Annotated in this window: 56 protein-coding genes and 4 tRNA genes (2 of these 60 cut by a window edge); 35 read left to right on the plus strand and 25 right to left on the minus strand. The window is 40.6% G+C overall.

Features of this window, described 5'->3' with window-relative positions:
• From FKV42_RS09350 to FKV42_RS09405, 12 genes are all read left to right on the plus strand, one after another.
• Nucleotides 1-426 carry the 3' portion of an adenylate kinase gene (locus FKV42_RS09350; RefSeq protein WP_154809951.1) on the plus strand. The gene continues 222 nt to the left of window position 1, outside the view, so 426 of the gene's 648 nt are visible here — the last part of the coding sequence; the start codon falls outside the window, past its left edge; its stop codon occupies nucleotides 424-426.
• Nucleotides 427-448: 22 nt separating this feature from the next.
• Nucleotides 449-1,069, plus strand: coding sequence for a DUF106 domain-containing protein (locus FKV42_RS09355; protein WP_154809952.1), 621 nt, complete (start codon nucleotides 449-451; stop codon nucleotides 1,067-1,069).
• A 1-nt stretch (nucleotide 1,070) separates the two neighbouring features.
• The gene (cmk, locus tag FKV42_RS09360) at nucleotides 1,071-1,598 is read left to right on the plus strand and encodes a (d)CMP kinase (RefSeq protein ID WP_154809953.1); all 528 of its coding nucleotides are present in this window, start codon (nucleotides 1,071-1,073) and stop codon (nucleotides 1,596-1,598) included.
• A 20-nt stretch (nucleotides 1,599-1,618) separates the two neighbouring features.
• On the plus strand, nucleotides 1,619-2,629 hold the full coding sequence (locus FKV42_RS09365; RefSeq protein ID WP_154809954.1) for an RNA-guided pseudouridylation complex pseudouridine synthase subunit Cbf5: 1,011 nt from the start codon (nucleotides 1,619-1,621) through the stop codon (nucleotides 2,627-2,629).
• Between the two features lie 9 nt (nucleotides 2,630-2,638).
• Nucleotides 2,639-2,722: transfer RNA gene (locus FKV42_RS09370), tRNA-Ser, on the plus strand.
• 116 nt (nucleotides 2,723-2,838) lie between these two features.
• Complete coding sequence (locus tag FKV42_RS09375) at nucleotides 2,839-3,126, plus strand: hypothetical protein (RefSeq protein ID WP_154809955.1); 288 nt, start codon at nucleotides 2,839-2,841, stop codon at nucleotides 3,124-3,126.
• A gap of 292 nt (nucleotides 3,127-3,418) precedes the next feature.
• Complete coding sequence (locus FKV42_RS09380) at nucleotides 3,419-3,865, plus strand: 30S ribosomal protein S13 (protein WP_154809956.1); 447 nt, start codon at nucleotides 3,419-3,421, stop codon at nucleotides 3,863-3,865.
• Nucleotides 3,866-3,878: 13 nt separating this feature from the next.
• Nucleotides 3,879-4,439 (plus strand): 30S ribosomal protein S4, encoded by a 561-nt coding sequence (locus FKV42_RS09385; RefSeq protein ID WP_154809957.1) that lies wholly within the window; start codon nucleotides 3,879-3,881, stop codon nucleotides 4,437-4,439.
• Between the two features lie 4 nt (nucleotides 4,440-4,443).
• Nucleotides 4,444-4,827, plus strand: coding sequence for a 30S ribosomal protein S11 (locus FKV42_RS09390; RefSeq protein ID WP_154809958.1), 384 nt, complete (start codon nucleotides 4,444-4,446; stop codon nucleotides 4,825-4,827).
• Nucleotides 4,828-4,852: 25 nt separating this feature from the next.
• The gene (locus FKV42_RS09395) at nucleotides 4,853-5,650 is read left to right on the plus strand and encodes a DNA-directed RNA polymerase subunit D (protein ID WP_154809959.1); all 798 of its coding nucleotides are present in this window, start codon (nucleotides 4,853-4,855) and stop codon (nucleotides 5,648-5,650) included.
• A gap of 63 nt (nucleotides 5,651-5,713) precedes the next feature.
• Nucleotides 5,714-5,801 (plus strand) — tRNA-Leu (locus FKV42_RS09400).
• Between the two features lie 70 nt (nucleotides 5,802-5,871).
• Nucleotides 5,872-5,959, plus strand: a tRNA-Leu gene (locus FKV42_RS09405).
• Nucleotides 5,960-6,092: 133 nt separating this feature from the next.
• Here the strand turns inward: FKV42_RS09405 and uppS are convergent.
• From uppS to FKV42_RS09420, 3 genes are all read right to left on the minus strand, one after another.
• On the minus strand, nucleotides 6,093-6,965 hold the full coding sequence (gene uppS / locus FKV42_RS09410) for a polyprenyl diphosphate synthase (protein ID WP_154810180.1): 873 nt from the start codon (nucleotides 6,963-6,965) through the stop codon (nucleotides 6,093-6,095).
• An 86-nt stretch (nucleotides 6,966-7,051) separates the two neighbouring features.
• Nucleotides 7,052-7,372, minus strand: a complete 321-nt coding sequence (locus tag FKV42_RS09415; RefSeq protein ID WP_154809960.1) for a DUF2551 domain-containing protein — start codon at nucleotides 7,370-7,372, stop codon at nucleotides 7,052-7,054.
• Nucleotides 7,373-7,482: 110 nt separating this feature from the next.
• Nucleotides 7,483-8,535, minus strand: coding sequence for a radical SAM protein (locus FKV42_RS09420; protein WP_154809961.1), 1,053 nt, complete (start codon nucleotides 8,533-8,535; stop codon nucleotides 7,483-7,485).
• Between the two features lie 85 nt (nucleotides 8,536-8,620).
• Between FKV42_RS09420 and FKV42_RS09425 the strand changes: the two genes are divergently transcribed.
• Complete coding sequence (locus FKV42_RS09425) at nucleotides 8,621-8,806, plus strand: DUF362 domain-containing protein (RefSeq protein ID WP_154809962.1); 186 nt, start codon at nucleotides 8,621-8,623, stop codon at nucleotides 8,804-8,806.
• 34 nt (nucleotides 8,807-8,840) lie between these two features.
• Here FKV42_RS09425 and FKV42_RS09430 read toward each other — a convergent pair whose 3' ends face one another.
• The 3 genes from FKV42_RS09430 to FKV42_RS09440 form a co-directional block, all read right to left on the minus strand.
• Nucleotides 8,841-9,413, minus strand: coding sequence for a flavin reductase family protein (locus tag FKV42_RS09430; RefSeq protein ID WP_154809963.1), 573 nt, complete (start codon nucleotides 9,411-9,413; stop codon nucleotides 8,841-8,843).
• 120 nt (nucleotides 9,414-9,533) lie between these two features.
• Complete coding sequence (locus FKV42_RS09435; protein WP_196214102.1) at nucleotides 9,534-11,501, minus strand: hypothetical protein; 1,968 nt, start codon at nucleotides 11,499-11,501, stop codon at nucleotides 9,534-9,536.
• The gene (locus tag FKV42_RS09440) at nucleotides 11,461-14,145 is read right to left on the minus strand and encodes a type II/IV secretion system ATPase subunit (protein ID WP_154809964.1); all 2,685 of its coding nucleotides are present in this window, start codon (nucleotides 14,143-14,145) and stop codon (nucleotides 11,461-11,463) included. Before FKV42_RS09440 ends, FKV42_RS09435 begins: the two co-directional genes overlap by 41 nt.
• A gap of 213 nt (nucleotides 14,146-14,358) precedes the next feature.
• Here FKV42_RS09440 and xseA point away from each other — a divergent pair, with 213 nt between their 5' ends.
• Both xseA and FKV42_RS09450 read left to right on the plus strand, forming a co-directional pair.
• A complete protein-coding gene (gene xseA, locus FKV42_RS09445) occupies nucleotides 14,359-15,588 on the plus strand; it encodes an exodeoxyribonuclease VII large subunit (protein ID WP_154809965.1) in 1,230 nt (409 codons plus the stop codon).
• Between the two features lie 5 nt (nucleotides 15,589-15,593).
• Nucleotides 15,594-15,899: an exodeoxyribonuclease VII small subunit gene (locus tag FKV42_RS09450; RefSeq protein WP_268865977.1), complete on the plus strand. Its 306-nt coding sequence runs from the start codon at nucleotides 15,594-15,596 to the stop codon at nucleotides 15,897-15,899.
• Nucleotides 15,900-15,992: 93 nt separating this feature from the next.
• Here the strand turns inward: FKV42_RS09450 and ccsA are convergent, their stop codons facing one another.
• Both ccsA and FKV42_RS09460 read right to left on the minus strand, forming a co-directional pair.
• Complete coding sequence (gene ccsA / locus FKV42_RS09455; protein ID WP_154809966.1) at nucleotides 15,993-17,054, minus strand: cytochrome c biogenesis protein CcsA; 1,062 nt, start codon at nucleotides 17,052-17,054, stop codon at nucleotides 15,993-15,995.
• Between the two features lie 4 nt (nucleotides 17,055-17,058).
• A complete protein-coding gene (locus FKV42_RS09460) occupies nucleotides 17,059-18,117 on the minus strand; it encodes a cytochrome c-type biogenesis CcmF C-terminal domain-containing protein (RefSeq protein ID WP_154809967.1) in 1,059 nt (352 codons plus the stop codon).
• A gap of 137 nt (nucleotides 18,118-18,254) precedes the next feature.
• Between FKV42_RS09460 and FKV42_RS09465 the strand changes: the two genes are divergently transcribed.
• The 5 genes from FKV42_RS09465 (at nucleotide 18,255) to FKV42_RS09485 (ending at nucleotide 22,030) form a co-directional block, all read left to right on the plus strand.
• Complete coding sequence (locus tag FKV42_RS09465) at nucleotides 18,255-18,803, plus strand: CDP-2,3-bis-(O-geranylgeranyl)-sn-glycerol synthase (RefSeq protein WP_268865982.1); 549 nt, start codon at nucleotides 18,255-18,257, stop codon at nucleotides 18,801-18,803.
• Between the two features lie 92 nt (nucleotides 18,804-18,895).
• Nucleotides 18,896-19,429 carry an orotate phosphoribosyltransferase gene (pyrE, locus tag FKV42_RS09470; protein WP_154809969.1) on the plus strand — a complete coding sequence of 178 codons (534 nt, stop codon included), beginning with the start codon at nucleotides 18,896-18,898 and terminating at the stop codon, nucleotides 19,427-19,429.
• A gap of 190 nt (nucleotides 19,430-19,619) precedes the next feature.
• Nucleotides 19,620-20,924, plus strand: a complete 1,305-nt coding sequence (purD, locus tag FKV42_RS09475) for a phosphoribosylamine--glycine ligase (protein WP_154809970.1) — start codon at nucleotides 19,620-19,622, stop codon at nucleotides 20,922-20,924.
• A 29-nt stretch (nucleotides 20,925-20,953) separates the two neighbouring features.
• Entirely contained in the window at nucleotides 20,954-21,859 is a 906-nt protein-coding gene (gene argF / locus FKV42_RS09480) for an ornithine carbamoyltransferase (RefSeq protein WP_154809971.1), read from the plus strand.
• 83 nt (nucleotides 21,860-21,942) lie between these two features.
• Nucleotides 21,943-22,030: transfer RNA gene (locus FKV42_RS09485), tRNA-Leu, on the plus strand.
• 79 nt (nucleotides 22,031-22,109) lie between these two features.
• Here FKV42_RS09485 and FKV42_RS09490 read toward each other — a convergent pair.
• Complete coding sequence (locus FKV42_RS09490) at nucleotides 22,110-23,030, minus strand: restriction endonuclease (RefSeq protein WP_154809972.1); 921 nt, start codon at nucleotides 23,028-23,030, stop codon at nucleotides 22,110-22,112.
• A 318-nt stretch (nucleotides 23,031-23,348) separates the two neighbouring features.
• Nucleotides 23,349-24,164, minus strand: a complete 816-nt coding sequence (locus tag FKV42_RS09495; protein ID WP_154809973.1) for a UDP-2,3-diacylglucosamine diphosphatase — start codon at nucleotides 24,162-24,164, stop codon at nucleotides 23,349-23,351.
• Nucleotides 24,165-24,610: 446 nt separating this feature from the next.
• On the opposite strand from FKV42_RS09495, the gene thrC reads away from it, so the two are divergent.
• The 3 genes from thrC (at nucleotide 24,611) to FKV42_RS09510 (ending at nucleotide 27,822) form a co-directional block, all read left to right on the plus strand.
• On the plus strand, nucleotides 24,611-25,954 hold the full coding sequence (gene thrC, locus FKV42_RS09500; RefSeq protein WP_154809974.1) for a threonine synthase: 1,344 nt from the start codon (nucleotides 24,611-24,613) through the stop codon (nucleotides 25,952-25,954).
• Nucleotides 25,955-26,039: 85 nt separating this feature from the next.
• Nucleotides 26,040-26,279: a DUF2769 domain-containing protein gene (locus FKV42_RS09505; RefSeq protein ID WP_154809975.1), complete on the plus strand. Its 240-nt coding sequence runs from the start codon at nucleotides 26,040-26,042 to the stop codon at nucleotides 26,277-26,279.
• A gap of 568 nt (nucleotides 26,280-26,847) precedes the next feature.
• Entirely contained in the window at nucleotides 26,848-27,822 is a 975-nt protein-coding gene (locus FKV42_RS09510) for a DMT family transporter (protein WP_154809976.1), read from the plus strand.
• 13 nt (nucleotides 27,823-27,835) lie between these two features.
• Here FKV42_RS09510 and FKV42_RS09515 read toward each other — a convergent pair whose 3' ends face one another.
• Nucleotides 27,836-28,213, minus strand: a complete 378-nt coding sequence (locus tag FKV42_RS09515; protein ID WP_154809977.1) for a hypothetical protein — start codon at nucleotides 28,211-28,213, stop codon at nucleotides 27,836-27,838.
• 167 nt (nucleotides 28,214-28,380) lie between these two features.
• On the opposite strand from FKV42_RS09515, the gene FKV42_RS09520 reads away from it, so the two are divergent.
• Entirely contained in the window at nucleotides 28,381-28,848 is a 468-nt protein-coding gene (locus FKV42_RS09520; protein WP_154809978.1) for a phosphate-starvation-inducible PsiE family protein, read from the plus strand.
• Between the two features lie 50 nt (nucleotides 28,849-28,898).
• Here the strand turns inward: FKV42_RS09520 and FKV42_RS09525 are convergent, their stop codons facing one another.
• Nucleotides 28,899-30,959 carry a methyl-accepting chemotaxis protein gene (locus FKV42_RS09525; RefSeq protein ID WP_196214103.1) on the minus strand — a complete coding sequence of 687 codons (2,061 nt, stop codon included), beginning with the start codon at nucleotides 30,957-30,959 and terminating at the stop codon, nucleotides 28,899-28,901.
• Nucleotides 30,960-31,177: 218 nt separating this feature from the next.
• Between FKV42_RS09525 and FKV42_RS09530 the strand changes: the two genes are divergently transcribed.
• Both FKV42_RS09530 and FKV42_RS09535 read left to right on the plus strand, forming a co-directional pair.
• Nucleotides 31,178-31,885: a type 1 glutamine amidotransferase gene (locus tag FKV42_RS09530; RefSeq protein WP_154809980.1), complete on the plus strand. Its 708-nt coding sequence runs from the start codon at nucleotides 31,178-31,180 to the stop codon at nucleotides 31,883-31,885.
• A 26-nt stretch (nucleotides 31,886-31,911) separates the two neighbouring features.
• Nucleotides 31,912-32,364 carry a hypothetical protein gene (locus FKV42_RS09535; protein ID WP_154809981.1) on the plus strand — a complete coding sequence of 151 codons (453 nt, stop codon included), beginning with the start codon at nucleotides 31,912-31,914 and terminating at the stop codon, nucleotides 32,362-32,364.
• 24 nt (nucleotides 32,365-32,388) lie between these two features.
• Here the strand turns inward: FKV42_RS09535 and FKV42_RS09540 are convergent, their stop codons facing one another.
• The 5 genes from FKV42_RS09540 to FKV42_RS14140 all read right to left on the minus strand — a co-directional run bounded on the left by FKV42_RS09540 (nucleotide 32,389) and on the right by FKV42_RS14140 (nucleotide 36,582).
• Nucleotides 32,389-33,252, minus strand: coding sequence for a PHP domain-containing protein (locus FKV42_RS09540; RefSeq protein ID WP_196214104.1), 864 nt, complete (start codon nucleotides 33,250-33,252; stop codon nucleotides 32,389-32,391).
• A gap of 183 nt (nucleotides 33,253-33,435) precedes the next feature.
• Entirely contained in the window at nucleotides 33,436-33,771 is a 336-nt protein-coding gene (locus FKV42_RS09545; protein ID WP_154809983.1) for a P-II family nitrogen regulator, read from the minus strand.
• A 10-nt stretch (nucleotides 33,772-33,781) separates the two neighbouring features.
• On the minus strand, nucleotides 33,782-34,978 hold the full coding sequence (locus FKV42_RS09550) for an ammonium transporter (protein ID WP_154809984.1): 1,197 nt from the start codon (nucleotides 34,976-34,978) through the stop codon (nucleotides 33,782-33,784).
• A gap of 461 nt (nucleotides 34,979-35,439) precedes the next feature.
• Complete coding sequence (locus FKV42_RS09555) at nucleotides 35,440-35,847, minus strand: hypothetical protein (protein WP_154809985.1); 408 nt, start codon at nucleotides 35,845-35,847, stop codon at nucleotides 35,440-35,442.
• 186 nt (nucleotides 35,848-36,033) lie between these two features.
• The gene (locus FKV42_RS14140) at nucleotides 36,034-36,582 is read right to left on the minus strand and encodes a PEF-CTERM sorting domain-containing protein (RefSeq protein ID WP_230375580.1); all 549 of its coding nucleotides are present in this window, start codon (nucleotides 36,580-36,582) and stop codon (nucleotides 36,034-36,036) included.
• 525 nt (nucleotides 36,583-37,107) lie between these two features.
• On the opposite strand from FKV42_RS14140, the gene purB reads away from it, so the two are divergent.
• Entirely contained in the window at nucleotides 37,108-38,445 is a 1,338-nt protein-coding gene (purB, locus tag FKV42_RS09565; RefSeq protein WP_154809986.1) for an adenylosuccinate lyase, read from the plus strand.
• 44 nt (nucleotides 38,446-38,489) lie between these two features.
• On the opposite strand, the gene FKV42_RS09570 is transcribed toward purB, so the two are convergent.
• Nucleotides 38,490-40,316, minus strand: coding sequence for a sensor histidine kinase (locus FKV42_RS09570; protein WP_154809987.1), 1,827 nt, complete (start codon nucleotides 40,314-40,316; stop codon nucleotides 38,490-38,492).
• A gap of 214 nt (nucleotides 40,317-40,530) precedes the next feature.
• Nucleotides 40,531-43,359: an excinuclease ABC subunit UvrA gene (uvrA, locus tag FKV42_RS09575; protein ID WP_154809988.1), complete on the minus strand. Its 2,829-nt coding sequence runs from the start codon at nucleotides 43,357-43,359 to the stop codon at nucleotides 40,531-40,533.
• A gap of 522 nt (nucleotides 43,360-43,881) precedes the next feature.
• Here uvrA and FKV42_RS09580 point away from each other — a divergent pair.
• The gene (locus FKV42_RS09580; RefSeq protein WP_154809989.1) at nucleotides 43,882-46,167 is read left to right on the plus strand and encodes a PAS domain S-box protein; all 2,286 of its coding nucleotides are present in this window, start codon (nucleotides 43,882-43,884) and stop codon (nucleotides 46,165-46,167) included.
• A 5-nt stretch (nucleotides 46,168-46,172) separates the two neighbouring features.
• Here the strand turns inward: FKV42_RS09580 and FKV42_RS09585 are convergent, their stop codons facing one another.
• Nucleotides 46,173-47,033, minus strand: a complete 861-nt coding sequence (locus tag FKV42_RS09585) for a PKD domain-containing protein (protein ID WP_154809990.1) — start codon at nucleotides 47,031-47,033, stop codon at nucleotides 46,173-46,175.
• Between the two features lie 283 nt (nucleotides 47,034-47,316).
• Between FKV42_RS09585 and FKV42_RS09590 the strand changes: the two genes are divergently transcribed.
• On the plus strand, nucleotides 47,317-47,811 hold the full coding sequence (locus FKV42_RS09590) for a flavodoxin family protein (protein WP_154809991.1): 495 nt from the start codon (nucleotides 47,317-47,319) through the stop codon (nucleotides 47,809-47,811).
• Nucleotides 47,812-47,879: 68 nt separating this feature from the next.
• Nucleotides 47,880-48,074 carry a hypothetical protein gene (locus tag FKV42_RS09595; RefSeq protein ID WP_154809992.1) on the plus strand — a complete coding sequence of 65 codons (195 nt, stop codon included), beginning with the start codon at nucleotides 47,880-47,882 and terminating at the stop codon, nucleotides 48,072-48,074.
• A gap of 547 nt (nucleotides 48,075-48,621) precedes the next feature.
• Here FKV42_RS09595 and FKV42_RS09600 read toward each other — a convergent pair.
• Nucleotides 48,622-51,669, minus strand: a complete 3,048-nt coding sequence (locus tag FKV42_RS09600) for an FAD-binding and (Fe-S)-binding domain-containing protein (protein WP_154809993.1) — start codon at nucleotides 51,667-51,669, stop codon at nucleotides 48,622-48,624.
• Nucleotides 51,670-51,850: 181 nt separating this feature from the next.
• On the opposite strand from FKV42_RS09600, the gene pyk reads away from it, so the two are divergent.
• Nucleotides 51,851-53,290: a pyruvate kinase gene (gene pyk / locus FKV42_RS09605; RefSeq protein WP_154809994.1), complete on the plus strand. Its 1,440-nt coding sequence runs from the start codon at nucleotides 51,851-51,853 to the stop codon at nucleotides 53,288-53,290.
• Nucleotides 53,291-53,329: 39 nt separating this feature from the next.
• Here pyk and FKV42_RS09610 read toward each other — a convergent pair whose 3' ends face one another.
• From FKV42_RS09610 to FKV42_RS09625, 4 genes are all read right to left on the minus strand, one after another.
• Entirely contained in the window at nucleotides 53,330-54,313 is a 984-nt protein-coding gene (locus FKV42_RS09610; RefSeq protein WP_154809995.1) for a GltB/FmdC/FwdC-like GXGXG domain-containing protein, read from the minus strand.
• Nucleotides 54,314-54,317: 4 nt separating this feature from the next.
• Nucleotides 54,318-54,686: an ATP-binding protein gene (locus tag FKV42_RS09615; protein ID WP_154810184.1), complete on the minus strand. Its 369-nt coding sequence runs from the start codon at nucleotides 54,684-54,686 to the stop codon at nucleotides 54,318-54,320.
• Nucleotides 54,687-54,715: 29 nt separating this feature from the next.
• Complete coding sequence (locus tag FKV42_RS09620; RefSeq protein WP_394348064.1) at nucleotides 54,716-55,048, minus strand: CGGC domain-containing protein; 333 nt, start codon at nucleotides 55,046-55,048, stop codon at nucleotides 54,716-54,718.
• 99 nt (nucleotides 55,049-55,147) lie between these two features.
• On the minus strand, nucleotides 55,148-55,807 hold the full coding sequence (locus tag FKV42_RS09625; RefSeq protein WP_154809997.1) for a nitrite/sulfite reductase domain-containing protein: 660 nt from the start codon (nucleotides 55,805-55,807) through the stop codon (nucleotides 55,148-55,150).
• Nucleotides 55,808-55,898: 91 nt separating this feature from the next.
• On the opposite strand from FKV42_RS09625, the gene FKV42_RS09630 reads away from it, so the two are divergent.
• The 4 genes from FKV42_RS09630 to FKV42_RS09645 form a co-directional block, all read left to right on the plus strand.
• Nucleotides 55,899-56,255: a winged helix-turn-helix transcriptional regulator gene (locus tag FKV42_RS09630; RefSeq protein ID WP_154809998.1), complete on the plus strand. Its 357-nt coding sequence runs from the start codon at nucleotides 55,899-55,901 to the stop codon at nucleotides 56,253-56,255.
• Nucleotides 56,256-56,361: 106 nt separating this feature from the next.
• Nucleotides 56,362-56,544 carry a PspC domain-containing protein gene (locus FKV42_RS09635; protein ID WP_154809999.1) on the plus strand — a complete coding sequence of 61 codons (183 nt, stop codon included), beginning with the start codon at nucleotides 56,362-56,364 and terminating at the stop codon, nucleotides 56,542-56,544.
• Nucleotides 56,545-56,678: 134 nt separating this feature from the next.
• Nucleotides 56,679-57,326, plus strand: a complete 648-nt coding sequence (locus FKV42_RS09640) for a YbhB/YbcL family Raf kinase inhibitor-like protein (protein ID WP_230375583.1) — start codon at nucleotides 56,679-56,681, stop codon at nucleotides 57,324-57,326.
• A 31-nt stretch (nucleotides 57,327-57,357) separates the two neighbouring features.
• Nucleotides 57,358-57,671, plus strand: the beginning of a protein-coding gene (locus FKV42_RS09645; RefSeq protein ID WP_154810000.1) for a glycerate kinase type-2 family protein. It continues 1,012 nt past the right edge of the window; only the first 314 of its 1,326 coding nucleotides appear in the window; it begins with the start codon at nucleotides 57,358-57,360; the stop codon falls past the right edge of the window.

The following is a 57,671-nucleotide window of genomic DNA, read 5'->3' on the forward strand; positions in this document are numbered from 1 at the left end:
TCTGATTGCGACACGGGTTATCTTCTTGATGGATATCCACGTACAATTCCACAGGCTGACGCACTGACTGATATTCTCAAAGAGATCAGCAAACCTCTTGATGCGGTAATTAATATTGAAGTAAGCGATGATGCGCTTGTAAAAAGATTAAGTGGTCGTCGCAGCTGCACATGTGGTGAAAGCTATCATGTAATGTTCAATCCTCCTGAAAAAGAAGGAATTTGTAATGCATGCGGTGCTGAGCTCTATCAGAGGGATGATGACAAAGAAGACGTCATACGCCAGAGACTTGCTGTCTATAATGAAAAGACAAAGCCTCTTATCGACTATTATGATAAAGCTGGCATCCTTGTCAACATAGATGGTACTGGTGCAGTAGATGCTGTATTTGCAGATATTTGCAAAATAATGGATCAATTCAAATAAACAAGTAAAGAGAGGTTATCCCTTGGTTACAGAACAATTCAAGAAAAAGCTGGATCAGTTTCTCCTGGCTTTTGGAATTTCCCTTATGCTGGGAATCATGATTCTGGGTCAGGATTTCAGGGACTCCCTTGGAACAGCAATGAGTGTTATTATGGACCCTGTAGTGGGAATTATCGGGGCTGATAACCTCCACATTGTTCTGTTCATAATGGCATCCATAACTGCTCTTTATGCATCTCTCATCCAGAAATACACAATTAACTGGGATCTCATGCGTAACACCCAGGAAAAAATGAAGGTATTTCAGAAAGAGTTCAGGGAAGCACAGCTTTCCAATAACACTGCTCTTATGAAGAAGATGGAAGAAGAGCGAAAGGTGATGATGGAAGATCAGATGGAGATGTCCAAGCAGCAGTTTAAGCCAATGGCATACATCAGTGTAATTTCTCTTCCACTGTTCATGTGGGCTTACCATTACATAAAAGGTCTTGAGGTTGCCACACTTGTTTTCCCTTTCTGGGGAGAGCAGGCACTTACCACTCCTGCAGTTGGTCCTTTCCAGCATTGGATCTTCTGGTATTTCATTGTCTCTATGGGCGTGAGTCAGTTGATAAGAAAGGCTCTGGATGTCGGTGGAGTCTGAAGTGTTATTGACTATCAGCGGCCTTCCGGGAAGCGGTACTACTACCGTATCCCGTTTAATTTCTGAAAAATATGGTCTTGAAATGATTTCAGCGGGTGAGGTTTTTCGATCTCTTGCAAAAGAGTATGGAATGACTCTTGCTGAGTTCGGTGCTCTTGCTGAATCTGATGACAGCATCGATCTGGAAATTGATGAGAGGCAGAAGGAGATTGCCAACACTCGTGACAATATTATTCTTGAAGGACGCCTTGCAGGACATATGGCTGAAAAAGCATTAAAAGTCTGGATCAAAGCTCCAGTGGATATACGTGTGGAAAGGATTGTCAGCAGAGAAGGCAGTTCTTTCGATGATAAACTAGCTGAAACAATTGAACGTGAAGCATCAGAGGCTATAAGGTATAATTCTATCTATAATATAAATATCAACGACCTTTCAGTTTATGATCTTGTGATCGATTCTCAGAAATGGGACCAGTTCCAGATAGCAAGTATTATTTCAGTTGCAATTGATAATTATTCAGATATTTGATCGGCTAACGGCGATTTGCTATGAATAAATATATTCTTCCTTCTGAACAAAAGCGTGAATTACTTCACAAAGCAGAGGCTACAACCAGTCCTCTTTTCGGTTGTTCCCCACATGATCGCCCGATAAGAAAATACATTGAGATGGGTGTTGTAAACCTTGACAAACCCGTAGGTCCCACAAGTCATGAGGTTACTGCCTGGGTAAAAGACATCCTGGAGTTAAACAAGGCGGGACACTCCGGTTCACTCGACCCAATTGTAACGGGTGTGCTTCCTATCATGCTTGGCAAAGCAACTAAAACAGTTGCAGCTTTGCGTCTTTCAGGGAAGGAGTATATCTGTCTGATGACATTACACGAGTCAGTCCCTGAAAAAAAGGTGCGCAAGGCATGTGGTCAGTTCACAGGACAAATTTTCCAGATGCCTCCTATAATTTCCGCAGTAAAACGTGCTGTGCGTGTAAGAAATATCTATTATCTGGAAGTGCTTGATGTAAAAGAGAAATCAGTTCTCATGCGTGTTGGCTGTGAGGCAGGAACATATATGCGTAAACTCTGCCATGATATTGGTGTGGCATTGGGTTGCGGTGCTCACATGCAGGAGCTTCGCAGAACAAAGACCGGTCCTTTCAGAGAGGATACTCTTGTAACATTTCAGGATTTGAAAGATGCATATGTTTTCTGGCAGGAGGACGGTGACGAATCATTCCTGCGTAAAGTGGTCAGGCCTATGGAAGAAGGGCTGTCGCATCTGCCACGTATCATCATTCGCGACAGTGCCATTGAGGCTATCTGCTGTGGTGCGGCAATTGCAGTTCCTGGAATTTTAAGCTTTGACAGTGATATTAAAAAAGGTGATGATATTTGCCTCTTTAGTTTAAAAGGAGAGGCTGTGGCTTTGTGCAAATCTCTTATGGATTCTGATGAAATGCTTCAAAACGAGCACGGAATCGCAGCAACGACCGAAAGAGTAATAATGGATGCTGGCACTTATGCGCAAGGCTGGCACAGCAAGTCAGCAAAAACACAATGAAACTCGTGTGCCGAGATAGTCTAGCGGTAGGGCGCAAGCCTGGAAAGCTTGTGGGGCATCCGCCCCTCGGGAGTTCGAATCCCCCTCTCGGCGCTTCTTATTCTTTTCTAAATTGACATCTTGATTGTAGTTCACTTTACTATCGGTGCTAGTGCTAATGTATATAATATTGAATTATACTGTTAGAAAAACAAATAAAAGGTATAATTATGTCTGATGTTAATGTATTCCACATAAAAGAAAATATGGATGTCGATGATGATGGCAATATTATTGTTACATGTCCGGAATGTGAGAATGAAATAAGTATGCCATTCTCTAATATATTGGATGATAGCATGGCACTTGTAGAATATACAGATTGTCCTGTCTGTCATAAAACTCTGGATCAGGTACATCCTTCGGAAAGCTTGAATAAAAAGATTGCAGACCATGTGGCAAAAGAATTGTTAAATGGGCTTGAACTCGATTTAGGGAAGTTATTGTCTAAAAGATGATCTATGTAGAAATCACAAGTTATGCAGTGATCATGAGTTTATGCTTCTTTTCTGATTATGTATTCTAAAGCAGTAAGTTCATCCTACAGGAAAGTATTTATATAATCAACTTGTAGATCGTGCTCACCTGTTTCACTATTTCTGTAACATGAATAATGTTAAATATGAACAATGGTATAAACAGGCAAGTTATTCTATTAATCTTTAGAATTGCCTGCTCCGTAATGTCGGAGTGTGTCGAAACTTATGTTTCGGGGCTACAGGACCATGTGTCCCTAAGGAGGAACAACTAATGGCAGATGAAGAAATAAGACACTTAGTCCGTATCATGAATACTGACCTTCAGGGTAGTCAGCCTGTAATGTACGCGCTGACAGGTATTCGCGGTATTGGACTCAGAACATCACGAATTATCGTTGACAGCACGGGTATTAACCCAAAAGAAACAATCGGTTACCTTTCCGATGAAGATATTGCAAAGCTCGATGATGCTATTGCTAGCTTTGAGAGCAATATCCCAACCTGGATGCTTAACAGATGTGAAGACCCATTAACTGGAGATGACAAGCATCTCCTTGGCCAGGATATCATCATGACCCTCAGGGAAGACCTGAACAACCTCAAGAAGGTAAGGGCATATCGTGGTATGAGGCATGAGAGAGGTCTTAAGGTCAGAGGTCAGAGAACAAAGTCCACAGGAAGGCGTGGCTCAACCATTGGCGTAAGCAAGAAGAAGTAATTCAGGTGATTTTATGGGATTCCCAGGTAAAAAGAGAAAGAGTTATGATACTCCAAAGCATCCTTGGCAGGCTGCCAGGATGGCAACTGAAGTCGAACTCCTTAAAAAGTACGGTCTCCGTAATAAGAAGGAACTCTGGAAAGCAGTCAGTATTCTCAGAAGATACAGAGCAGATGCTCGTAGAATTCTTGCAGAATCTGCAGAGACTGAACTTTCCGGTCACCTCAAAACAGAATCAGACCAAATTCTTGCAAGACTTATAAGGTTCTCAGTGCTTCCATCTGATGCAAATATTGATGATATCCTTGCACTTCAGACAGAATCAATCCTTGAACGCAGACTACAGACACAGGTGTACAGACTTGGACTTGCAAGAACTGCAAAGCAGGCAAGGCAGTTTATCACACACGGTCACATCGCTATCAATGGGCAGAAGGCAACTATTCCAGGTATTCTCATCTCCAAAGAAGAAGAGATGCAGATCGATTACTATGGTAACTCACCTCTGACAAACGAGGCACACGCAGAAAGGCCTGCACAGATAGCTTCAGCAGTAGCAGGAAAGGAGGAGTAATACTATGGCAGCAAATGGAATCTGGGGTGTAGCACACATTAAATGCTCATTCAACAACACAATTATTACCGTAACTGACATTACAGGCGCTGAGACCATCGCCAAATCATCTGGTGGAATGGTTGTTAAAGCAGCACGTGATGAAAGTTCACCTTACACTGCTATGCAGATGGCAAGCCAGCTTGCTGACACTCTTAAGGACAAGGGAATTGAAGGCATCCACATCAAGGTGCGTGCACCAGGTGGAAACAAGCAGAGAAGCCCAGGTCCTGGAGCACAGGCAGCTATCAGGGCATTTGCCAGGGCAGGTATCAAGATCGGAAGGATACAGGATGTAACACCTGTACCACACGACGGTACACGTCCAAAAGGCGGTAGAAGAACATAATACTAAATAATATGGATATGAACTCATGACAATGGAAGTAGACATACTTGAACTGTCTGAGAGGTCTGCAAAGTTCATATTATCCAATGCAAGTGCGGCATTTGCCAATGGTGTCAGAAGAGCATCGCTCTCTGACGTACCAACTCTTGCTATTGATGATGTGAACATCTATAACAATACATCAGTCCTCTTTGACGAGCAGTTAGCGTTAAGGCTTGGCCTTATCCCTTTGACAACAGACATTGAGGAGTTCGTACCAGTAGAAGAGTGCACCTGTGGCGGCGCAGAATGTCCTGCATGTAAGGTTTCTCTTACACTCAGTGCTGAGGGTCCGAGAATGGTATATTCAGGTGACCTTGTATCATCTGACGAAAGAGTGCAGGCAGCCGATCAGAACGTTCCTATCATTGACTTGAAGGAAGGCCAGAAGGTTGTGCTTGAGGCCATTGCTCATATGAATTATGGTCATAAGCATGCAAAATGGCAGGCTGGTGTGGCATGCGGCTACAAGAATATGCCAATAGTCACTTTTGAGAACTGTGACGAATGTGGTGCATGTGTGAATGAATGTCCAAAAAACATTATTCACATTGGTCCGAACGGTGCAGAAATATCCGGTGACGATATTCTTAAATGTATTCTCTGCAAGCTTTGTGCATCTGTCTGTGAGATAGATGCAGTAACTGTATCTGAAGATGAAAAATCTTTCATTTTCACTATGGAATCTGATGGTTCATACACGGTTCAACAGTTAATTATAAATGCAGGAACAACTATTAAGGAGAAAGCCAGCCGGTTAGGAGAGATTTTAGAGTCCCTCTGACACGGTTTTAGGAGATTTACTCTCCTAATAATTTATATTTAAATATAGGAAATCTTACTTGATGCGGGGGTTGCCCAGCCAGGCCAAAGGCGCTAGGTTGAGGGCCTAGTCTCGTAGGAGTTCGTGAGTTCGAATCTCACCTCCCGCACCAAATTCTTCTTAAAAAAGAATAAGGTCAATAGCAAATTTCCTGTAAATTACCTTTCAACTGCATATCTTGTGCGGGGGTTGCCCAGCCAGGCCAAAGGCGCTAGGTTGAGGGCCTAGTCTCGTAGGAGTTCGTGAGTTCGAATCTCACCTCCCGCACCAAACATCTTTTTCTAAAACATGATTTTGTTTTATACCTTTGTCTTTTTGAGTATCTTATGCAAATAGATCATATTCAAAGAAATATGGTTTAAATTAAAAAAGACTCAAGAGTTGAGATTCTCACTCAGTAGATCTAATTGTAATCTTTAGAATGGTGGCGTACTTCTGCAATCTCTGCTTTTCCAAGTGCCTTTAGGAAATGTGCTGCACGTATGGTTGTATGCTGGTTCTTTTCTCTCATACGGGCCTGATATATGCGGATAGAACGAAGAAAATCGATCTTACGGAACTCTGGCCAGAATGGAGCGCAGAAGTAAGCAGCACATTCATTCCCATTGGCTTGCCATGGGAGAAAATTGGATATTCTTTCATCTCCTCCTGTACGGATAATCAGGTCTACATCAGGCAGAGCGGAATCGCCTGAAGGATAAAGATGACTGGAAATCGTATTTTCATTAATGTCATCTGGCTGTATCTCGCCTGCTTCAACCTTGCTGGCTATTTCTTTAACTGCCTGGACTATTTCCTGTCTGCCTCCATATGCAATGGCGACATTGAGGACAAAATTATCATATTCCGATGTTACAAGTTCCACGTTTTTAATTGATTTTTTCAGTGGCTCCGGTAATTTATCAATATCGCCAATGGCGTGAACACGCATCTTTCTTTCGTGTGTTCTTTTGTCCACTACAATATCATCAAATTTTACCCTTATAAGATCAAAGAGTTTATCTTTCTCATCATGGGTTCTGTTAAAATTCTCGGTAGAAAATGCATAAATTGTAAGGTATTCAATGCCCAGGTTACAGGCCCATTCCATTACATTTTCAGTTACATCTGCTCCCCTGGCATGTCCATAGGAAGTAATCTGCCCGAGTTTACGTGCATATCTCCGGTTCCCATCCATTATAATGGCTACGTGCCGGGGAACTTTCTCACTCTTAACCTCCTGTGTGAGAAGACGTTCATATCCTTTGTAAACTATTCCGGGTATGCTTTTTAGTATATTTGACACTCCCGTACATTAGGTAAAAGTAACTTTCATTGGTTGGATTTCTATTTGAAACTAATCAAACAAAAAAGAAGATGGAATTAGTAGTTGTCAAGTACATTCCTGACAATATCTCTGTAATCTTCCTTAAGCAGGTAAATATTGTGGTCACCGGTAACATCAATGCTTAGAATTCCAAGTCTTGTATTCATGAGACCCACCATTGCGGAAACGCCTCTGTAACTCACATCAAAATCCGTATCATGAAGATGCTCGTACACGTCTCCTGTAGTGAATTTACCACCATTAAGGAACAGTTTCAGTACTACTTTACGTATACCTGTATCATCGCGACTAAGATATTTTATAAGTCTCTCTCTTACTCGCTCTTCAATTGTTTCCAGTACAAACACCTCTTTCATCAATATGTTATTTTATCTTATAAAACTATTTATGTGCAATAGCTTTAAAACCTGCATTGGATATGAAAATTGTACCATCTATATCATTCTAACATATATATTTTGGCCTTTCATAGGGGTATTTTCTCAACAATTAACCCATCTTCAAAAGGATATCTTTCTATAATGTACAATTTTCTTCCAGACTTCTTTATAAATTCTTCAATATCTTCAAGTATCCACCAAGCAAGATCAATTCCCGTGGATTTTGTTTCCATCATTTCTGCCGGAACTTCCATATGTATCAGCTCTTCATAAACAGAATCCCGGTCATTCTCAGCGCATTCAATATGCCCATAATAAATCGTTCCTTCCTCACCGATATCATCAAAAGGTCTTGCCGTATTTTCTGCAATTCGTATGAGCCTTTTACGAAGCTGTACTGCATCCTTATAGCTTGATGAGCAGAAATGCATTTTTTTACAATCATTTGCTACTTCACAGGCATATCTTTCAGAACCCGCCACTGCATTTGATACATCATCAATAAGAGAGTATCCCAGCTTTTTCAGAGCTTCGGAGTTAGTATCTGAAAATTCCAGTTCATTGAGGTTCAGGAAACACTCCACGCTGTTTACAAAATGTCCTACGTATTCCACACCAGCAATGGATGGAATTTCTATGCCAGTTTCTATTCCCAATTCCTTGGCAAATTTTATAGAATCCGCATAGCCAGTTTCCTCAAGTTCATTCCATGCTTTTTCAGGTGGATGAAACCTTATCTCATCCAGACCTGCTTCTGCCAGTTCTTTCAAAGTATTGAAGTCAGGTGCTGTGGATGTGTACATGTGTATGTGATGCTGCTGTCCGAAATTATCTTTCAGGAGTCTGATATAATGAATAACCCTCTCTTTTTTCAGGAGCGGCTCACCACCGGTAATTCCTGTCCCAAGAGCATCCATCTGTAATGCCTCATCGATAACATCCTGGTCAGAAAGAACTTTTCTTTCGTTAGCATAAGTCATATCTGTGCGTCTTTCTTCAGATACAGGACAGTAGAAACAATCCTTTTTACAGATGCCTGTAACAAATAGAACCATTTTTGCTCCCTGCTGGCAGAGTTTACAACCATCTGAAAGAAAAGAATAGAATGAACCAGCTTCTCCCTGTATGACCTTACTCATCAGGCTATTCTATAGCCTGCAGGTATTTAAGACTATTTTAATGCGGGGTTAAGACTTATCTAAGATTCAAGCGTAATCTGCTTAGATGGAAGAGCGAGATGGTTTTATTGTCTCAATAGGTTGCCGCAAATGCGGTAGATGTGAGAATGTTTGTCCTAACGGGGCTCTTTACAGGATCAACGGCTTTGTTAATGTTGATCATCAAAAATGCAACCTCTGTATGAAATGCGTGAAAATATGTCCTAATAAGGCTCTGGTTTACATGGAATAATATCCATGATCCAGAACCTCGGCATTGATCAATTCTATTTCTCAATACCTTCCAATCCAATGGAAAATGCTTTACCCAGAAAATCACCAAGTCCGTGATAACTTCTCTCGGGTGAATAAATAATAGGTCTTATCTTCTCTATCTCTGGATTTCCTTTTTCATCCAGTACAGATTCATCTGCTTTAACATCCATTATCTCGCCGATAAATTGAGTATGAAGTCCAAGCTCAAAGCTCTGTACCAGCTTGCATTCAAGGATTACAGGGAATTCTTCAACATATGGTGCATACACCACGTCACTCTTAACAGGCGTAAGTCCCATTTTTTCAAACTTGTCCTCATCCCTGCCACTTGCGATCCCAAAATAATCAACCTCTTTAACATAATCTTCTGATGGGATGCTAATGGTGAAAGCTTCCTTTTCCATGATATTGGCGTAACTATATGTCGCTTTTCTCAGGGATACGCTAATGCACGGAGGATCCGAGCAGCATATTCCTGCCCAGGCAGCAGTCATTGCATTTGCTTTTCCAAACATATCATAGGTTCCCACCAGCCATGCGGGAGCAGGGTATGCCAGCGTCTTTGCACCGATTGATTTTTTCATAAGAGCACCTCTATAATAACAGTCTTAAAATAGCTTTAATCTTACGGCAGTTGAGATATGAGTTAAGATATGATATTTATCTATCTCATCTTAATTCTTATTTTTACTAATTCTGCGTACTCATATCATTCCCCTGAAAATGACCCTTGAGAAAATGGTCGATACTGTAAAGACAATAATCGTCACAGGAAGTATCTGTCCTATCTCGTATCTCAATTGTGCCCTGTCACCTCCGTACTCAATGGTTCCTGAGAATCGTATCAGTATCACGGTTATCAGTATGATGTATATACCAATAGCAAACATGAAAAGGTCAGAGGGGATTGACTGGTTTAAATTCTCAGGCGATATCTGTGCTGGCCCCGGAAGCGAATTCTCAGGCAGTCTCCTGATACTGTCGGATATATTCTCAAGGATCTTTGCTATGACTTCCGAGAGTGCAATGGTAACACCAGCTATAAGTGGCGCGAATACTGCCGCAGTAGAACGCATGGTGGATGTCATATCATACAATGACTGTTTGATATTAAGCTCTACATCCTGAAGCTCTTTCAGGTGGTCTGCAAGTTTCACGATTGCAACTCCTGCTATCGCATGGCTCTTGTGAGTACTTTCCACAAGCAGTTTCATTGTAGTCTTAATCCTTTCAGAATAAATGTCTTTGAAAGCCCCGAAATCCTCATCAAAAATTGCGGAGTAAACATCCGTTCTCATATTCATGAGGTTAAGCGATATCCTTTCAAACGCAGGTGCAATGTCTGATCCGTTCATGGTGGTTGCTGTGTGTATGAAAGCTTCTTCTGCGGACCTTCCTTCGGATATTCTTCTGCCGAGAATGAAAAGAGCATCTGAGAACTCACTTTCCATCTTATGAATTTTGTCCCTTATTTTCTTGTAAGGGGCATAACTGATGTTCAGGTAGATTGCCACGGCAAAGACTATACCCCATATGACAAAGAGAGTAGGAGGGATTATTCCTTCAAGTGTATTGGTGGAAACTATATTCCACGGATTTCCTTTGAGAACTAATATGTATCCAAGAGAGGAGATTACAAGACCTATGACAATGGACAGTATCAAAGATTCCTGTTTTCTTTTCCTTATACCTTTAAGTTCAGGATGGCTGTCAGGAATATCCTGTGGAATGAATGCCGCCGGACGCTTCATGAGTATGTATTCTGCGTAGGCAAATGTGAAGAGCGGCAGGATAACGTCATACACTATTACAAGTGTGCCTATTCCAAACCTGATACCTACAACTGTGATAGCAGGCATGAGTGCCACAAGTGCCAGAGGTATCAGGATGAATACTGAGTAAAGAACATAAGTGGGTGTTTTCAGTTTAGACGCGAAGCTGTCCATGAGATTTTTTGTACTTTCGAGTACCAGGTCAAGGGACCTGTTCAATGTGATCACTCTCTGTGCTTCGTCAGGTTCGCTGGTTGAGCTTTTAATAAGGTGAAGTGCTCTTTTGAAATACTCGCTGTCTTTGCCCCATATATTTGAAAATTCAAGTATCGCGTCATCAATTCCACGATATTCCCTTACATGCAGGTTCCATATCATCTTCTTCAGGTCTTTTGCAAGTGGCCTGCCAGAATTCCCTGCAGCAAAACGGATGGCTACCTCCATATTCGGCACAAGTTTCATAGACATTACCAGATAGCTCACTATCTCCGGCATATCTCCAAGTGAGCTTACCTTCATCCATTTCGCATGTAGTTTGATATATTCACTTGTGTAAAGCAGCACAGCCAGCGGGAATAACAGGCTTAACACGATAACTGCATGCAGGGTCGAGTTTTCAAAGCTTGTTATCCTGAACAGAAAATAATCAAATATCAATATACTTACAAGCGCACAGGCGGCTGCAACATAGGAAAAAAGCACAGTCTCATAAGGTTCAAGTCCCATGCCAGTGTAGACCATTGCATTACGGTATTCTTCGCTGATTGCATTGTCAGCTTTTAGCCTGAATGTCTCAAGGTCTTTTAACAGCCAGTTGAAGTTTTCAGATGTGAATTTACATCCATAATAATACCAGTTTTCACTGTACAGTCTGACCACCTTCTGTGAGGTAATCTTCATTTGTGATCATGTCACATGGCTCGTCAGGGATGAGCTCATCAAAAGCGAGTTCAGTTAATTTATCCAGAGGTTCATTATCTTCACATCCATTATCATCTACATTTGTTTTGTCTGAGTTCTCTTCGTTCTCATTTTCTCTTCCTGCAAAGGAACAGAACCATTCAAACCATCTGTCATAGACTCTCTGATAATTGATCCCATCTGGTTCAGTAACTTCTTTGTCCATGAGCATCCAGAACATATTGTTAGCCCTTGCCACATTCTTCGCCTCAAGCAGTTGAGGCTGCTCCAGTCCAAATTCTGCAATCTTTCCTTTGATCCTGGCTCTCATGCGGATATTCAAAGAGGCTTCATCCATGGATATACCCCATTTGTCTGCTATTTTCCCGATGAGCACAGACTGTCCTCTGTCCATGAGGTCTGATGGTAGTAGTCTGTCTGTTGAAGCATCGTAACTGAGTATATCGGAAAAAACCTTTCCTGAATTTTCATCCCATTTATCGTTGACCTCTGCAATCTGCATAACGCGACGTTTCATTGTCATGCTACCTGAAAGTCGCGTATTTGCACAGACTATCACAGCATCAGTAGCTTTGAATGAGGCAGGAGGGACTTCCAGGGTGTTAACTATCCTCTCATACACTGCATCTGTAGAAGATCCGTGGATTGTACCGATAACTGAGTTTCCAGCCGCACCGACCTGCATAGCTTCATACAGCACTGCTACTTCAGGCCCCCTGACCTCTCCCATTATGAGTGAGGAACTTCCAAGTCTCAGGGAAGCTCGTAGTGCAATGGATGGTTCAATTTCAACTCCATATTTCATAATAGCGGACTGAGAATTAAGGCCCTGTACTTTCCATCCCATTTCCTGAAGTTCTTCAATGGGAATCTCAGGTGTGTCCTCTATTGTTATCATGCGGTACTTCTGTGGCATTTCCAGTAACAATGCACACATAAGTGAGGTTTTCCCGGCTCCGACTCCGCCGGCAACCAGGACAGATGCCTGTCCATCCATAATGAAGCTCATAAGGCCTGCCGTAAGTGGTGAGATAGAACCTTTATTGATGAGTTTTGGCAGGGTCCATGGATCTTTTGCATGCTTCCTGAAAGCATAGGCTATACCTTTTGCACTGAAAGGGTCACCGATTACCGAAACTCTCACTCCATACTCTCTGAGAAACATTTCTAGAACCGGAGTCGCTTCGCCAAAAGGTCTTCCACTTATCGAACGCATTCTCGATACCATGGATTCCATATCTTCCTGGGATAGATAGATATTTGAAATGCATTCTTCGCCGTCAAGCACTACATGAACGGGGTTCTGATCCGCAGGTGCGTTCACATAGACGTCAGTGATTCTTTCATCTGAAAGCAGATCTTCAAGAATGCCAAGCCCGGTCGTATATTTTGTGAGCAGGTCACAGCAGAGTTTCACCTTTGCAGGATTGGAGATAATATCTTCCGCTTCTTTTTCTTCCTGGAGGAAATGTTTGCTGAGTCTGTGGAAATATTCTCTTGAACTTCCCGGGTCTGCAAACTGCAGGTCTGCAGGCCGATGAGCTATCATTTTCTTCCTAATTCTTTCTATTAGCTTCAGTTCCTTTTCCTCAAGGGAATACTCTACAGGATTGATGATGTACATCTTCTCCGGGCGGTCCGTCAACTGGTATATATTAACCGGAAGGCGTCTCTCATCCTGATAGCCGATGTCGTAGCATTCAAGGAACAGTGTATTGTCCGGTGGTTCTGTGTATATCCTGGATGTTGAAAAGGGAGGCCTGACGTAGGAACGAAGCTGGCTTTCGTAATCTATGGCATAGTTTTTCCCAGAAGTGCTGTCCGCCTCTGTATAACAGATAGTGGAATTTCCAGTTCCTGTTCTGACATTACAGGCAATTCGTTCGGATATTGCTTTCATTTCCAGCAAAGTGCTGAGAAATCTCTGCCTGCAGAGTGAACATTCATTGCGTATATTATCGAAGCTATCTTTTGTTTCATTATACTTTACCAGTTTTTCAATTGTATTACAAGCCTTCAATGGATCAATTCCGGAAGTTGATACAATTGAATCCATAATCCTTGTGTATTCTTTTTTGCAAAAGGTTGAGTTGTTACAGTTATCAGTTGTGAATCTGGAACTTTTGTAAGGAATAAGTTTGTCCTGCAAGCCTGCCATGAGATAAATTGAAGCCAGTGACCTTCCTTCATAATCCCTTTCGTAGAGGTTTGCAAGTGTAAGTCTGTCAACAGCAGGCTCTTTTCTTAGTATCTCAAAGATGTTTTTCCTGCAATGCTCACTTTCCAGGCTGGATTCGTGTTCACATTCACTGCAATCTATTGTAATGTTCCTGCTATTTCTGGAAACTTTCAGTCTGTAAGGGCAGAGTTCATTCTGTTCTGCTTTTTTACCAGTCAGAATGCTGAACCTGGAAGCTATTTTGTCAACCACGCTTTTGGTTTTAACTCTCCCAAAGTCGTTTGCGGGAACAATGCCTGCAAGTATCATCTCTTCTTCAGGCAGGATCATTTGCATTTGCGAATGATCGATGATGTCTGTTATCACTTCTGAATTATCATTTATGTCACTATCAGCTATGCTGGTCGTTTTTCTATTTTTGAATAACACGTTTTTACCATCCATGAAGTTTTTTCAAATGAAAAACGAACATATTAAAAGTTTTCTAAATTAAATTCTAAGTATTTACTTATTTACAAACTTATTTTTTACATGAGGATGCTATCTGGTGGGTAGGGGGTAAATATCAGCAACAAGCGTTAATACAATACTTTCACATTACTTCCCACTGGGTTTTATACTCAAGTTGCATTCTATTATTAAAGGCCGGAGATCTGCATGGGTATATACACCGTATCACAGCTAAACGAGCACATAAAAAAGGTTCTTACAAACGACCCGCAACTATCACAGGTGTGGGTGCGTGGTGAAATATCGAACCTGACCAAACATAGCTCCGGTCATTATTATTTCACGCTGAAGGATGGGAACGCGCAGATAAGCTGCGTGAGTTTCAGGATGACCAACAGAACCCTGAAATTTGAACCGGAATCTTCAATGAAGGTTCTGGTGTTTGGAACTGTTGATGTGTACACAGTTCGTGGCCAGTATCAGCTCAGGGTTCTTGACATGCGTCCTGATGGTATCGGTGAGCTTTACAAAGCATATGAACAGCTCAGGAACAGGTTACAGGAGGAAGGTCTGTTCGATGTTGTTCACAAGAAGAAGATTCCTCTTTATCCAACTAGGATAGGTGTTATTACGTCACCTACAGGAGCCGCAATTCATGACATTCTACACGTACTCAGGCGCAGGTTTCCTGTGGATGTCCTTCTCAGTCCTGCAATAGTCCAGGGTGAGAACTCTGCAGAGAGCATTGTAAAAGCCCTTGAATATCTAAACCGGACAGATGTAGATGTGATAATTCTGGGAAGAGGTGGCGGTTCTCTGGAAGACCTGTGGTCATTTAATGAAGAGGTTGTTGCAAGGGCCATATTTGATTCAAAGATTCCTGTTATATCGGCTGTGGGTCATGAAACCGATTATACGATTTCAGATTTTGTGGCGGACGTGAGGGCTCCAACGCCATCTGCAGCAGCCGAAATTGCTGTTCCTGAAAAAACCGGCCTGATAAAGCATCTTGAATCAATGTTATCGCGTATGCAGCAGGCTGCAATACATATCATTGCAGACCGGCGGCATCATATTGAATATCTTTATTCCCGTATCGAGCCGGAAAGATTCGCAGAGATCGTGCGGCGTGATATGCAGAGGGTTGATGAGCTGAGTTCCCGAATGGAAATGGCTTTTGGAAGAACAATGGAATCCAGACAGGCGTCACTTAGCGGACTTGCAGGCAGGCTTAATGCAGTAAGTCCTTTAAACACTCTTGAGCGAGGTTACAGTATTGCCCTTAAAAGTGAGGATCATGCTGTAATCAGAAGTGTTGATAATGTAAAAACCGATGATTCTGTTGATATAAGGTTAATAGATGGTACTCTTGAGTGCAAAGTAATGGGTACAAGATTAGATATTATAAATAAAGCTGAAAAGAGGAGTAGGAGCTGAAGTTTATGGCAAGAGCAAGAAAAGGTTCTGATGAAAGCACAGATGTTGGTAAGCGTCAGATGAGTGATCTTATGAGTGCATCGGATGATTCTGAAGCTATAAGTTTTGAAGAGTCTCTTGAAGAACTTGAATCTCTGGTTGAGAAGCTTGAAAGAGGACAACTGACCTTGGATGAGAGTCTGGGACTGTTCGAGCGTGGCATGAAACTTGCCAGGATCTGCAACCAGAAACTTTCAAAGGCTGAAAGGAAAATCGAAATCCTGATCGAAGAGAATGGCAATCTGAAAACTGAAACCTTTATTGAAGAATAATTAAAGGCGCTTTAATGCATGCAATAAAAAAGTAGAATGACAAATGCTGTGGTAGCAATTGTCCGGATTATTATTTAGTTTTCAATTTTTAATTTAGTTATCTTCCAGGTATCTCTTACCAAGAAGGAATATGCTGCTTCCTGTAAGAATTACAAGGAAAATAGCAATGATCATTCCTTCTGTTGTGAAATCCTGCCATGAGTGCACAGAAGCCCAGATACCACTTCTTGTAACAAAGGTTGCGAATATCACAAGTATGAAAGATGCAATTGCAAGCAGTGGACCCAGGAAATCATATTCCCCATATCTTGAACGCGATTGTGCGTGAAGATATGCTGTTGCAGTTATCCATGGTATCAGTGAAGATGTTTCCACAGGGTCCCATGTCCAGTACCATGCTCCCCATCCAAGCACTTCATATGCCCAGAATCCTCCAAGGCCTATTCCAAGCGTGAGGAACAGCCATGCGATTCTCATCCAGTCCCTTGATATTTGTGTCCAACGGCTGTCCTTTGTGATGAGATTAGCAACAGCAGCAGCAAAAGGAATGGTGAACGCTGCATACCCAAGGAATAACATTGGCGGGTGGACTGCCATCCATGGGTTTCTCAGGAGAGGGTTCATTCCCTGACCATAGGGCACATCATAGAGTGTGGCAAACGGGTTCCAGTTAGTTGGTTCTATGGAGCCTGAGGGCAGAACCCTGAAAGCTGAAAACGGGTTGTCTATTACAAGCAGTATCAGGAATACGGATACAATTGCCATGGTTAACATTGTGGTAATGTCCATCAACTTTGATTCTGTCATTTCTTTTGTATGACCTGTGTAACGCACGAACATAAGCATCACAAGGATTGCCCATACCCAGAGCAGTAGGGAACCTTCCTGTCCTGCCCAGAATGCAGATATGCGGTAGAACCATGAGAGGTCGGTGCTGGAATGATTATAAACGTATTCGTAGGATGCGTTCACACCCAGCAGGTGTATAATGAGAATCATGGACGAGAGCGTGACTGCAAGCGTACAGACAATTTCCAGTTTCTTTGTAAGTATTCCTGATCTCTGGTCAGAATTTGTATAATATGTAACGGAAGCAAATGTGGCTCCAAGTCCGCAGATGAAGGATATCCATATAAGTATCATTCCAAAATTCAAATCATCACCTCTTTCCTTTCATCCTCTTTGCTTTACGCTTCTCAATTTCCTGCTGAAGCATGCGGTCGTATTTGTCTTCAGTGTCTGAGGTAATTGAACTGGTTTTTGCTGATGTGTCATTGGTGGGATCAATTGCTTTCTCTTTGTTTCCGCGGTCAGTTAGAAGAAGGGCAATGATACCTATTACCATGAGGTAGATGCCTCCCCAGAGGCAGTTGATGACCGGGACAGTTCTCATGTAAAGGTCGATCTCACCGGCAGATTCGTCAATGGCTCTTGGAGCTATGAAAAGTTCCTCGGTGAGTCCGCGGTTTATGTAGGTGGTTGTGTATGTCTGTCCCCACTTGAAATCGGTGATGTAGTTCACTTTTCCGCTCTTAAAATAGCTGCCATCTTTGTAGATGTCAAAAATTACTTCTGTGGTGTATGATGATGCAGGATAGTTCCTGAAAGCTTCTCCGCTGTAGTATGAGTTCATACTGCTCATTTTAAGCTGGTAATGCTGGCCATTGAAACTTACAATTTCACTGGAACCTGAACTAAGGACTGCGGAACTTTCCATTTTCATATTGGAACTGAGTACTATTCCAAGCAGGATCATCAGTATTCCCGCGTGAATGATGTGTGCACTTATTTTCCTGATCTTATCTTTCGTTGCAGCATTCTGTTTACTTGATGTCATTCTGTATATGCGGTAGAATGTTGCCAGAAGAGCTACTATCAGTATCGGCAGGGAAATATCGATTGGAGTGTTTCCAAAAGGGGAGATCACTGCAAAAATTCCCGAAATCAATGCTGAACCTGCTACTACGGGAATGATGTATTTTTTATCCGCATATCCGATGAGCATGCATGTGCTTAAAAGCAATACCAATGCAGCAACAGGGATTGCGGATCTGGTGTTATAATATGCAGGGTCAAGACTCAGGTCCACGCCGTTTGCAAGTTTTGCTATAAGTGGAGTTAGCATTCCCATTGTGATGATAGTTGCCAGTATAAGAAAAGTGACAACAGTCGCAAGCATTGTATTGCTTGTTGTCAGGTTCGGTATTTTGTTTTTCATCTCGCGGGAAATTTTATGTGTACAATGTATTTATAGTTAGAGCTATTTTATCCGTTGTACTCTGGTATATTAAACAAAGGAATTGCAAACGTAAATTGCAAAAATGAGTTTTCAAAGAGGTTTGTTATTTGATAGAGATAATCATCACTGCTGTCTGGCTGATGCTTCCTGCTTACCTTCCAAACTCCATGGCTGCTGTTTTTGGCGGTGGTCGTCCAATAGATGGCGGCAGAACGATGTCTGACGGGCGTCGCATGCTTGGAGATGGAAAGACCTGGCGCGGTCTTATTGCAGGTACTATATGCGGAATGTTACTGGGCTTGTTGCAGATGTATTATCTTAGCAAAAGCAGCAGCATATTTGGTGTTGACCTGCCCTCCTTCGGTGAAGGTATGGGTGCTCTGCTTGTGATATTCACTCTTGCATTCGGTTCGCTTCTTGGTGATATGTCCATGAGTTATTTCAAACGCAGGATGGGATACAAGAGAGGTGCTGCCTTACCGGGTGTTGACCAGCTCGATTTTGTTATGGGTGCATGGTTGTTGACGTTGATAACATCACCTGCATGGTTTTTGGACAATTTTACTTCCGGTATTATCCTTACTTTGCTCATCATAACCCCTCTGCTGCATTTTGTGACCAATGTTATTGGTTACCACATCGGGGTAAAGAACGAACCCTGGTAATTAACAGAGTTTAACAATTATCAAACAAATAATCTATTTAGCAATTAATTATTAGCAATTATTAGTAATTATTAACAATAATCGGTGATCTTATGTCTGAAGGGAATGGCAAACGTACATTAATTGATGCATTAAAGGCATGCGGGGCAGTCAAATTTGGAGACTTCACACTTGCTTCAGGAAAGAAGAGTAGTTATTATATAGATATCAAAAAAGCAAGTACAGATCCTAAGACCTTAAAGGTTATAGCAAAGGAAGCAGGAAAGGTCATAAAATGTCTGGACATCGATGCTGTCGGCGGTGTTGTGCTTGGTGGTGTTCCACTTGCAACTGCAGTTTCAATGGAGACTGAGCTTCCTCTTATCCTGATTCGTAAATCCGAGAAAGAGTACGGTACCGGTGGACGCTTTGTAGGTGATTTCCAGGAAGGTTCAAAGATACTGCTTCTTGAGGATGTGACCACCAGCGGTGGTTCAGTGATGGATGCTATTGTGGCAATTCGTGAAGCAGGTGCTGTTGTTGACAGGGTCATCACTGTTGTTGACCGTGAGTCCGGGGCGGAAAAGAGCCTGAGTGATATTGGTGTGAAACTTGTTCCTCTTGTAAGGGCAAGTGATCTTATCTGATATTCTATTTTTTCTCATTTGAACATCCGAATAAAAGACAAGTTATTTATTTCAGGAATTAGAACTCTTTGGTATTCTAATTTCTACTTTATATTACAATTACAAACAAAAATATCTCGAATCAATCGAAATCCAATATACTATATTTGATAAGATTTTTCTGATAAATTCTGATAATGAGGTTTCATAAATGAATATACTAGTAGTTGGTGGCGGCGGAAGAGAGCATGCTATCGTGGCAGCAATTGAACGTAGCAGACAAGACCCGTCCATCTATGCGGTGATGTCAAAGAAGAACCCGGGCATTGCTGCTCTTTGTGAAGATTATCTCCTTGAGAAGGAGACAAACGTTGAGAAAGTTGTCGAGTATGCTGTTTCTAAGAACATCGAGCTTGTTGTGATTGGTCCGGAAGCTCCTCTTTCAGTAGGCATTGCAGATGCCCTTGAAGCAGAAGGTATCAGCGTTGCAAGTCCTAAGAAGAAGGTTGCACAGCTTGAGTTCGATAAGGCATGGGCACGCAATTTTATGAGGAACAATAATATTGCAGGCTGCCCTGTTTTCGATGTTTTCACAGATAAAGCTGCAATGGATGCTTTCATTGATGAACTTGGAAATGTTGCTATCAAACCTTCAGGTCTTACAGGCGGAAAAGGTGTCAAGGTAATGGGTGACCAGTTACCTGATGTTGAAGCTGCAAAAGAGTATGCTGCAAGTCTTCTTGACATGGGAAGCGTTGTTGTCGAGGAGAACCTCGTTGGTGAGGAGTTCACGCTTCAGGCTTTTGTTGACGGTAAGAACCTTGCTTTCATGCCAACAGTTCAGGATCATAAGAGGGCATTTGAGAACGACCTCGGACCAAACACCGGTGGTATGGGTTCATACAACGCAGCAGGTGAGATTCTTCCGTTCCTGACCGCTGAGGATGTTGAAAGTTCAAAGCAGATTATGAAGGACACCATCAAGGCACTCTACAAGGAGACCGGACAGGAGTACAAGGGAACACTCTACGGTCAGTTCATGATCACAAAGGACGGTCCAAAGGTCATTGAGTTCAATGCACGTTTCGGTGACCCGGAAGCAATGAACGTATTGCCTCTGCTTGAGTCCGATTATGTTGATGTGCTGGCTGCAATGGCAAGCGGTACACTAGATAAAGTTGATGTGAAGTTCAGCAGCAAGGCAACAGTGTGTAAGTATGCAGTTCCTGCAGGTTACCCTGATGATCCTACAAAGGACAGGGAAGTCACTGTTGGTGACATTGGCGATGCAATTCTTTTCTATTCAAGTGTTTATGAGAAGGATGGAAAGGTTTACACCACAGGCTCAAGAGCTGTTGCTGTTGTGGGCGTTGCTGATTCAATTGAGAAGGCAGAAGAAATTGCCCAGAATGCTCTGGAGAATCTTTCCGGTGACCTTCATTACAGAAGTGATATCGGTAAGGAATTCCTTATCCAGAGGCGTATTGATCATATGAATGAAATACGTGGGAAGTAGTTTTATTAGTTATATATGAGGGTTTAAGTATGATGCACCTGATTTCAATGGCAGACCTGACTCATGATGAGATTAATGAGATACTCGATATGGCGGAGGACCTTAAGGAGAAACGCCTGAGGGGTAAGGTCACAGACCTGCTAAAGAATAAGAGTCTCGGCATGATCTTTGAAAAGTCATCTACACGTACCCGTGTTTCTTTTGAGGTTGCTATGTGTGACCTTGGGGGGCATGGTCTCTATCTTAACGCCAGGGATATGCAGCTTGGCAGAGGTGAGACTGTAGGGGACACTTCTGAGGTTCTTTCCAGATACCTCTATGGTATTATTGCAAGGGTCTATAGCCATGAAACAGTGAAGCAGCTGGCAGAGCATTCTTCTATTCCGGTTATCAATGCGCTTTCGGATAAGGAACACCCATGCCAGATTCTTGCCGATCTTCTCACTATCCGTGAGTATAAAAGCGGGCTTGCCGGCCTGAAGTATGCCTGGGTTGGCGACGGAAACAATGTGTGTAATTCAGCTATTATTGGCTGTGCTCTGATGGAAATGGAGATGGCAGTTGCATGTCCTCCGGGATATGAGCCTGATGAGGACATTGTTGAGCTTGCCAGAGAACTTGGCGGAAACATTACTATCACCAATGACCCGAATGAAGCTGTAAAGGATGCAGATATCCTTTATGCAGATGTATGGGTTTCTATGGGCGACGAGGATGAACGTGAACAGCGTTTGAAGGACCTTGCACCATACCAGATCAATACTGAACTGGTGGAGCAGGCTAAACCTGATGTCATTGTTATGCACTGTCTCCCTGCACACCGTGGTGAAGAGATCAGCGCAGAGGTTATGGACGGCCCGCATTCAGTTGTCTTCGACCAGGCAGAGAACCGCCTGCACGCACAGAAAGCTCTCCTGCTGAAACTGATGGCATAATGCCATCGTTTTCACCAAACCCTTTTTAACTCACCAAACACAAAGTTTAACTAGAAAAAGCGCTACTAACCAACGTTCACATTGCGGGAGTTGCCCAGCCTGGCCAAAGGCGCTAGGTTCAGAGCCTAGTCTCGTAGGAGTTCATGCGTTCGAATCGCATCTCCCGCACCAAGATTCTCTGTTTTTGATTTATATTAATTTAGACTATATGAATCATTACGTTTGAGATATTATTTTTCATAAAATTTATTCATTCATCAAACTCTATGAAAAAGTCTAAATCTATTTTTTTGAGATTATATGTTTTGTAAGTGTTTACTCCAATATCGTTGTCTATCATCAATTGAACTAGTTCTGTTCCTTCTATTAATCTGATGGTTTTAGTTGATTTTATTGCAGTTTCTCTGGCATTCGGTGTGAATTTAGAGGTAGTTATGAAAACTCCTTTTGTAACTCCTTTCAAATCTAAAGCACCAATGAAATCTCTTATAGTAGAGGAGCTAACCGTATTACCATCAGAATATCTTTTTGCTTGAAAAATGATGGTTTCCAATCCAAGTTTATCTTGGTGAATAATTCCGTCTATTCCATTATCTCCAGATTTTCCGGTTACTTTTCCTTCACCATAACCCATTGATTCCAACAATATCAAAATGGCATTTTCAAAAAAATGTGGTGAATTATCTATTAAACGAGATAACAAGTCTTGTGCAAGGTTTTTTCTGATGCGAGAAAAACCTTCTTCCAATAATTCATCAGGTGTTTTTTCATCAACTATTTCTTCTTCAGATGATGGAATTTCAATAACAGTTTCTTCTGTTTCCTTATTAGGATATTTAAAATCCATAAATTCCGAATATCTTTTGAGGAAATCTACGTCAATTCGATTGATATTTGATCTTAGAGCTTCTAGTCCTCGGTTTGTAATTACTAAATATCCTCTTTCAGGATCATCAACCAAGCAGGCTTTTTTTAGATAGGTTCTTGCCCATCTCACTCGGTTTCTAAATATATTGTCATTTCCACTTTCAAATTTCATCTGCTTTTCTTCATCAGTGAGATTGAATTCATCAGACAATATCTCAATCAATTCACTTATTTTGTAGGTCTTTTTATCTTCTAAAACTCTTAACAATGGAAGCATTATTGTTTGATAATCTGGAATCGACATGTATGATAAATTGAAAATATGATATAATTAATTTACTAAATTATTCTTGTATATACCTAAAATATTTGTTTGCAACATCTCCTTCCTTTTAATCCCGTTTCACTTGTTACCAATAATTCACATTACATACTTTTTTCTCGATTTGACCTACACCACCAACTCACAAAAATAGGACCCACCATGAAAGTAGTCGGAATAAACGGGAGTCCACGCAAAGAAGAAAACACAGTAATCATGCTGAAGAACATGAGTTCCGAGTAACTACGGAATAAATGAAAATAGATACCGAAGTTGCAATTCTAAAATAAGGGATTAAGCCTATGGCTTAAATTCCTTCAACTTAACTTCATCATCGATAATTTCGATGTATTCAAGGTCTTTTTTATCTCCGAATCCCCAGCTTCCGGTATTTGCTACTTTGTTCTTATTATCAACATAGGCCAGGTGGGTGTGACCGTATACAAGGTACTGGTCAGGACGAACATTTAACAGGAAATGTCTTGTCTTTGCAGCAGCAAGTTTCATTATTGGCTCAACGACATTGTGTCTGTTGTATTTACCAATTCTTTTCTCCGGTGGTTCCATCATTGACCTGAGAGCGGATTTCGGTTCACTGGGGAACCTCTTCAGCGTATCCCAGAACGAGCGTTTGGACTGGATTTCTTCCCACACCATCTCAGCGGCATTGCCTGCATCATCACCTGCAAGACACATGTGCTCACTGAAAGCCTCGTAAGTTGTCATGGATTTGTAATACGGGTTGCACAGCACCTCTAGCTGGTATCCGTGGAAGAAGAAAAACTCCTGATTCTTGCTTTTAATAACCTCATGCTTCTTCACTTTGAACGGGAAGTTCTCCTCAAGAACCTGACTCATGCGAAGAAGATAGAAATCGTGGTTACCAACAATATAATGAACTTCAGTTTCATCCAGTATGTCGTTCAGCATGGTCAGGGATTCGGAACATTCCATCACAGCTTTTGTAAAATCCCTTCTCCATATGTCGATTATATCTCCAAGGAGAACAAGGTGCTCCACATCCCTGTCCCTTAAATCCTTAATAAATTTAACAAACTCTTTCTCCTTTGCCCCATTCATTCCCAGGTGTACATCCGAAACGGCTACTATTGACATTGACTACCTACCTCTTCTATATTTCACAATATTTTTCACCATATTTTGCCGCAAGATTATCCCAACTCTCCGGATTCTCAAAAAACTCTTGCTGAAAAATGCATCATTATAATATATTGCTGATATACTATTTTTACATGATGAATTAATAAATAAGAACATTGTTCCGAAACTAAGCTACAAAACAATGTTACTAATCTATATTTCAAAATAATGTTACAAAACAAAAATAAGAAACTATAATTCAGAACTATATTCCAGAATAAAAATACGAAACAATGTTTCAGAACAATGTTTTCATTAACATCCCATAAACCAGATCGTTAAGAAATCTGCAGTTCATAACCGGCAGGCTAATGGCAAGGTATTCATAGTTATTTATCCTTTAAAGGCATTACATTGTTTATAGTTCTACTAATCAACATCAACTTGAATTCCTGATTACAATGAAACTCTACAGCACAAATCTTAACGCACCGGAAGTAAGCTTTCAGGAAGCTCTCATAACCGGACTTGCACCGGACCGTGGGCTTTACATGCCAAGGAGCATGCCTACCTTTTCAAAGGAAGAGATTGACTCCTTCAAAGATGCTCCGTATCCTGAGATTGCATACAGGGTACTGAGCAAGGTACTTGAAGGCGAGGTCGACGATGAGTCGCTCAAAGCAATCACCTATGACGCTTACAATTACGATGTACCTCTTGAACAGGTGGACGAGCAGACCTACATCATGAGACTTGACAGGGGACCAACTGCATCCTTCAAGGACTTTGCAGCCCGCATGATGGCAAGACTCATGCAGTATTATCTCAACAAAGAGAACAGAAGCCTGACAATTCTCACTGCAACATCAGGTGACACAGGCAGCGCAGTTGCCGATGCATTCTATGGTCTTGACAACATAAAGGTCATTGTACTCTTCCCAACAGACGAGGTATCCGACCGCCAGCGCAAACAGATGACCACACTTGGCAAGAACATCACCGCCATTTCAGTTGACGGTAAATTCGATGACTGTCAGGCAATGGTAAAACAGGCATTTGCAGACGATGATCTCAAACACCTGAATCTCTCATCAGCAAACTCAATTAACATCGGTCGTCTTGTTCCTCAGTCCATCTACTACATCTACGCTTACGCAAAACTCAGAAACTATCCCGAGGATATAATTTACTCCATTCCATCCGGTAACTTCGGTAACATGATGGGCTGTGTCCTGGCAAGGACCATGGGAGTTCCTATAAAGAAGATAATTACCTCAGTTAATGAAAACGATGAGGTTCCAACTTTCCTGAGTACAGGCAAGTATGAAAAGATTGTACCTTCAAAGAACTGTCTCTCTAATGCAATGAACGTTGGTCATCCAAGCAACCTTGCAAGGCTCATCGCTATTTATGGCGGAGTAATGGATGAGCAGGGTAACATCAGCAAAGAGCCTGACATGGATAAGCTCAGAAATGATATCTATTCCAGTTCTGTAACAGATTCTGAAACAAAGGAAACCATCAAGGAGATTTTCGAGAAATATAACATCCTTATCGAGCCACATGGTGCAGTCGGAATAAAAGGACTTCTTGACTTCAGGACAGAGTCAGGCGATAGCACACTTGCAGTAACCCTTGAAACCGCAGATCCTGCCAAGTTCCCAGAACATGTCAAAGCCCAGACGGGTGTTGAACCTGAACTTCCGCAGAGCCTGAAAAAAGTAGAATCTAAGGATGAGTTCATGGATTATCTTGGAACAGAGTACTCTGCTTTCAAGAAATATCTTCAGGAAAAGCTTGAATAAGCTTTTCTTTACTTTCATTTTTTAATTGGTTATAATATCAACATTGATATTTCAGTTTGTCAACTCTTCAATAGTAGGTGATTCATTGACAGATGATGATTCATGCATTACGGGAAAACGTGGCAAGTATTTTGGAATCTGCACTTCCTATCACCATTCAAAAGGTTGTAATTGCCCAAAATGTCCTTCTTATCCAGAGAAAGGAAAGTTCATGTTTTGCTCCAAAGGTGCCTATCCCGGAGTAGAGAAGAAAGGATGTTTGTGTCAGGAATGTATAATCCACAATAAATTCGATCTTGAAGGCGAGTATTTTTGTTTGGAGTAATTTCTTATTTGTTTTTTAGGCACGACTACAAATCACCTCATCATTATCATGCTCATTATATATTATAATATACATATATTTATATATCAGTAAAATATACTATGAATTGTGGCAAGAACTGCCTGTCAGGAATTGCCAGACGAAATGTATCATATAGATGTACGATATGGACTTCATCCCAACAAACTCCGTAAAAAACGGAATTGGATTGCATGGAAATGCGGGCACGATCCTCCCCTCTGTATTTAAAAACGAAATAATGCCTGCATTTCATCCTATTGGGAATGAAGTGGAGTATGAGCGGTCATAAGGGGAACAGGTGGGGGCACCTGAGTGGGGAATTGGAGTATGGGCGAAAGGGGCGCCATTTCGGTTTGATCGAAGTGGCGCGGTTATTGTCTATTTTGATATTCCTCCTCTAATCACATTTTAATATCATTTTAGCTGGTGTTTAATCTATTGCTTATTATTCAGCTTGATATCAATGCTTTTAGACGTTTTGTATTCTCTAATTATTTATCATTTCAGATTAATTTAAATATAATAATATGCTTTCAGCAAAGACTTTATGAAAAGCATTAAAATTACTAATTACTCCTATTTAGAGCTTATAATCTCATGTACTATCTTTGGAGCTAGTGGAATCTTTCTAAAACATATATATTTCATGCAAACAGTATCTGTTATATTTTATAGGCTTATTTTCGGATTTATTCTTTTATTGGCATATTGTATACTATCTAAAAAGTCACATGTCCTCTTTATTAAGAAAAAAAGACGTTATATCTTGTTAATTGCAATATTCAACGTTTTAACTCTCTATACATACTTTAGTTCCATCAAATACTCAGGAATTTCAATTGCAGTCCTTTTACTGTATACTGCTCCGGTATACGTTACACTCCTATCTCCATTATTGCTTAAAGAAAAAATTACAAAACGTGGAATGTTCTCATTAGTTATCTCTGTATGTGGAATACTTCTCGTAGTCCTGCCGGAAAGTAACACTTCTGCCAATACAAAGCTTTTCACAGGAATAATATTGGGTATACTTTCCGGTCTGTCTTATAGTGGAACTATAATGACAGTAAGTTACCTGAAAGATGAATATTCCGGTTTTACACAGCTTTTCTGGTCAACTTTTATTAGCTTATTAATCCTTTTGCCATTTGGAAGCAAGGTTCCAGTAGATATTCTGATACCCAATCTGCCTGTCCTCTTCCTTTTTGGTTTAATTACAACAGCATTTGCTTCTGTTCTCTATCTGAACAGTGCTGCAAAGATTAGGGCACAGACCGTCAGTGTACTTGCATTACTTGAGCCTGTAAGTGGCATTATCTTCGGCTTCTTATTCCTTCACGAGCCCATATTCCTGAATACTGTCCAGGGGTGTTTCTTCATACTACTTGGTGCATCAATACTTGTATTGGAACCCAGGAAGTTGAACCTGCAGGGAAAAGCTTATGGCAAAATATCCATCATGAGAAAGGTCTACCCTGCTTTCAGCTATTTGACGGGATCATCGCGTTTAAGAAAATGGTAATTAGGGAAGTATTTTACTTCCTGCTGAATAACATGGCTATTCCTGTTACTACAATCAATGGAATCACCAGGTTTGGGAATTCAGGGACTTCTTCGCTGCCTTTGTTATCATTATTTCCAGATGATTCGCCACTGGTACCTGATGCGGGGACATTTCCTCCACTCACAGTGCTGCGCCCTACATGTTTCCACCATCCTTTTTCCTCGCTTAAGTCATTATCCGGGGTGGACATAAGTGGACCCTGATCCGCTGGCTGACTCATGTTGGTGAAATTATCTGTAAAGTTATCATCATTTATGGCAGGGTAATTGTTTTCATGAGGATAAAATATTCCTATCAGGAAAAGCAGCATCATTAAGCCAATAAAAACATGATATCTGGTAATCTTCACTTAAATTCCTCACATGGATCGGGTTGTTGTCGCTTAGTCTTCTTTATATGGATATACTAAATATATCTTTTCCCGTATACTATTTACTTAATTATGCCGCAAGACAGAAACTGCTTTATGGCGGAATATGTAAATATATTATAATATTCCTATCGGTAGCACACTATATGCAGACCAAGCGTGGAGGTCATGTTTTGCTCATCAAATACATAAACAGATTCCAGACATTCATAATTAAAATAATAATGGTCATGATGGTGCTTGTCATCTTAAGCGCCATGCTGGAAATTGTCTGGATACTTGTTACTGACTTTTTAACCCCGCCTTATCTGTTGATAGGTGTGGATCAGATTCTGGATATATTTGCTCTCTTTTTCCTGGTAATCATAGGAATAGAGTTACTTGAAACAGTAAAGATGATTATCATTGAATCATCCATGAATGTTGATGTCATAATTCTGGTAGGCATCACTGCAATCGTCAGGAAAATATTGATAGTCGATCTGAAAAATACTGATCCTTTATTTTTAGTAGGAATGGGAATTCTCATTATCGCTCTTGCAGGAACATATTATCTTGTTGTGAATTCTGAAAAAGATTTCAAATGCCAACTTAATGAAAATGATGAGCATTAATTGCAGAAATAGACAAAGATTTGTTCATGAGAATAAATAAAGAGAAGGGATTATTCTATCCCTTCAAATTCCTTTTTGAATCTGAATTTTTCCAGTTTTATTTTGAGAGCGTCTGAAAATTCAGTTAGTTCTCGTGCTGCATCAGTAAGTTCTGTCATGGAAGCAGTTTGTTCCTCTACTGCTGCCGACACTTCCTGCGTTCCCGCGGCGGATGTTTCTGAGATACTGGAAATCTCTTCAATAGATGCAGTAACTTCCTCGATGGATGCAGATTGTTCCTCTGCGGAAGCTGCGATGTTCTGTGCCATTCCTGCTATCTGTGCGCTACTTTCAACTATCAGTTTAACAGCCTCAACCGTGTCATGAAGTGATTCAGCTCCGCTGGCAACATTGCCTGTGCCTTTTTCTACCGAAATGACAGCATCTTCGGTTCCTTTCTGGATCTCCTGGATGAGTTCAGATATCTGTTGTGCAGCATGTCCTGAGTCCTCGGCAAGCTTGCGAACTTCATCTGCCACAACTGCAAAACCTCTTCCATGCTCTCCTGCTCTTGCAGCTTCAATAGCTGCATTCAGTGCAAGGAGATTAGTCTGGTCTGCAATATTTGTTATAAGATCAACAATTTCACCAATCTTTCTGGATTTAACATCCAGTTCACGAATTGCATTTGCAGAATCACCGGCAGAACTCTGAATATTGTTCATCTGTCGGAGTAGTTCCTCGGATCTTTTTCCAAGCTCCTGTATAAGTTCACTTGCAGATGTTGCATTTTCTGCAGCTACCTGTGCATTGGATGCAATTTCCTGTACGTTATAGGTCATGTCATTCATGGCATTTGATGTTTCATCTGTTTTCATAGACTGACTCTGCGCTCCGGTAGCTATTTCAGAAATAGTAAGAGCTATCTGGTTAGCAACAGATTCCATTTCAACAGAAGAGGTAAGCATATGGTTCGAGTTGTTAGTGACCTTGTTGACGTTTAGGTCTATTTCCTGCACCAGTTCTCTCAAACCACCTGCCATCCGGTCAATAGCGGTTGACAGACGTCCTATCTCATCTCCTGCATCGCTTTCCATGTTCACTGTCAGGTCACCTTCTGCAATACGACCTGCAGCATCCATCATCTTATCAAGCGGGTCTGTTATTGATCTGGAAAATTTCCATGCTGCAACTGAACCCATAATAATCAGTATAAGAACAGCTGCTAACATTGTATTCCTGATGGCTTTTGTTCCTTCGGTAAATTCATCAAGATAACTGCCGGAGACAATGATCCATTCTCTTGGCTCATAATATGTGTAAGCCATCACTTTCTCGCGTCCATCCAACTTGTAATTGATGTAACCTTCCTGATTTTCAATAATTTCTTTTGCAAAATCATATTCATAGATACTTTCACCCTCATCCTCAGGATGCATTATCAGGGTGCCATCTGTATCCATTATGTAGACATAACCAGTTTTTCCAACAGTTATGGAACTCATCTGTTCTTTCATCTGTTCAAGGAACGGGTCTTCAAGTACTCCTACATAGAGGATTCCTATGGTATTACCGGAACTGTCCAGTATAGGTTCATAGGCAGTCAGGTACCATGCGTTAACAACCCATGCTCTTCCGTAGAATGTTTCTCCCTGTGTTACAACAGCATCATAAACGGGCTGGGATACTGTGGTTCCAACAGCTCTGGTTCCATCATCTTTAATTACATTGGTAGATATCCTAACTGCCTGTCCATTCTCTACCTGGAAAATTGTGGCAGTTCCTCCAACCATATCTTTTATTTCATCCACAATCTCATAATCATTATTGACGACATAATTATCATTCAGAACCATCTCTCCGTCTATGATGGAAGGGTTCCCTTTAGAGTAAAAGAATGAACTTGCAACTCTAAGATTACTATTGACTTTTTCCTGTGCAAATGTCAGGGTGGATTCTACATAATTTTTCTCGATCTGTACTTGTTCTTCGAGGGTTACTTGTATTTCATCGGTTATGCTTGTTTTAGCTTGTTCATATGCATAACTGCCAACAAGCAGAACAGGTATAATACTGGCTATCAGTGCAAACGCTATCAATTTCTTTCCGATGGGAATATCTTGATATCTCATATTTATTCTCCCGTGTATTATTTTTGTGTCTACAACACCTGTCAAGTTTCTATAGATATACAAAAGAAGCATTAATATATAAATAAATCTATAAATATCTGTGATTTTGAGTATCAATAGCAGTATTTGCACAGATTATAATATATTTTCATATTTTGTCATCGCGACTGTTTGCAAAAAGGTTTAAACCCGTAAGTTCCATTCGGGGTGGAGTCATCATGAAGATACATTGTCTTGTACATCTGGAATTCGAAACCCTGGGGAACATCAGGGATTGGGTATGTGAAAAAGAGCATTCCATAACTGTTACCATGCCTTCTGAAAACCAACTATATCCTGAGCCGGATGATATTGATTTACTTATCATCATGGGAGGGCTCATGAGTGTCTATCAGGAAGATGAATACCCATGGATGAAACAGGAAAAAGAGTTCGTAAAGTCTATTATATCCTGTGGAAAAGCGGTCTATGGAATATGTTTTGGTGCCCAGATGCTATCAGAGATACTGGGCGGGCAGGTAAGTCGCAATCAACATCGGGAGATTGGATGGCACAAAATCACAAGCCTCGATGAATTTGACAGGGATTCTCAGTTTTTTAATATACCGAATGAGCTTACTGTTTTCCAATGGCATGGCGATACATTCAGCCTTCCTGCGGGATGCAGGAGGCTTTTTGAAAGCGAAGCATGTCCTGAACAGGGTTTTATTTATGAGGACAAAGTGCTGGCTTTACAATTCCATCCGGAAGTTGATGCAGGTTGTGTGGAAAGTCTGCTTGAGAATTGTGGCTCTGACCTGACAGAAGAAGGGAAGTATGTATCATCTGAGGACGAAATAAGGGGTCGTGATGATTTGCTGGAAGCTTCAGCAAATCTAATGTACTCAATACTTGACTGGTTTGAGAAAATGATAGAAAACACTTAACATTAACACTGGTAGTAGGTTGTATTATGCAGGAAAACATCGAGCATATGAGGCAGTTATGTAAAACACGTCCTCTTCGCTACTCTGACCTTGATTATCTGAAAAAAGGGTCAACGGCATTTCTTCATGAAAAAGGATATTCAAATGCCAGTATTGCAGAAGCTCTTGATCTGGATGAAAGAGATGTTGAGAACAATCTGAAAGGAACAGGTTTTGCACTGGATCTCAAAAAAATAGTTCCTTTTGAAAACAAAATCCCCTCTAATATGGGAGACACTGTTGTAATATGTGTTCCATCATGGGGTAATGAAACTCAGGATTATACTATAAAGGCAATTGTACTCCATTGCGTACCCAGAGGCAACAGCTGTGGCTTATCGGTGTCTCTTCTTGAGGATGCAGATTTTGAGATACCACTTTATGGTAAAGCCAGAAAAGGCAGCGAGATTGTAATTCCTATAGACTGGGTTTCAAAGTGAGACACATTTATTTTTGTCTCAGGGTTATGCAATGGCATTTTCTACAGGATAATTATTGTAGCTCTTACAAAGGATACCCGAAATATCCCTGAATAAGGTTGAAGTATAACTATTATATTCTCCCAACTGACAGCGTCCGGTTCTGTTTGTCCCGTGGAAATCAGATCCTCCGGTCATTATCAGTCTCTGAGCAGAGCACAACTCATACATTTTCTGCACCTGTTCTTTACTGCTGTTTGCATAGAATACTTCGAATCCATCCAATCCACATCTTATAAGTGATTCTGTCATATAAGGAAATAATGGCTGCCTGTTGCTTTGCTCAAGAGTTCTGAGTATGTGGGCACACACTGCCTTTCCACCTGTTTCATGGATTGTTCTTATAACTTTTTTGGCAGGGAATATTTCCATTGTAATATTCAGGGGTGAATCTTCTGACAACCATATATTGTGAAAATCATAATTGCTCATTTCTTTATTCATCACAGATAACGTGATGTCATGTTTTGTGATTATCCCTTTTACATTATCCAGAAGTGAATAATCAATTTCCATGTCATGTGATTCCAGTTCAGAACAAACTTTCATGCAATAATCTTTTGCATTCTGTTTTGCATGGTCAGTCATTCTGAGAAGCCTGCTATCTTCAGGATCAAAATTGTATCCAAGTATGTGTACTTCTATACCTGAATACTCCGTTTCCGTTGTGAATTCGATTCCCGGGATAAGAGTTATGTTTTGCTTTCCACATTCCCATCTGGCTTCGCAGAGTCCATCAACGGTATCATGGTCTGTGATACTCAGGATTTTCATTCCTTTATTCTTTGCCAGTTTTACTAACTCTGCCGGGTTAAGGTCACCATCAGAGTAGCATGTATGGGTGTGCAAATCCGCGAAATTAACTATAATTTCACCTTCGTACGTCTCGATGCTTTTCCATTGAAATGAGCTAATATATAATTAATCTACATAAAATATAGTGTCCATGAAATCTATATATTGGTAGATAAACACCGAAAAATAAAGGTAAAAAAGATAATTAAAAAAGAGGGATATGAGGAGTTCCTCATATCATTCGGATACTATTTCATCATCGTTCCTGATGGCAGCTACGATTTCTACGGGGTAGACAAAGATCTTACCATCACCGAATTTACCGGTTCTGGCACTTTTTCTTAAAATCTCAATAATTGGTCTGACATCATCGTCACCAACAACCATTTCGATTTCGGTCTTTGGAATCATGTCTACTTTGATCTGTTTACCCCTGTACTGGAGGCAGATTCCTTTCTGTGCGCCACGACCTTTGACCTCTCTCACTGTCATTGCAAAGTAACCTTTCTCTTCCAGTGCTGCCTTTACATCTTCCAGCTTTTCCGGACGAATAACTGCTTTTACTGACTTCATTCATATCACCTCAGGCGGTTGTAGATTCTCCATGCTGGGAGATATCAAGTCCGACATATTCTTCTTCTTCGGTTACGCGCAGTCCCATTGTCTTGTCAATTATAATGGCAAGTATATAGGTCATAACGAATGCGTATATCATTGCTACTGAAGCATCAAAGAGCTGTATAAGGAACTGGTGTGTGTTTCCGTAGATAAGTCCGTTTGTTCCACCAACTGCTGCGCTTGCAAATATTCCTGTTGCAATCGCACCCCAGAATCCTCCCATTCCGTGGACTGCCCATGCATCAAGACTTTCATCAAGTCCCTTGCGCACACGGAAAAGAAGTGCACCGTAACAGAGAAGTCCGGCAAAACCACCGATGACAATAGCAGCCATTGGACCCACGAAACCGGAACCTGGTGTGATAGCCACAAGACCTGCAACTGCTCCACTGATAAGACCCAATGAACTTGGTTTTCCCTTGATCCATGATGCAAGCATCCAGGTAATTGCTCCTGCTGCAGCAGATATGTTAGTGACTACAAGTGCATTTACTGCAATTCCATCTGCTGCAAGTGCGCTTCCTGCGTTAAATGCAAACCAACCGAACCAGAGCATTGCTCCTCCAAGAAGGGTTGTTGTGATGTTCTCTGCTTCCATGCTGTATTTTCCAAAACCAACACGGTTGCCGATTACGAGTGCAAGTGCAAGTGCACCGAATCCGGAGCTGATGTGAACAACAGTACCACCTGCAAAGTCAAGAGCTCCAAGTTCTCCTGCCCAGCCGCCTCCCCATGCCCAGTGAGCAAGTGGATCGTAGACGATTGTTGTCCAGAGTACGCCAAGTACCATAAATGAGCTTAATTTGACACGTTCTGCAACACCGGATGTGAGAATTGCCAGTGTAACGCCTGCAAAAACTAGCTGGAAGACCATGAACAGCATGTCCGGGATGCCGTCACCATCAAGTCCTACTCCTGTTAGACAGAGGTGGTCCAGCCCTCCTATAAATCCGGAAATGTCAGAACCAAAAGAAAGAGTGTATCCAACTGTAACCCACTGGATACTGACAACAGCAAATGAGATGAAACACATTGCTATCATGGAAATGATATTTTTTCTACGTACCATTCCGCCATAAAAGAGCCCGACCCCCGGGGTCATGAGCATTACCATAGCGGTACAGATGATTATAAAGGCAGTATCTCCTGTGTCGATTGCCACTTAGATCACCTGTTTTTCGAGAATGTATTCTATAATTTCTTCCATAGTTCCACCTATGTTTAAATAATGTAATTCGGATATCTGCAATACCATTCCCACTTCCGATACACATCTATTTATACCCATCGATTCAATTTCAATCAGTTTCACTACTCATTGAAAAATTGTACATTCAAATGTATGATTCATTACATGGAGTTTATATGAAATCAAAAGAAGCAATTGTGGATGTTATGCATTTTTAATTCCTTTTTTCTCTAGTTTATAGTAATATTTTTCCGCAGCTTCTACTGTTAACACAAAAACCAGGATAATAGTATAAAAGAAAAATAGCATTTTTCCAGTATGTCGTTGGAAATTACAAATGTATTATTCAGAGAATGACATCGTTTTAATAGACTTTCTAATAAAGATCACCTTCGACATAATTCTTCAGTATATGAAATCCATTATTAGGGCGTTTAGGCTATTTTTGATTGAATCCATTTTAGATAAGTAAACAATACAAAAAGTAGATAAAATATGAAAAGTTCCACAGTTAAGGTTGTTGAATGTCCTGGGAATAGATAGACAAGTGCATAATATATTGCGAACATTACAATTGTTGAATATAGAATTTTGCGCTTCAATGGAATATACTCATCAGCGGTAAATGGGTTATCATCTATTTTTGTTGTCAGTCCGTTCTCTATTGTTGTCCTCATTTCCTGATTTGCTTCAATGACAAAAGTACCGATATATCCACAGCGTTTGCAGTGATAAATTGGACCAAGTTTCATTCCAGTTTCATAATAAAGTCCAGTGTATCCACAATTAGGGCAACACAAATACATATCCTCTTCCTGGTTGTTAACTTCTGGTATCGTCATGAATATAAAACCTAAATAACTAATTAATGCAAATAGAACAGTATATTACAAATACTTAAAAATTTTTGATCATTTTGTAAATCTTTTATAATAATAACTAATGATTATCCTTTATTTGGCGTAGCATGTTATCGTATTCTATGATTTGGGTATTTAGGTAAAAAAGAGTAGATGAGAGTATTAAATTTATTCTCTCTTTCTGAAGATGAATGCTAATCCTATAATTGCAGCTATTGGGAGTGCAATTGTTGGGAACTCCGGGATATCTGCTTGAGTGTAGCACAGATTATCAAATTTAATCTTATTTACACATGGAGATCCACTTGATATTCCAATGCTTTGTATGAACACATCTGCACTTTCGATTTTCAATGTTTTGTCCGTAAGAAATAAACAGTTATATTCGCTGTCTGTCAGCACTTCCCCGTTAACAAGAATCGCATTCATGTTGCCAATAAATGCATCCTCGAATTCAATCGAAACAGATTTTACTGTTGGCGAGAAGGAAATTGTAGTAATGTGATTATCAGGATTATAAAATCCTAAATCCGTTCCAAAGAAGCGTGTATCAACAAGGGTTGCTCCATCTGAGAACGTTACTCCCAAATCGGCATAAGTGTCTCCAATTTCATCCCCGGCATTTAATCTGCCTTCATCGAAGGTTATGTAAATTTCATTTGCACTCGCTGTTCCCACCAAAAGGAATAAAGCAAGTAGCATGTAAACTATTCGCATTTTTTGTACAACCAACATTAAATTTATTGATTTCCTTCTATGAATTCATTGTGTATATACCTTTTCACTAATTATTATTATTATTATTATTATCTATAAACTATATAATTAGCTAAACATGTGGATGTAATTCTTTTGTGAATTACCACTGAGCTAAAGACTGAGCAACTTCCTGCTTTAACATTGGCCCCCATTGTTTCAATTTTCCGTTAATTGGCGAAACAGGAATACTAATATTGCATTTATTTTCTAGTAAGCAAAAGTATGTCTGGCCTAAAAGAATTAAACACTTTGTGATGGGGCGCACATAAAAATAGGTTTTAAAGACGCCAAGAACTGATCATTCAACTAATCATGATTGATCAATACGGTATTAATTCTTTCTTTATTTTTCTTTTTAAACTCATACAAAGCCTATTTATTGGTAGATTAACTATACCAGAGACATACTGTTAATTTGAATGATATCTATAATATGTCTGTATACAGATATGTTAAGACATCAATTTCATGGAGATTTAATAAATGGCAATTCATCCTATAGAATACCGCTACGGCACAGACGAGATGAAATTCGTCTGGAGCGAGGCAAATCGTCTGGAAAAAATCATGAAAGCTGAGGCTGCTCTTGCCAGAGCTGAGGCTGATATCGGACTAATTCCTAAGGAAGCTGCAGATATAATCGAAAGCAGCATTGGTTCTGTGGAACTTGAAAGAGTAAAAGAGATCGAGGACGAGATTCACCACGATATGATGGCTGTTGTACTTGCCATCTCTGAAAAATGCGAAGAAAACGCTGACAAGTGGGTTCACTTCGGTGCAACATCCAACGATATGCTTGATACTGCAACAGGTCTTCAGTTAAAGGAAGCTGTGGCTATTCTGGATACTAAGATCCGCCAGCTCCTGGAGGTACTTCTTACCCAGGCCGAGAACAATAAAAACCTCGTATGTGCCGGAAGGACACACGGTCAGATCGGTGTTCCAACAACATACGGGCTTAGATTTGCCATATGGGCATCTGAAGTTTCAAGGCATATCGAGCGTCTGGAACAGCTCAAACCACGTCTTATCGTTGGCCAGATGACCGGTGCTGTAGGCACCCAGGCTGCATTCGGTAAGGATGGAATTGAGATCCAGAAAAAGGTCATGCAGTATCTTGAGATTGGTTCAGTTGATGTTTCAAACCAGATCATTCAGAGAGACCGTCACGCAGAATTTGTCATGTGGATGGCAAACACCGTAACAACTCTTGATAAGATAGCTGTTGAAATCCGCTCACTCCAGAGAAGTGAGATTGCTGAAGTTGAGGAAAGTTTCAGGAAAAAGCAGGTTGGCTCCTCAACGATGCCACACAAGCGCAATCCAATCAAGTCCGAGCAGATATGTGGTCTTGCAAGAATTGTACGTGCAATGATTGAGCCAGAACTCCAGAACAACACACTCTGGGACGAAAGGGACCTTACAAACTCATCATGTGAAAGGGTTGTATTCCCTGAAGCATGTGTATTGACAGATCATATCATCAAACTTGCAATCGGTGTAATCGAGAACCTCAGGTTCTACCCTGAGAACATCCGTCGCAATCTAGACCTACTAAAAGGTCTTAACATGGGAGAAGCAGTAATGATCGAGCTTGCAATGCGCGGTGTAGGTCGCCAGGAAGCTCACGAGATTGTGCGTTCAAGTGCAATGGAATCTCATGAAAGCGGAAAGCACTTTAAGGATGTACTTCTGGCAAACTCAGAAGTTGCAAATTACCTGAGTGAAGAAGATATCATCAACCTTGTAGACCCTGACAAGTACATCGGCACTGCTGTGGAACAGGTTGAAGCTGTTGTTGCAAAACTGAGAACTAACTAATAAAGAAATAACTAATAAGTTATTTCCTTTTTTTTAAAAACCAGTCACTTTTCAAATGGAAGGACAAGTGTAAAAAAGAATGTGCTTCCTCCATCATGTTCACTTCTAAGTTCTAATTTAGAATCCATAAGTTCAAGTATCTTACTGGAAATTGCAAGTCCTAATCCGGTACCACCATATTTTCGTGTTGTAGAGCCATCTACCTGTGAGAATGATTCGAAAATTCTGGATTTGTCTTTTTCTGGAATTCCTATTCCGGTGTCATTTACTGAAAAAGTAAACATCATTTCCTCGGTTTTGTCGGGGATAACCGTCGTTTTAATCCAGAGATTAATTTCTCCCTTTTCTGTAAACTTAATGGCATTATCCAACAGGTTTTCCAGTACCTGACTTAGTCTGGCAGAATCTACAATAACAAAATGAGGGAAATTTTCGGATAGTCCTACGCTAAACGCAACTCCTTTTTCGCTGGCTCTGGATATGAAACTCTTTGCAATTTGGTCAACAAAATGAGCAAGATTAATCATTTCCGGAACGATCGCCATTTTACCGGATTCTATTCGTGAATAATCCAGTACATCATTTATTAGTTCCAATAACATATTTCCTGATTTATGCACTGTTTCAACGTAATGTAATTGTGATTTATCCAGTTCCATCTCCATCAAAATATCAGAAAAGCCAATTATCAGGTTTAGAGGTGTACGTATCTCATGGCTCATATTAGCAAGGAATTCAGTTTTGGCACGGTTGGCGATTTCAGCACGTGCAGCCATATATTCTGCATTTTCATTTGCTTCTTTTAGATTCCTGTTTGTTTCATGCAGCTCTTTTTCTGCAATTTTGCTTTTAGTGATATCTCGAATTATGATCATCCACCCTAGCGTGTTTTCATTTACTGATGTAAGTGGCAGGAAATCGACATTGAACCACATGTCTGAATTTTGAATTTTTCTCACAATTTCAATACTGGTGACCTTATTTCCATCATTATTTTGTTCATAACCAATAATTTCGGGCCATGAGCTCAATACATCAGCAGCATTTTTTCCAATGTCCTGAGGATGAATGTCCAGATATTTCATGGCAGAACTGTTACAGTCACCGATTCTTTTCGTCCCGTCAATTACTATTACCCCGTCAGGTAATTTTTCAAAAAGAGCACTACGCGCCAGAGGTGTTATATCCAATAACTTATACCGCGTTAATCCAATGTATATCAATAGTGATGTAAACGTAAGTGAATAAGGCAAAAGGTCCAGTCCTGGAGTGAATCCTCCTAAATCATAAACAATCAGTACTACAAATGGAACAATTGCCCCGATGATAACAACACTGACCTGTTTTCTGAAGGCAGGAGCTACTTCAAACCACATTTTAAGCAAAAGTACCTGTCCTGTGATCAGGCAGAAGAAGTTGTAGGCTTGCTGGACGGAGTACCATATTCCAGGTTCACACGTTAATGCAGGAAATATACCATTGTGCCTCATGGCAATTTCTTTAAAATATAATGTATGCTCCCCGATGGTAAAAACAAGAGCTATAGTAAGAAGGGGAATTATGGTTAATGCAATGAGCGTTGTTGCGTTTAACCATCTCTTTTTACCGGAATACTTTATTGCAAATATAAGGAAGAAATAAGGAATGAAAGGAATTCCCATATATTGCAGCTTATAGAAGATAAGAGCAGTATTAAAGTCCGCAGAGGATATTTCCAATGCATAAAAAAAAGAATAAATTATGCTGCATACCAGCAACAACGAGAACGATGTAGTACCATCTGCATCTTTATGCTTTTTTATATGGTATAGCATCATACAGAGTATAAATGCCAAAGCCAGTAGTGGAAGTGCATAGTAATTCAGGTACATGATTTCTTCTTCTATTTAATGGTAGATTTTGCACATAGAATCCTATCTAAAGTAAACGATAATATAGTTCTAATCAGCTTGCTTCAAACCAGTCCATATTAATATATTTTACACAAATTATATTATGGCATGGTATATATGTTTATTTAGTTCCAGATTATCTTATCTCACCGAAAATCAGGACAATTGATAAAAAAGTAAGTTTAAAATCTGTTTATTCCAGTATTTTCTTCAGGAACTGTCCGGTGTATGAAATATTGTTCTCTGAAACTTCTTCCGGAGTTCCCTGTGCAATAATCTCTCCACCACGGTCTCCACCTTCGGGCCCAAGGTCAATGAGCCAGTCTGCGGTTTTGATTACATCAAGGTTATGCTCGATGACAATAACAGTGTTTCCGGCTTCTACAAGTCTCTGAAGTACTTCCAGGAGCTTTTTGACATCATCAAAATGAAGGCCAGTTGTAGGCTCATCAAGTATGTAAACTGTCTTGCCTGTGGAGCGCTTACTAAGTTCAGTTGCCAGTTTTACTCTCTGGGCTTCTCCTCCTGAAAGTGTGGTGGATGATTGTCCAAGCTTTATGTAGCCAAGTCCTACATCGTTAAGTGTCTGCAGCTTACGACTGATCTTAGGTACATTCTCAAAGAATTCCAGAGCCTCTTCCACAGTCATGTCAAGGACTTCAGCAATATTCTTGTCTTTGTACGTAACTTCCAGCGTTTCCCTGTTGTAGCGCTTTCCGTGACATATTTCACATGGAACGTAAACATCAGGGAGGAAATGCATTTCTATTGTAATTATTCCGTCACCTGAACATGCTTCACAGCGTCCTCCACGGACATTGAAACTGAAACGTCCGGGTTTGTAACCTCTGGCACGTGCCATCTTTGTTTGTGCAAAGAGTTCTCTTATCGGAGTAAAAAGATTAGTATAGGTTGCAGGGTTTGACCTGGGTGTACGTCCAATAGGTGACTGGTCTATGGTTATGACCTTATCAACGTTTTCCAGTCCTTCAATTGAAGTGTATTTTCCGGGGATGTCCCTTGCTCTGTTGAGTTTCTTTGCAAGAACCTTGTTCAATGTTTCATTAATAAGTGTACTTTTTCCGGAACCCGATACGCCGGTAACGCAGACCAATACTCCAAGTGGAAATTCAACATCCACATTTTTGAGATTATTCTGACTTGCACCGCGTAGTACCATAGTGCCTGTTGGCTCCCTTCTGATTTCCGGAATTTCTATCCTGAGTTTTCCACTCAGGTATTTTCCAGTGGTGGAATCCTTATTTTTCATAATCTCCTTTGGAGTTCCTTCGGCAACTATATCACCACCGTGAATACCTGCTCCCGGTCCCATATCAACAACATAGTCTGAATTACATATGGTCTCCTCGTCGTGTTCGACAACAAGGACAGTATTCCCGATATCCCGGAGATGTTTCAGGGTCGTTATAAGCCTGAGGTTATCTCTCTGGTGCAGGCCGATACTCGGTTCATCGAGAATGTAGAGCACACCCATAAGACTGGAACCAATTTGTGTTGCAAGCCTGATACGTTGGGCTTCGCCACCGGAAAGCGTGGCTGCTGAGCGGCTAAGTGTAAGATAATCAAGCCCTACATCAACAAGGAATCCAAGCCTTGCTTTTATCTCTTTGAGTATAAGTCGGGCAATTGTGTATTCTCTTTCATTGAGCTTTGGTTCAAGTTCCCTGAAGAATTCCAGAGCTTCTTCCACAGACATTTCTGTTGTATCGATAATGTTCCTACCATCAATGGTTACTGCAAGTGTGACCGGTTTGAGTCTTTTTCCGTGACATGTGAGGCAGGGTTTGGTACTGATATACCTGCTCATCCTTTCCTTGCTGTTTTCGGATTCAGTGCCTTCATAGATTTTGGAAAGGTTTGCAATAACTCCCTTGAAACGTCCTTTGTGCTTCCACATACCACCGTTTCTTCCGACATGGACGAACGGGATAAGCTCTTCACTACCGTAAAATATTATATGCTGAATTTCAGGCTCAAGTTCCTCAAAGGGTACATCCATGGAAAATCCATGATGATTTGCAAGGGATTGCAGTGATTGCATGTAGTAACCATCTTTTTTCTTGCCGTACCATGGTTCTACAGCTCCCTCATTCAATGTTAGTTTTTTATCTGGTACTATAAGGTCAGGGTCAAATTCCATTGATGTTCCAAGACCGTGGCACTGCGGACATGCTCCCTGTGGGCTGTTAAATGAGAATGCTGCAGGTTCCATTTCCTCAAAACCAATGCCGCATTCCGGACATGCAAGTTTCTCGCTGAATGTAAGCTCTTCTCCGTCAAGCACCTGGACTGTGATGGTTCCACCGCTTTTTTCCAGTGCGGTTTCCACGGAATCCGATACTCTTTCCTCAATTCCTTCTTTGATTACAAGCCTGTCAACAACAATGTCAATATTATGCTTGAAATAACGTCCGAGTTCGATATCCTCGGCATCTTCAAGCAGGTGAATTTCACCGTCCACACGCACTCTTGTGAACCCTTCACTGCGCAGGTCAATGAGGAGTTTCTTGTATTCTCCCTTTCTTTCTCTCACCAGCGGAGCAAGCACGTGTATCTTTGTACCCTCCCGCAAGTTCATTATACTGTCAACTATCTGGTCAACACTCTGAGTTTCAATGATCCTGCCGCATTCCGGACAGTGTCTTATGCCAATGCGGGCAAAAAGCAGCCTTAGGTAGTCATAAATTTCAGTAACGGTTCCCACCGTAGAACGGGGATTTTTGCTCGTGGTCTTCTGCTCAATGGAAATAGCAGGTGACAGCCCTTCGATATACTCTACATCCGGTTTTTCCATCAGTCCGAGGAACTGCCTTGCATATGCTGAAAGAGATTCAACATACCTGCGCTGTCCCTCTGCGTAAATGGTATCAAAAGCAAGCGATGATTTACCAGACCCGCTCAGCCCGGTGATAACGATTAACTTATCACGCGGAAGGGTTAGGTCGATATTCTTAAGATTGTGCTCTTTGGCACCTTTTATCCTGATGCTGCTCAAAGACATTGTCTACTCTGATGCCTGATTAATAAGTATAGTTTGCGGTATGACGAACAAATTTCAGGCAAACACCTGTTTGTTACTTTTATTTCTGGTGGCAGCACTCTTTTTTTGAATACTTCTGATCGTGGTGATCAGCTTAACTTTCCTCTCAAACTCATTCATGTACTGTAATTGCAGAATTTGATATATATTGGAGATGTAAGCAGGGTGAAAGTATTGATGCATAATAAGTGATGATTGGTGATGATTGATATTTCCAGTTTTATTTTATAGTAACCGGTGATACTGATTTTGCATACATGTTATTATTTAATATAAGCTGTTTAATATTCTGAGAAAGACATTCTTTTTGTTCAACAAAAACGCATTTATACAGGGTTGCACTTCTAAATGTCTGTTGGATCTTGTACAGGGTATATTTCTCATATTCATATCTAAAATATCATTGTTGAGCGGAATTTGTGTAGTAAATATGAGTTCATACGGATGTGGTATGCAGTCTAATCAAAAGGAGCGCTGAATCCTATGAAATATGATTATCATGAGTGTTCTCACCATGAAAATACAAAAACGAAAGGTCCACACCTAAGTGATGATTTTTTCTTACAAACTATTGGTATTTATAATGCATTTTTTGCAGAAAATGAAGTAAGCATGCTACTCATTAATTCTGATAATTCTATAGTTGATGCCAACAAAGCAGCTTGCAATTACTATGGATGGACACTTGAAGAGATTACCCAAAAAAAGATTGAACAAATAAATGTTTTTTCAGCGGAATACATTAAAAAAGAATCACAGAAGGCAGTAAATGAAAACAGGGATTATCTTTTGCTTAAACATTTTACTGCAACAGGCCAAATAAAGGATGTAAAAGTATATAGTGGCTCCATTCTTGCAGGAGGGTATGATTTTACTTACAACCTTGTTCATGATGCTTCAGTAGATGAGCATGTAGACGATAAACTAAAAGGAATACAACTTTCTGTCATAAAAAGGCTTAATGATATAGGTAAGTGGAGTTTAGATATTAAATCCGGTAAAATGGTTCTTTCTGAAGAAGCAAAAAAAATATACGGGCTTGGAAATACGACTGTTACAATGGATCTGGTTCGTACACTTGCATTATCTCAATATTTACCTATGCTTGATAAAGCCAGAGATGACCTGATAGAAAAGAACATTCCTTATGATGTACAATTTAAAATAAGAAGATACAATGATGGGTCTCTACGTATCATACGTTCCGTGGCTCAATATTATGCAGAAAAGGACATGATCGTTGGTGTTCTCCGTGATATCACTGAGCTTAAAAGGACAAAAAATAAACTCAGGGAACGAAAATCTCTTTTGAATCAAGTAGGGAAAATTGCTCATGTTGGGGCATGGGAACTTGATGTTAATACAGGATCAATAACATGGACTAACGAAGTTGCCAGGATTCATGAAGTTGATTCTAATAGCAGTATAAATATTGAATCATTACTTGATTTTTATTTACCTGATTCCAGAAAGAATCTGTCAGATGCTATTACTACTATTATTAAGAAGGGTAATTCAATGGATCTTGAATTGGAATTACTTACATCAAAAGGAAACCACAAATGGATCCGTATAATTACTCAGCCGAAAATAAACGATGGCAAAGTTTCAAAAATAATAGGTTCACTTCAGGATATCACAGAACAGAAACAAGCTGCGATCAAGATATCAGAAGAAGCCAGATGGCGCCGTCTTTTAATGGAACAGTCAAGTGATGGAATAGTTATTCTTGATCAGGATGGAAAAGTAATCGAGGCCAATCCACGCTATGCTATGATGCTTGGTTATTCTCATGCAGAAATGCAGCAATCATCTATCTGGGATTGGGACGTTTTCCGTGATCATCAACAAATATATGATATGCTTCAACTTAATGACAAAAAAGAAGTTCTTTATGAAACAAAACTTCAATGCAAAGATGGTAATGTAATTGAAGTAGAGGTCAATGCCAATTCTGCTATATTTGGTGGAAAATTTATGATCTTTTGTGTGTGTCGTGATATTAGTTTGCGTAAGAGTTTTGAAAGAGAACTTTTAGCTGCTAAAATTACTACAGAGAATGCCAACAAAGTAAAGAGCGAATTTTTGGCTACTATGAGCCATGAACTAAGGACACCTCTTACCTCCATCATCGGGTTTTCGGATGTATTGCTGGAGGGGATGGCTGGTGACTTAAATCAAAAACAGTCTAATTATATAGGCCACGTTTCAAATGCTGGCAAGCATCTATTAGAATTAATAAATGATATACTTGATATTTCTAAAATTGAAGCCGGGGAATCAGAACTTAATTATGAATTTTTTGATTTTTCGACTTTGATCAATGGCACTATCAATGTACTTCGGCCGCTTGCTGAGAAAAATAAAATTAGTCTGGATATAGATTTCGATCCTGAATTGAAAATGATTGTTGCAGACAGCACTAAATTAAAGCAAATTGTGGCAAATCTAATTAGTAACGCTATAAAATTTACACCCGAAAACGGTAGTGTGTCAGTTAAATCATTTTTATCCGGTGATCTTATACACATCAGTATAAAAGATACCGGTATAGGAATTGCAGCAAATAATATGGATAAATTATTCCAACCATTTAAGCAGTTGAATCAATGTCTTAACAGAAAATATGAAGGTACAGGATTAGGCCTTGCTCTTTCTAAGAAGTTTGTAGAAATGCATGGTGGAACTATCCGGGCTGAAAGTAAACTTGGTGAAGGTAGTACTTTTACATTCACGATTCCAATGTGTAGTGAAATAGATATTAGTTGAATATCTTACTCTTTTTGTCTTTTGTAAAAAAACAAAATAACGATTGATGCCAGAGGGATTGTTACAAGTGGTTTTTTAAGAATACTCTTACTTGAACCAAATATAGAGTTCATCGTTGATACAGTTTCTACGGTCTTTTGTTCAGTATCCTCTTCCTGTGCAAGTGTAGAGTAAAATGGTCTTTCGGTCTGGTTATTTACAACTATTAAAGTGTGGATGGCAGAATCTATAGTGCTGAGATTATCTTTCACTGTAAGTGTTACTGTATAAGTTCCCGTTTTCTGATATACATGGGAATTAATTCCAGTACTATCGCTTACATTGTTTCCGTCACCGAAATCCCACATGTAACTAATAATTGAACCGTCTTCATCACTTGAGTTTGTTCCATAGAAACTAACGCTGGAATTTACAGGAAGTTTATCAGGAGCTTCAATAACAGCTTTAGGAGCAGCATTTATTTTTCCATTAATTACACAGTAATTCTTGATGGTTCCATAGTTGTTGATTGTTCCATAATTGTTTATTATTCCTTTTATTGGTGGATATTCATAATTAACAATAGTTCCATAGTTGTTAATTGTTCCACAATTGTCTATTTTGCCATAATTAATAAGGATCCCGCGAATTTCTAAAAATGAACCATTAGCAAATTCAATTGATCCGCCTTCCTCTACAGTTAGACTTGCAACCGCTTCAATTACAAGTTTCTCACCACTGTTCAGTATGAGATTTTCATCCGATTTTATTATGACATGACTGTTTTTAGCTATAATTTCCGGATTTGTTATTGTTCTTGCATTTGCAATTCCTGTAAATACAACTAAATAGAAAACAATTATCAGGAGAACTACCTTTTTTATCATTTATACCAGATTTGCTGTCGGTTCAAAATATCATCTATAATTCAATTGAATTGCTCTGAGTACCCTCAATCTCATCTATTCAAGAAATTATCCGGTATATATAGGGTCTTTTTAGATTAACACATATTAGTTTTTGATTTAATGTTGTGTGCCCACTTGAAAACAGATTCTTATTTATCAGGTCATTTTTTTGTATCGCAACGAGCAAAGTACAGTTTCCTAACGCTTATCTATATAAATCTATAGCAAATAATCTTAATATCCACGAAAAGAGGAGTTCATAATGAAGACACTTGTTACATACCTGAGCCAGACCGGAAATACACAGAAGATCGCTGAAGCCATTTATGGTGAACTTGAGGGCGAGAAAGAAATTAAACCAATCAATGACGTTGCAGACCTTGAAGGCTATGACCTTGCATTTATCGGATTCCCTGTAATGCAGTTCGACATTCCTCCAAAGGTGAAGTCATTCATAACCGATAAAACCGCAGGCAAGAACATTGCTATTTTCATGACACACGCTGTTCCTGAAGGCTTTGAAGCAATCCACTCATGGACAGGCTCATGCAAGGAAGCAGCAGCAGGTGCAAACTTCCTCGGTTCATTTGATTGCCAGGGAGAACTCGCACAGCCTGTAATTGACATGCTTCTTCAGGCAGAAGACCCACAGATGAAAGCATTCGGTGAAATGGGCCCATCAACAAAAGGCCAGCCGGATGAGTCCCGCGTCCAGAAGGCAAAGGAATTCGCAAAGGAAATCCAGGCTAAATTATAATAACCTCTCTAACTTATCTTAATCTGTAAAAACGGCAAATAAATTGGAACTAATGGAGGGGATAATTTATGGCAGAAACAAAGAAGGCTCCAGTATTCTGTGAGAAATACTGCATTGTATGCAAAGGTGCACGCGCTGGAAATGGTCTTTGCAAGGCTATCCAGAACCTTGAACTCAAGATATTCGGTGAAAAAGGTTGCATATGGGGCAAGGCAAGAACAGAATACTATGGTGTTACACCTGATAAACCAATTCAAAAGTAAGTTTCTTATTAAAGGCAGCTAGCCTTTTTTCTCTTTATTTTTCTGTACGAATTTGATATTTTCTTTTTCTCTAACTCTTGTTGTTGAATGGATAATCAGGAGTTTGAAATCTGCAACTGGAATATGGATTTTTGATTTCCTGTTTCGCCAAATAAATGAACAGTCATATAGTAATAATTATTAATAAATATTAGATATTAGCTTATACTAGTATGCTCAAATACTAACTACTTGCTTATATGTCAGGGACATCTGATGTAATGTACGGAGTATCATGTCTATTGTAACAGCATCGAAAAAGAAAAGTATAAACGAGTTCACCGATGAGGAACTAATCATAGAACTTTGTTTGCGCGGTTATGATGTTAGGAAGAGTAGTGAGAACAACTCTGCTCATAAGTCTCATTAGTTAGTCACTTACCAGATAAATAAATGCAAATCACAGGTATTTTCACATTATTTCAAATGAATAACCTGTTGAGATAAAAACAAGAAATTGACATTGCTCTAAAGCAATGTCATACATACTAAATACAACTCTAATTCTTCAGTTCGCCTTGATATACTCTATCATCTTCGGCGTTAGCAGTGGTGCTATCTGCGGAAGCATGTTAGGCATTAGATTCTCCATTGCAGCCGGCATGAGGTCAGGCATCTGCTCGAGCATGTAATCCGGCATTGGGACTCTCTTTTCAACAGCCTTGAGCATCTTTGGCATGACCTTTGGCATAAGTGAAGGCATGAGCAGCGGCATCATCTTTGGCATCATCGGCTTCATGAGTGCATCCATACCGGGTACGTACTTCACGGTCTTCATCATTGCCTGCATGTAGGATGGCATCGCTCCGATCATATCAGGCAGCAGTTCAACCATCATCTCCGTCATGTTCTCAGGCTCCATTAGGTCTATCATTTTCTCAAAAACTGCCCATGCAGCAAGTGCATCATTGGTGGTGTCAGGTATGTCATATCCAAGACTGCGGGCAGCAAGTGCACCAAGGTCCTGAATTTCCACGTTAACATTGTTCTCCCTGGCAGCCACCCTGAACTGGACAACACAGCACGGACACAGGGCAGCCATGATGTCAGCATCCTGGTCCACAGCTTCCTGAAGACGTACATTACCGATCTTTGATGCGATCTTCGGCTCATCGATAAGTGTCACAACAGAACCACAGCAGAGTGCTTTCTCACGGTTGTGCTCCATTTCCTTGAAATTAACTCCGGGGATGGCTTTGAGCAGTTCACGTGGCGCATCATATACACCTGCTCCTGCCCTGCCTATGTGACATGAGTCGTGCCATGCAACAGTCTTGTTCAGTGGTACCTTGAACTTTGGTTTGAGCACATCCAGCTTATCCATGAGCACTTCAGAATAGTGCTTTGCTTCAATATTGAATTCCAGGCCAAGCTTCTCAGCCCACTGTGGATAGATCGTCCTCCACATAAGCAGACATGCAGGACATGAGGTTACAACGGTCTTTGCCTCACGCTTCTGCATATTGGCGATGTTCATTTTCAGGATTCTCTCGAACACATCCCACTTTCCGGCAACAAGCATGGGTATTCCACAGCATGCTTCCTTGTCGCCAAGGGTTGTGAATTCGATTCCTGCCTCGTCAAGCAATCTTGCAGTTCCAACGGCAACATCCTTCTCAACAAAAGATGCGGTACATCCGGCAAAGTAGGCAATGTCTGCTTTGTCCTTGATCTTCGGCCTGAGGTCATCAGGTATCCATTTGTCCCTGTCAACCCTGTAATTTGCCCAGATATTCCTCTGTTTGTCCAGACTCTGGGCCATGATCTCAAACGGAGGAATAGTCATCATGCCTCTCTTCTGGACAAAGTTCTCTCTCAGGGTCATCCATGAGCGCTCGATTGGCAGGTCAAGCTGGCAGTAATAGTCACACATCTCACAGGTGGTACATGCAAGGAAAGTGTCAACCTGTTCCTGGTCAAGTGGCATCTTTCCTGCAAGATATTCCTTAATGAAGAACCACTTTCCACGTGGGGACTGTGATTCCCAGCCGCGTCCGTAGTACTGGTCACACTCGTTTACACAATAACCGCACTGTGCACACGTATAAGCGTGTGAGATGATGTCTCCGGGCAGTCCCTTCTCATCCTTGAACTCCTGATGGCCGACACCTGACATATTTCCAACCATACGTGCCATTGGTTCGAATATCTTGGCCATTGAAAGTCCTGTGTTTATAAGTGACTTGCCTGTAAGGGTTTCAGGGTTCATTATGTCTTCAGGGTCAACCTGCTTTTTGAAATCCTTGACTAGCTTAAAGCGGTCTCGGTAAACATTTTCTGCCTGACTTGCAAAGTAAAGACCTGAAGCATATATCCTTCCACCATTCTCCTCTGCTATCTTTACAATACTAAGTGCAAGCGGGAAGGCAAGGTTATACTTGAATGATCTTTCAGAGTGGGGCATGAAACAGAGCATGATGGCTTCCTCACCCTTAGTAACCATTCCTTCAACAAGTACAGGAAGGCCTATCTTTTTCTCAATTTCATTGAAAACTGTGTCAATCCTGTCAACAGGTACAACAACTTCAGCCGGGATGAATGAAGGACCAAGTCTCTTTACCTTCATTGACCTGAACCATTCCTGTGTTTCATGCTCGGCAATTTCTTCCGGCAGAATTTCTCCACCGGCTTCCTTGATTATTCCTTCAAGAGCACTTACATCCCTTGACACAGGATAGGCAAAATTGCATATGTAGGAAAGCGGCAGTTCCGGTCTGTGCTCGTCAATAGTCTCACCATAATGAGTCTTGTACGGAGCTTTGTTCTTCATATCAGCCCATTGAGGATTTAAGAATGAGATAGCCCATACAGGGACTTTCTTCTCCCCAACCATCCAGATCGCGTTCTTCATTGATGATGCGTCAGGGAATTTTGCAGAAATAGCGCCAGTTTTTTCGTATTTTCTCAGCTTGAGGGTGACCTGTGTGATAATTCCGGTGGTACCCATGGTTCCGATTATCTTTGCCAGTTCCTCGCCTGAGAAATCTTTTACTTCGCCGTTTGGCAGGACAATCCTTGCGGATTCCATTGTGTCCTGTGACCAGCCGTATTCGTAGCTACCGTAACCCACACCGTTCTGGGCAAGCCAGCCGCCAACGGTTGCAGACATAGCACTTGATGGTACGGCCTGTACTGCAAGTCCTTCCTCATTGAGTTTTTCTTCCAGGTTATACCATACGGCACCTGCACCAACCGTAACCCTGAGATTGTCCTTGTCGAGATTGATTATTTCTCTCATAGGCGTTACATCAGCAATGATTCCGCCTTTTGTTGGAATGATTCCGCCGTATCCGGAAGATGCTCCGGCTCTGGGCACAACAGGTATTTTGTATTTATTTGCAAATTTTATAAGTTCTACAGCTTTTTCTTCGTTTCTTACTTTTACAATAGCAGCAGGTTTTGTTTTGCCTATCATTGACTTAATTAAAGAAGGCAAAGCTCCTACATCATGTGTATAAAAGTGCCTTTCCTTGTCTTTGAAATTTACACCTCTGCCGAAAATATCGATGAGTTCTTTTTTCTGTTTCTCGTTTAAATTGTAGACTGAATTTGCCATGATAAACCCCATAATATATATTCAATACTTCTATTTAAAATATTTTTAACAATGTACTAATCTAGTATCTCTATATGTCCCTATATATACTGAATTGAATACTTCCATATAAACCTAAATTTAATCAGTTCTATACCAATTATTATATTGGTTACTGAATATGTTTAAAGTGGGATAATGTATGGATTTGCCTGATCATAAAACAAAGATTGTATGTACTATTGGTCCTGCATCGTCATCCCCTGAGATGATAAGGGAACTTATTATTGCGGGCATGAATGTTGCGCGACTGAATTTTTCTCATGGTGATATGGATGACCACCGTAGGCTTATTAAAAGGATCAGAGATGCGGCTGACGAACTAAATCAGGTGGTTGCGGTCATGGCAGATCTTCCGGGTCCAAAGATCAGGGTTGGAGTAATTGAAAACGAACCTATGATATTGAAAAAAAATGACCGTATAACTTTAACCACAAGAGATATACTTGGAAAGGATTCGTTTGTTCCTGTTCAGTATAAACAGATTGCAGATAGTGTTTCACCAGGCAGTCCTATCTATCTAAGTGATGGTTTCATTCAGCTCAATTGTGATAAAATAGAAGATGAGGATATCCATTGTAAAGTCGTTGTAGGCGGTCCGCTTTACTCTAAAAAAGGTATTAACCTACCCGGTTCTAAGATATATGTAAGTCCGATAACGGGAAAGGATCTTGAAATAATCGATTTTGCCCTGAAAGAAGGTATTAACATATTCTGTCTTTCTTTTATAGAATCCAAAGAAGACGTTATGCAGGCACGAAGTTATATTGAATCCAAAGGAAAGAAAGCATTCCTTGTTTCAAAAATAGAACGTGAGCAGGCAGTAAAAAATATCGATTCTATCCTGCAGGAATCCGATGCTATTATGGTAGCACGTGGTGATCTTGGAGTAGAGGTTCCTATTGAGGATGTCCCTATTATTCAAAAGACGATCATCCACAAAGCAAACCTTCTCAGCAAACCGGTGATCACCGCCACACAAATGCTTGAGTCTATGATCAGCAACATCCGTCCCACAAGAGCTGAAGCAACAGATGTTGCAAATGCGATTATAGATGGTACTGATGCGGTAATGCTATCCGGAGAAACAGCGGTGGGAAAATATCCTGCTGAAACTGTGAGGATGATGGCTACAATTGCAAAGTCAACAGAGAAATGGAGGAATACCACTACTCTTGGACTTGATCTGATGACAAAAGCCATCCAGAAAATGAATCCCGGTATAGAGGATGTAATTTCCATACAGGTAAATGATGCTCTTCGAAGTTTACCAGTACGTTATGTTATAACTCCAACTGTATCCGGAAAAACCTCCAGGATGATATCCCGTTTCCGTCCGAATGTCTGGATTCTTGCATTTAGTCGTAATGAACTGACATGTGAGCAGCTAGCTTTGCAGTATGCGGTGTATCCTGTATTTGTTGTATTAAAAGTTCATGAATGGGAAGCCACTATCATGGATTCTCTTAAAAGGTTAGGAAATATTGATTCAGGGGATCTTGTTCTTTTAACACAGGGGCAGGCTCCGGGAGATGGCAGATCAGGTGGCACAAATTTCCTGAAGTTTATTGTAGCTGAGTGATTATTTTTATACCTCGGCGTGCAACATTTTACACATCAATTATCCGTCTATCTTACGCATAACAATTGAACCATCGCGCATGTGAACTTCAACGTACTTTTCTTTTTCCTTATCCGGTTCATATTTGTTATAGAGCATTGATTCGACTCTTCCGGCGTCCATGAGTTCTCTTATAAGGCTGCTGTCCTCTCCTTTCATTCTGGATTTTGCAGCAGGAGGGCTGGTTTTTGCTTTGTTTTTACTGTAGATGGCACCGCCTTCCATTCCCGCACCTATGAACCCTTTAGCATTAAGGAATATGAGTTTTCCATCTTTCATGTATGCTCCGGCAAACTCTCCGACTTCACCGTGGACAACCACCACTGCGCCGTTAAGATGGGAACCTGTGTTCATTCCTGCATTTCCGTTTACGATAACAGTGGCTTTTCTGGCAAGCATTCCGGTTCCATTGTAGGCATCACCTTCAATGATAACTTTTGCATCACAGGGACATCTTGCAGCCACAGTGCCTCTGGGAATTCTATCTTTAAGAACTAATATCCTTTCAGTTTCATTGAATTCATTTCCAATGAGTTCTTCACTACCTGTTCCGTTACATAGTATATCTGTAATTGAACGGAATTTCCTGTATTCAGGAACATCGCTGGCAATTTCCACTATATTTCCAAGGGGATATTCAATGTCACCTTTGACATATAGTGTGCCGGAAACCATTCCCATACCGGCTTCAGGTCCGACATTTCCGTCTATGAATATCCTACCTGCTTTCTCAATTTCCCCACTTCCACCAAGGTGTTTGATATCAGCACCGAGACTATAGGCGAAATTCGTCCCTACATTTCCGGTGATTCGAACATCACCACCTGCCTTAAGTTCATTGACAATGTTCCGGTATGTGAATGTACTGTCCTTCTGTTCAGGTATCAGGGAATCAGGATTCAGGCTGTTATTGTGCCAGTAAAAATTGAAAGTATAGTCGCAGACATAATCTGCAGTTCCTTCAAGAACGAGTTCTTTTACCATAATTTCATCCGTGAATAAGTCGTGGCAGGCATTTTGTGCAGACCCAGAGACTTTCCATGTTATGCCTTACAGGCATGAGGTAGTTATCCTGTTCTCCGCAACCGCAACTGAAACACTTGATCGAAACATCAGTTGTCTTTGGTTGTGATTCAGCTTTTCTCAGGTCAAAGGGTATAGCTTCTCTTTCTTCTATGGTGATAGCACCTTCAGGGCAGACTCCTATGCAGAATCCCATTCCGTCACAGAGTTCTTCAGCAACTACCTTTGCCTTTCCATTAATTATCTGTATCGCACCTTCGGCACATGGTGAAACACACTTTCCGCATCCAGTGCACTTTTCTTCGTCAATCTTAACTATAAGTCTCTTTGTCATGTTTCCATCTCCCATTCTTTTCTCCAGGTTTAATGATGTGTTCCTTCAACAAGCTTAATTCCAGCATCCTGTACTGTTTTTCTAATTTCATCGATGTGGGGACATTTCGGATAATTTTCCATCTGCATGCATGAGCTCAGGTGTATCACGTCAACACCTCGCTTCTTCAATGATTTGAGCAAGCGGTAAATTCTTCTGCCGGAACATCCACCGCAGGTGAAGAATGCAACCATTTCTGCGTTCTCATCGTACTCCTCAAAGTACATGCTCCTTTTATTGAATGCCATGAAACATCCCACACCAGGGCACGCTTCTGATACTATATCGCATCGGATGACTGCGATCCTTGTTGGTGGTTTAATATCTTCGATAATACCAGCTCCATCTTTAAGAATTAAGAAATAGGATCAAAAATAAGATAAAACAGGGGATATCCCCTGAAGAAAATTCACTCAATTTATTTAAAGACCGATCTCTTCCTTGAATTTGTCAAGACCCATATCATCGATGACTCTTCCAAGGCGGTGTTTTGAACCGTTTGCCTTGGTGAAACTGAGGATCTTATCAACAAGTGCAAGGACTTCGTCTTCACTGAGTTCATCTGCAATGACATCTGCAAGCCTTGGTTTGATAGCTGCATTACCGCCAACCATGACAGTGTATCCCTTTGGTGTTCCCATGATGCCTATGTCTTTGATTGCAGGTTCTGAGCATGAGTTCATACATCCGGAAACAGCCATCTTGAATTTGCAAGGGAGTTCCATTCCGTGATATTTCTCATCGAGCTTAAGCCCAAGACCAACAGCATCCTGCTGTCCGCGCTTACAGAATGTTGTACCCGGACAGATCTTTACACTTCTGACACAAAGTCCAATAGCAGCTCCTGGCTTGATTCCAAGGTCTTTCCAGGCCCCATCGATATCCTCTTCTTTTAATCCTACAATAGCAACTCTTTGTGATGAAGTTACTTTTAATGTTGCAGCCCCGTACTTTTCTGCTACATCAGCGATCTTGCGAAGCTGTTCTGCAGATGCTACACCGCCTGGCAGGTGTGGTGCAATTGCATATGTTTCCTGGTCTCTCTGCAGGATTGCTCCTTTCTCAAGTAGATCTTTTGCCATATTGGTCACTCCTTCTTCCAAAATTATCTTCTGGATTACTGGTATATTATGGATACTCACTTATATATTGGGTGGTTTCTAATAGGATACTATGAAAGATTGCACAATTTACAAAACGGTCGATATCGTCGGCAAAAAATGGTCGTTATGCATCTTGCATGAGCTTTATAAGGGTGAAAACAAGTGCAAAAGGTTCAACGAACTTAAAAACAAATTGCAGGATGTAACGCCCAAGACACTGTCCACAAGGCTGAAGGAGCTGGAAGAACATGGACTTGTTGATAAGCTCGTTGATGATACGGTGTTTCCTATAAAGTCGGAATACAGTCTTACAGAAAGCGGAGAAGAGTTCCTTCAGGTGTTACAGAACATCAAACAATGGGGTCTTAAATGGCAGTTTGAGAACCCTGAATGTGGTGGAACTAACTGTAAGACATGTGAACTGTGATAGTTTTAACAGAATATACTTGCAATAAATTAATTTGCATTGCTATGCTATAATACATGGATTTATAGATGCAGATTTTTCTCTGTGTTTTTATCAGGAGTGAATTATGCCTAAAAGATTAACACGTTCAAGAACCGATAGAATGATAGCAGGTGTTTGTGGAGGTCTCGGTAAATATTTTGATATTGACCCGGTAATCATCAGGCTTCTGTGGGCTATAGCTATATTTGCTTATGGAACAGGTCTTTTGCTGTATATTCTTGCATGGATCATCATTCCAGAGGAATAATCTCACCTTACCGGTGAAGCATACCAGATATTTTTATTTTTGAGATCGTGCAGTTCATATTTTAGCAGTTCCACAAACAATAAATATTCTGCAGCAAGTGTATTACTTATATCAAAGTAATTGGGGGTTAGCAGATGGGATCAAATCCTTTAGGTGTTACCATGTGTTTCCAGCGATTGAAGTCAATTGTAGTGCTGGTATTGATCGTGATTTTCTTCCTTTCGCTGTCCGGGTGTCTGGAATCAGATGATGTTCAGAAGGAAAATACAGATATGTTAAATGGAAGCGCTGAAGATATTGAGGATGACTTAACTGCTAGTCTGGAATATGATGCCATGCTTTCTGAAACGCTAACAGTAACAAGTCCGGCTTTTGAAGATGGTGGGGCGATTCCCGCAAAATACACATGTGACGGTGAAAACATCAATCCCGGTCTGGAAATATCAGGTGTTCCAGAAGAAGCTGAATCTATTTTATTGATCATGGATGACCCTGATGCGCCTATGGGTACGTTTACTCATTGGGTGGTCTGGAATATTCCCGTTGATCCCCAAATAGACGAAAATAGTATTCCGGGAGTTGAAGGCAAAAACAGTGTAAATCAAGCATCATACACAGGACCGTGTCCTCCTTCCGGAACACATCGATACTTCTTCAAGGTATATGCACTTGACATTGAATTGGATTTGGAAAGTGGTTCAGACCGTGATCTTGTGGAAGATGCAATGAGTGGACATGTACTGGCATATGGTGAGTTAATGGGAACTTACAGTCACTTATAAGCAGGAAATCAGAAAGTTCGGATGGGATAATATGAATGAAAAGATGAGAATCGATGCATATTCCATAATGTCAGATGCAATTGCAGCAGTTGATCCGGAAGCCTGTATTTATCGATCGGTGGAGAAAAGTGGTAATGAATTGCTTATACACGGCCGCTCTTACGATCTTTCCCATTATGCGAATATCTACGTTATCGCTTTTGGAAAGGCATCCATACCAATGTCAAAGGCTATGGAAGAGATTCTTGGTGACTCGCTTACAAGTGGCATTGCTGTTACAAAAAATGGATTTGCAGGCCCTCTTTCCAGAATGAATGTTTTTGAATCAGCTCATCCGACTCCAGA

This window comes from Methanolobus vulcani, from assembly GCF_006546655.1.
GTDB lineage: Archaea > Halobacteriota > Methanosarcinia > Methanosarcinales > Methanosarcinaceae > Methanolobus > Methanolobus vulcani_A.

What these genes read in the sequence shown, in the direction of transcription:
- FKV42_RS09365 (WP_154809954.1), top strand. Translation starts at nt 1,619, where the DNA reads ATGAATAAATATATTCTTCCTTCTGAACAAAAGCGTGAATTACTTCAC.
- FKV42_RS09375 (WP_154809955.1), top strand. Translation starts at nt 2,839, where the DNA reads ATGTCTGATGTTAATGTATTCCACATAAAAGAAAATATGGATGTCGAT.
- FKV42_RS09380 (WP_154809956.1), top strand. Translation starts at nt 3,419, where the DNA reads ATGGCAGATGAAGAAATAAGACACTTAGTCCGTATCATGAATACTGAC.
- FKV42_RS09385 (WP_154809957.1), top strand. Translation starts at nt 3,879, where the DNA reads ATGGGATTCCCAGGTAAAAAGAGAAAGAGTTATGATACTCCAAAGCAT.
- FKV42_RS09390 (WP_154809958.1), top strand. Translation starts at nt 4,444, where the DNA reads ATGGCAGCAAATGGAATCTGGGGTGTAGCACACATTAAATGCTCATTC.
- FKV42_RS09395 (WP_154809959.1), top strand. Translation starts at nt 4,853, where the DNA reads ATGACAATGGAAGTAGACATACTTGAACTGTCTGAGAGGTCTGCAAAG.
- FKV42_RS09415 (WP_154809960.1), bottom strand. Translation starts at nt 7,372, where the DNA reads ATGAAAGAGGTGTTTGTACTGGAAACAATTGAAGAGCGAGTAAGAGAG.
- FKV42_RS09420 (WP_154809961.1), bottom strand. Translation starts at nt 8,535, where the DNA reads ATGAGTAAGGTCATACAGGGAGAAGCTGGTTCATTCTATTCTTTTCTT.
- FKV42_RS09425 (WP_154809962.1), top strand. Translation starts at nt 8,621, where the DNA reads ATGGAAGAGCGAGATGGTTTTATTGTCTCAATAGGTTGCCGCAAATGC.
- FKV42_RS09430 (WP_154809963.1), bottom strand. Translation starts at nt 9,413, where the DNA reads ATGAAAAAATCAATCGGTGCAAAGACGCTGGCATACCCTGCTCCCGCA.
- FKV42_RS09435 (WP_196214102.1), bottom strand. Translation starts at nt 11,501, where the DNA reads ATGAAGATTACCTCACAGAAGGTGGTCAGACTGTACAGTGAAAACTGG.
- FKV42_RS09440 (WP_154809964.1), bottom strand. Translation starts at nt 14,145, where the DNA reads ATGGATGGTAAAAACGTGTTATTCAAAAATAGAAAAACGACCAGCATA.
- xseA (WP_154809965.1), top strand. Translation starts at nt 14,359, where the DNA reads ATGGGTATATACACCGTATCACAGCTAAACGAGCACATAAAAAAGGTT.
- FKV42_RS09450 (WP_268865977.1), top strand. Translation starts at nt 15,594, where the DNA reads ATGGCAAGAGCAAGAAAAGGTTCTGATGAAAGCACAGATGTTGGTAAG.
- FKV42_RS09460 (WP_154809967.1), bottom strand. Translation starts at nt 18,117, where the DNA reads ATGAAAAACAAAATACCGAACCTGACAACAAGCAATACAATGCTTGCG.
- pyrE (WP_154809969.1), top strand. Translation starts at nt 18,896, where the DNA reads ATGTCTGAAGGGAATGGCAAACGTACATTAATTGATGCATTAAAGGCA.
- purD (WP_154809970.1), top strand. Translation starts at nt 19,620, where the DNA reads ATGAATATACTAGTAGTTGGTGGCGGCGGAAGAGAGCATGCTATCGTG.
- argF (WP_154809971.1), top strand. Translation starts at nt 20,954, where the DNA reads ATGATGCACCTGATTTCAATGGCAGACCTGACTCATGATGAGATTAAT.
- FKV42_RS09490 (WP_154809972.1), bottom strand. Translation starts at nt 23,030, where the DNA reads ATGTCGATTCCAGATTATCAAACAATAATGCTTCCATTGTTAAGAGTT.
- FKV42_RS09495 (WP_154809973.1), bottom strand. Translation starts at nt 24,164, where the DNA reads ATGTCAATAGTAGCCGTTTCGGATGTACACCTGGGAATGAATGGGGCA.
- thrC (WP_154809974.1), top strand. Translation starts at nt 24,611, where the DNA reads ATGAAACTCTACAGCACAAATCTTAACGCACCGGAAGTAAGCTTTCAG.
- FKV42_RS09510 (WP_154809976.1), top strand. Translation starts at nt 26,848, where the DNA reads ATGAAAAGCATTAAAATTACTAATTACTCCTATTTAGAGCTTATAATC.
- FKV42_RS09520 (WP_154809978.1), top strand. Translation starts at nt 28,381, where the DNA reads ATGCAGACCAAGCGTGGAGGTCATGTTTTGCTCATCAAATACATAAAC.
- FKV42_RS09525 (WP_196214103.1), bottom strand. Translation starts at nt 30,959, where the DNA reads ATGAGATATCAAGATATTCCCATCGGAAAGAAATTGATAGCGTTTGCA.
- FKV42_RS09530 (WP_154809980.1), top strand. Translation starts at nt 31,178, where the DNA reads ATGAAGATACATTGTCTTGTACATCTGGAATTCGAAACCCTGGGGAAC.
- FKV42_RS09535 (WP_154809981.1), top strand. Translation starts at nt 31,912, where the DNA reads ATGCAGGAAAACATCGAGCATATGAGGCAGTTATGTAAAACACGTCCT.
- FKV42_RS09545 (WP_154809983.1), bottom strand. Translation starts at nt 33,771, where the DNA reads ATGAAGTCAGTAAAAGCAGTTATTCGTCCGGAAAAGCTGGAAGATGTA.
- FKV42_RS09555 (WP_154809985.1), bottom strand. Translation starts at nt 35,847, where the DNA reads ATGACGATACCAGAAGTTAACAACCAGGAAGAGGATATGTATTTGTGT.
- FKV42_RS14140 (WP_230375580.1), bottom strand. Translation starts at nt 36,582, where the DNA reads ATGCGAATAGTTTACATGCTACTTGCTTTATTCCTTTTGGTGGGAACA.
- purB (WP_154809986.1), top strand. Translation starts at nt 37,108, where the DNA reads ATGGCAATTCATCCTATAGAATACCGCTACGGCACAGACGAGATGAAA.
- FKV42_RS09570 (WP_154809987.1), bottom strand. Translation starts at nt 40,316, where the DNA reads ATGTACCTGAATTACTATGCACTTCCACTACTGGCTTTGGCATTTATA.
- uvrA (WP_154809988.1), bottom strand. Translation starts at nt 43,359, where the DNA reads ATGTCTTTGAGCAGCATCAGGATAAAAGGTGCCAAAGAGCACAATCTT.
- FKV42_RS09580 (WP_154809989.1), top strand. Translation starts at nt 43,882, where the DNA reads ATGAAATATGATTATCATGAGTGTTCTCACCATGAAAATACAAAAACG.
- FKV42_RS09585 (WP_154809990.1), bottom strand. Translation starts at nt 47,033, where the DNA reads ATGATAAAAAAGGTAGTTCTCCTGATAATTGTTTTCTATTTAGTTGTA.
- FKV42_RS09590 (WP_154809991.1), top strand. Translation starts at nt 47,317, where the DNA reads ATGAAGACACTTGTTACATACCTGAGCCAGACCGGAAATACACAGAAG.
- FKV42_RS09595 (WP_154809992.1), top strand. Translation starts at nt 47,880, where the DNA reads ATGGCAGAAACAAAGAAGGCTCCAGTATTCTGTGAGAAATACTGCATT.
- FKV42_RS09600 (WP_154809993.1), bottom strand. Translation starts at nt 51,669, where the DNA reads ATGGCAAATTCAGTCTACAATTTAAACGAGAAACAGAAAAAAGAACTC.
- pyk (WP_154809994.1), top strand. Translation starts at nt 51,851, where the DNA reads ATGGATTTGCCTGATCATAAAACAAAGATTGTATGTACTATTGGTCCT.
- FKV42_RS09610 (WP_154809995.1), bottom strand. Translation starts at nt 54,313, where the DNA reads ATGGTAAAAGAACTCGTTCTTGAAGGAACTGCAGATTATGTCTGCGAC.
- FKV42_RS09615 (WP_154810184.1), bottom strand. Translation starts at nt 54,686, where the DNA reads ATGACAAAGAGACTTATAGTTAAGATTGACGAAGAAAAGTGCACTGGA.
- FKV42_RS09625 (WP_154809997.1), bottom strand. Translation starts at nt 55,807, where the DNA reads ATGGCAAAAGATCTACTTGAGAAAGGAGCAATCCTGCAGAGAGACCAG.
- FKV42_RS09630 (WP_154809998.1), top strand. Translation starts at nt 55,899, where the DNA reads ATGAAAGATTGCACAATTTACAAAACGGTCGATATCGTCGGCAAAAAA.
- FKV42_RS09635 (WP_154809999.1), top strand. Translation starts at nt 56,362, where the DNA reads ATGCCTAAAAGATTAACACGTTCAAGAACCGATAGAATGATAGCAGGT.
- FKV42_RS09640 (WP_230375583.1), top strand. Translation starts at nt 56,679, where the DNA reads ATGGGATCAAATCCTTTAGGTGTTACCATGTGTTTCCAGCGATTGAAG.